The sequence below is a fragment of the Geobacter metallireducens GS-15 genome (assembly GCF_000012925.1).
Classification (GTDB): Bacteria; Desulfobacterota; Desulfuromonadia; order Geobacterales; family Geobacteraceae; genus Geobacter; species Geobacter metallireducens.
This window is the reverse complement of record NC_007517.1, coordinates 1-57,671: the sequence shown is the minus strand read 5'-3', so window position 1 is coordinate 57,671 and position 57,671 is coordinate 1. Positions and strand designations below refer to the sequence as shown.

Genomic DNA, 57,671 nt, shown 5'->3' with positions numbered 1-57,671 from the left:
AACCACCGTTTCCCCCAGAAGGTAGCCTTGCACCCGGTGCAGACCACCGCCTCTTCCTTACCTTCAGCCGGCAGGTAGACATCCGTGCTGCGGGCTGCCCTCTTGCCGTGCTCCTCAACGCCAAACCGCGCTGATCCACGTGGAGTTGTCATAGGCGTCACACCCCTTTCCCGGAAGGCCTCCTGCCTTCCGCCCAATCGCCTGCAGTATTCTTACACTTTCCAGTATACCACCCGCCGTCCGGGACGCCACAGACTACGGGGAACGGCTCTCCACCCGGTCTCTTCCCAGCCCCTTGGCCCGGTAGAGGGCCTGGTCCGCCGCATCCACCATCTCCCGGGCCGTCGCGGCGTCGTCGGGGAAGGTGGCGATGCCGACGCTTACCGTGAGGAGACCGCCCGGCTGGGTCTCCTGGAGGGAAAAGGGGTGCTCGGCCACGGCCCGCCTCAGCTTTTCCCCGGCGATGAGCGCCAGGTCGCGGCCGGTTTCAGGCATGATGACCACGAACTCCTCTCCACCGTAGCGGGCCGCGATGTCGGAGTTCCTGATGCTGGCAACGAAAAGCTTGCTGATCTCCTTCAGCACCTCGTCGCCGCGCAGGTGCCCGTGCCGGTCGTTGTACTGCTTGAAGAAATCGATGTCGATCATGGCGAGGGAACAGTGCCTGCCGTAGCGGCGGGCCCGGGCCAGCTCGTGGTCGAGGCTCAACCAGAACTGGCGCAGGTTGAAGAGGCCGGTAAGGGGATCGGTGAACGCCTCGCTGGCGGCTATCTCGTAATTGCGCTTGAGGAAATCGTAATTGAGCTTCTGGGCGATGAGGCTGCGGGCCTTGAGGAAGAGCTCCTCCGTTTCGGCCGGGAGGGCGAAAAAACCGTCGGCCCCCGCCTGGGCGCTTCCCACCTTGGCCGAGCGGTCAGGATAGGGGGCGGTGATAATGACCGGGATCTGCTTGCTCCGTTCGTGCGCCTTGAGTCGCAGGCAGACGTCGATCCCTCCCACTTCGGGGAGGGAGAGGCTCAGAATGCAGAGGTCCGGGGCCATGGAAATCCCCTTGTCCAGGGCGTCCTGACCGCCGCCGGCAGTGATGGTTTCATACCCTTCGTCCCGTAGCCGCGAAAGAAGAGGCCCCGCGAAGTCCTCCTCCAGACCGGCCACGAGGACCCGGGGCGTGCGGACCATGCGAACCGAGGGACCACCCTTGGGGAGGAGAACGGTGAAAGAACTCCCCTCCCCGGCCTGACTCTCGACGGATATCCTCCCCCCGTGAAGATCCACGAAGTGCTTCACCAGGGCGAGCCCGAGCCCGAGGCTTCCGGGGCTGGCAATCGCGCCGCTCCCCATCTCGAAGCTCTTGAAGATCTGCCCCAGCTCCTCCTCCCGGATACCCGGCCCCTGGTCGGAAACCGCCACTTCCAGAAACCGCTCCTCCCGGCCTCCGGTCACGTTCCGCAGGCGCACCGTGATCCGTGACCCCCGGGGTGAAAACTTGAGGGCATTTGTGGCCAACTCTTCAATAATGAAGGAGAACTTCCCTTCGTCGGCCAGGAGGGTTCCCCCATCAACGCAGCCGGCATCGATGGCCACACCCTGTTTCTCGGCCCTCTCCCGCAGTCGCTTCACCACCCGCTCAAGGGCATCCTCGACGGGAAACTCCTTGGGAAGAAAGACCGCCATCCCCAGATCGCTGCTGCAGAGTTCCAGGACCCGCTGCAGCATCCGCTGGAGCCGCATCCCCCGTATGACGATGGCGTCGAGGCCACTCCGCTGCTCGGGGTTCACCTCCCCCATGGCGCCGTCCCGGAGGCAGGAGGCGAAGTCGACGATGCGGTCCAGGGGTCGCTGGAACTCCCGGGACATGTGGGAGAGGAATTCGGATTTCACCTGGGTGGCCATGAAGAGGCGCTCGTTGGCCCGCTCCAGCTCCTCGGTCCGTTCCCGGAGAAGGCGGCGCAGGAGGTCCAGCTCCCGGGCGCTGACGATCTTCCGTGATCCTGCCATGACGCCCCCTGTCAGGCCACGGGCCAACGGGTCGTGTGGGGGTCGAAGGGGGTTTCTCCCCCCTTCGGTTCCCTCCCCCGGAGGATGGCCCGGGCCGGAGCGCCGTCCCCGCCGGCAATCTTAAGGGGAAGGCAAACCAGTTCGTACTCACCCGGTTCCACCTCGGCAAGGGTGATCCCCTCCAGGATCACAACCCCCGCGTCCAGGAGCATCCGGTGGACGGTGATGCCGCTTGCGATTCCCTCGATGGAGAGGTAGTCGATCCCCACAAGCCGGACTCCCGCCTCGATGAGAAACGCGGCTCCCTCCTCGGTGAGGTGGGCAAAATCGTCCTGGAAGCCGGGGCTCTCCCAGAGGAGGGAATTGTCGGTCCGCAGGAGGAGCCGCTCCTCTCCCCGCACCGGAAGACGGGAAAGCTCACGGCGGCCGATGGCCCGCTCGCCGCGGATGTCCAGCACCCGGGCCTTCCCCATGAGAAGGGAGAGGGGGAGGTGGTCCACGGTGGCGCCGCCATCGCGGCAGTGGCCCGGCACGTCCAGGTGGGTGCCGCTGTGGGTGGTCATGGTAATGCGGGTGACGTTGGCTGTGTCTCCCCGGGCGATGCGGGTGACCGGCTCGCAGGTGACCGGTGGGTCGCCGGGGTAGACGGGGAGGTCGGGAGAAAGGGGAACCGTGATGTCGTGGATTGTCATGGTTGGCCTCCGCTGCGTGGGGGAATCACCGAAAAGTATACCCGCGGCGGAGGAATTTGCGAGGACGGGCGTTACATTGCTGAAATCCCGGCAAGGAGACGTTCAAGGTCGTCGCGGCCGAAATGGTAGTGCTCCCGACAGAACTCACAGGTCACCTCGGTCTCCCCCTGTTCGGCCAGGAGCGAGGCGAGGTCGTCACGCCCAAGCGATATGAGAACCCGCTCGATCCGCTCCCGACTGCAGGAGCAGACAAAGGCCAGTGCCCGCTTCTCCAGGGTGTCGTAGGGGATCCCCTCGAAGAGGTACTCCAGGAGCCCCTCGGGGCTCTTCCCCTGCCGGAGGAGCTCCGTGACCGGCGGCATGGCGCCGATCCGCTCCATGAGCCGGTCCACCGCTTCGTCGTTGTGGGGGGGGAGCGACTGGATGAGGAACCCGCCAGCAGCGGCGACGGCGCCGTCGGGCTCCACGAAGACCCCAAGCCCCACCGCCGACGGCACCTGCTCCGAGTCGGTCAGGTAGTAGGCGAGGTCCTCGGCGATCTCGCTCGTGTAGAGGAGCACCGTCCCCGTGTAAGGCTCCTTGAGCCCCAGGTCCTTGGTGACGGTGAGGAGCCCGGCCTGGCCGATGGCGGCGGCCACATCCAGCTTGCCGTCCTCCCGCAGGGGGTTCGCCTCCGGGTTCCCCACGCAGCCACGGACGGCGCCGTTGGCGTCGGCCTCCACGAGGATATTCTTCAGGGGGCCGTTCCCCTCGAAGCGGAGTGCCACCCGCTGGCCGGTCTTCAGGAGCGCTCCCATGAGGGCCCCGCCGGTCACGGCCCGCCCCAGGGCCGCCGAGGCCGTGGGCCAAGTGCCGTGGCGCCGGCAGAGCTCACCCACGAGGCCGGTAGTGACGCAGGCGAGAGCCCGGATGCTGCCGTCCCTGGCGATGACGCGGACGAGATAGTCGGTGATGATCGAGTCGGTGCTGTTTCCCATAGTATCTATACCAATCCCATGACAAAGTTGAATTCGCTCGTCCCCGGCACCCCCTCGCCCCGGGCAAGGGCGTCGAGGATGGGGCGCCACCGCTCCCGGGGGGCCTGGGAGAGGTCCACCACGAAAGAGCCGCACCCCGCCTCCTGGAGCCGGCCCCGGAAGTGGGTGACGGAGAAGCGGACCGCCGGGGTGATGGTGGTGAGGTCTCCCCGCACCGCCACCTCATACTCTTCGCCCCGGTCAGAGACCAGGGGGGCGTCCCCCTTCACCCCCTTGATGGCGACGCGGGTGGTCATGGCCGGCACCCCGCCGTAGACCAGGACCCGCCGTCGCACCGGCACCGGCGCGCCGAGGAGTACCGCCATGTTCTCCACGTCGTCCTCGATGTAGAGGGTGGAAGTGGTCACCCCCAGCTCGTGCCACGCCATGATGGCCTGGGTGTTGAGGGAGAAGAGGCGGTAGTCGGTGGAGAGCTCCACGTCCCGTCCTGCAAGGAGGGGGAAGTGGGAGAGGTTCGAGAGCTCGAAGCGGCGGAACCCCTGCCCCGTGAGGAGGGCGACCGCCTCCTGGTAGAAGGGGAGGTCCGCGTCGAAGATGACGAAGGGGAGGTGCCAGATGATCCGCCCCTCATCCCCCCGGAGCTTGCGCGCCGCAAGGGGAACCTGGTGGATGTTGGCCCGGGAGACCGGAAGGATGATGGCGTCTACCCCCTGCTGGCGAAGGATTGCGGTATCGCGCAGGTGCTCGATCCGGACCGTCACCTCGCCCTTGACCTCACGACGCGGGTGCCCCGGCGGGACCAGGGAGGCCAGTGCCCGTTTCCGCGCTTCGGCCCGGCGCTGGGCAACGCCGGCCGCCACCTTCTCGCCCAGTCGGCGATAGAAGTCGCGACGGATATCCTTGAGCCGAGCCGGCGGGATGAGGACCGAGGGGAAGCCCGGAGCGTCAAGACCCAGAAGCTCGAAGGGGGTCTCGCCGGTGCGGGAGAACTGGGCCCGAAGGACCCCCGCCATGTCGCTGGTGGTGGAGGGCTCCAGAAGACCGACCGGAAACTCGGCGGCAAATTCGGCACCGGCGGCCTGAGCGCCGATGCGGAGGGTCTCCCCGGCAAGGGAAAGCTCAAGGGCACAAGGGATCTTCCCCGGCTTGACCGCGTCGAGGCGTTTCAGGCAGGCGTTCTCGCTCATGGTGAAGGCGGTCTCGGAGGAGACCTTGAAGACCGCGTCCCCCGCCTTGAAGGCGAAAGGGGACACCACCGTGACGATGCTCCGTTCCTTCGCCGACTTCACCCGCTCCTTCCCCACAAAGATATCCTTCACCGTGAAGGCCTTGCCGGCCATGTCGCTCTTGGGCTGCACCCGGACCCGGTCCCCCACGAAGAGGCGGTCTTTCGTCTCGAAGGTGAGCCGGTCCCCCCGCACGCTCTTCACTTCCCCGAGAAAGCGCCCCGTAGCCCCCCGGAGGGTGGGGATGGCGATGTCGGTGGGGGTGCGGGAGGCCATGAACCCCTTGGTGGGGACCCGGCCGAAGGAGAACTTGAGGATCTCCTTGGCCCGGGCCGCCGCCTCGGCCCGCTTGCGCTCCGGGGCGTCGAGGACGAGGCGGTAGGCCTCCACCACGCTTGCCACGTACTCGGCCGACTTCATCCGCCCCTCGATCTTCAGGGACGCCACACCAGCGGCGGACAGGTCGGGGATGAGGTCCACGGTGGAGAGGTCGTTGGTGGAGAAGAAGTACCCCTCGTTCTGTCGATAGCGGTAGTGGCGGCGGCAGGGCTGGGCGCAGCGCCCCCGGTTGCCGCTGTGCCCCCCGAGGAATGACGAGAAGTAGCACTGCCCCGAGATGGCGAAGCAGAGGGCGCCGTGGATGAAGCACTCGATCTCCACCCCCGACTCCCGGCTGATATGGCGGATGTCGTCGAGGTGGAGCTCCCGTGCCAGGACCACCCGCTCGAACCCCATATCCCTGAGCATCCGGGCGCCGGGGAGGTTGTGGATGGTCATCTGGGTGGAGGCATGGCGGGGAAGGCCCGGAAAGTGGTCCCGGATGAGACGGGCAACCCCCAGGTCCTGGAGGATGACGGCATCGGCCCCCATGGCCTCCAGGGCGGCGAGGGTCTCCACGAGCTGCGGCAGTTCCCCCTCCTTCACCAGGGTGTTGAGGGTGATGTAGACCTTGCGGCCGAGGCCGTGGGCGTAGGCCACCATCCGCTCCATCTGGGTGAGGGGAAAGTTTTTCGCCTTGGCTCGGGCTGAGAACTCCCGGAGCCCCGCGTAGACCGCGTCAGCCCCCTTCTCCATGGCGGCGAAGAAGGCCTCCAGGGAGCCGGCCGGGGCGAGAAGTTCCGGTTTTTTCTTTTGTTCGTAGGGTTTATGCATCCGTTCAGACTACCCGAAGGGGGGAGAGAAGGTCAAGGAGAATGGCCGGAACAGGAGCCGGTTTGCGCTTGTGCCGCCGTGTGCTAAGTGATATAAGGGGCCGGCTGTATACATTGGCTCGCATCCCGATGCTCGGCACCGGCTCGCGAGCCTTGGAGGATGCACGGATGGTGCAGGAACACACGGAATCGTTCTGGGGCGGAATCATCAAGTCCATGGGGCTTGTTTTCGGCGACATCGGCACGAGCCCCATCTATACCCTCACGGTCATCATGACCCTGACGAAACCGGACGCCGAGCATGTCCTCGGCATCCTCTCCCTCATCGTCTGGACCCTCATCATCCTCGTCTCCGTGGAGTATGCCTGGCTCGCCATGAGTCTCGGCCGCAAGGGAGAGGGGGGGACCATCGTTCTCAAGGAGATCCTGGTCCGGCTCCTGAAATCGGGGCGCCAGGTGGCCTTCGTCGGCTTTCTTGCCTTCATGGGGGTCTCGCTCCTGCTGGGGGACGGCATCATCACCCCGGCCATCAGTATCCTCTCCGCCGTGGAGGGGATGCGGCTGATCCCGGGATGGGAGAACCTTGCCCAGGGGGTCCTGATTTTCATTGCGGCGGTCATCGCCCTCATCCTGTTCATCTTCCAGTTCAAGGGAACCGACAAGGTGGCCGGCGCCTTCGGGCCGATCATGGTCATCTGGTTCGGCGCCCTGACTCTGTCGGGGATCGTGTCGATCGCCGGCACTCCGGAGGTCGTCAGCGCGGTGAGCCCCCATCACGCCGTGACCTTCCTGATGCACAACGGCCTGGCCGGGTTCTTCATCCTCTCGGAGGTGATCCTCTGCGCCACCGGGGGAGAGGCCCTCTACGCCGACATGGGGCACCTGGGGCGAAAGCCGATCATCCGGGCCTGGTACTTCGTCTTCAGCGCCCTGGTCATCAACTACCTGGGGCAGGGGGCCTTCATCCTGAGAAACCCCAACGAAACGAACATTCTCTTCTCCATGGTGAAGAGCCAGGCGCCCATTCTCTACATTCCCTTCCTCTGCCTCACCATCATGGCCACCATCATCGCATCCCAGGCCCTCATCAGCGGGGTCTTCTCCATCGTCTACCAGGGGATCACCACCCGGATCCTCCCCCTCATGAAGGTGGATTACACCTCCACGCACCTGAAATCCCAGATATACATCGGCTCCGTCAACTGGTCACTGCTAGTGGCGGTCATCTTCATCATGCTCATTTTCAAGAAATCGGAAAACCTGGCCGCGGCCTACGGCCTGGCGGTCACCGGCACCATGTTCATCACCGGCATCATGATGACCATGATCTTCTCCCACACCACCAAAAAGTGGAAGGTCCCCATCGCCCTCGCGGTGACCCTCATCGACCTGGTCTACCTGACGGCCAACTTCCACAAGCTCCCCCACGGCGGCTACTGGTCCCTGATCCTTGCCTCGATTCCCCTGGCGATCATGATCATCTGGACCCAGGGGCAAAAGGCACTCTACCGGGCGCTCAGGCCCCTGGACCTGGACACGTTCCTCCTCTCCTTCGGGCAAATCTACGCCAAGGGGCACAACATTCCCGGCACCGGACTTTTCTTCGTGCGGGAGACGGCGGTGGTCCCCCCCTATGTGATCCACTGCATCATCCGGAGCAACATCATCTACGAACGGAACGTCTTCGTCTCCCTGAACCGCTCCGACGAGCCCTTTGGCGTCAAGGCCAATCTCACGAAGGGGATCGGGCCGGGGCTCGACAGTTTCGAGATCCTCGCCGGCTACATGGAGCTGGTTGACATCGAGCGGCTCCTCAAGAAGAAGGGAATCGAGGAGAAGGTCATCTTCTACGGCATCGAGGACATCGCCACCAACAACCCTTTCTGGCGCGTTTTCTCAACCATCAAGCGGCAGACCGCCAACTTCGTCCAGTTCAACAAGCTGCCGGTCAGCAAGCTGCAGGGTGTTGTGACGCGGGTGGAGATGTAATCCGAGGAGGGGACGGGCCATGGACCAGCATAAGGGAGACGCCTCACTGGGTGGAATCGTCAAGGCGCTCGGCCTCGTCTTCGGCGACATCGGCACGAGCCCCATTTATACCCTTACCGTCATCTTCACCCTGACCCAGCCGACGAGGGAGAACGTCTTCGGCATCCTGTCGCTGGTCTTCTGGACTATGACGATCCTGGTGACCATGGAGTACGCCTGGCTCGCCATGAGCCTGGGACGCAAGGGGCAGGGGGGGGAGATCGTCCTGCGGGAGATCATCATGAAGCTGGTGAAGACGGGGCGTCTCGTGGCCTTTGCCGGCTTCCTCTCCTTCGTGGGGGTATCGCTCCTGCTGGGTGACGGGGTTATCACCCCCGCCATCAGTATCCTCTCCGCCGTGGAGGGGCTCCTCCTGATCCCCGGCCTCGAAGGGCTCTCCACCGGGACCCTTGTCGCCATCGCCGCCGCCATCGCCATCGGCCTCTTCTCAGTCCAGTTCAAGGGGACCGACCGGGTGGCCGGCGCCTTCGGCCCCATCATGGCGGTCTGGTTCAGCACCCTCGCCGTCACCGGCGTCGTTTCCGCCCTCTCCATGCCCGAGATTGTGGAGGCGATCAACCCGTGGCACGCCTTCACCTTCTTCCGGGAGAACGGTCTGGCCGGCTACTTCGTTCTCTCCGAGGTGATCCTCTGCTCCACGGGGGGCGAGGCCCTTTACGCCGACATGGGACACCTGGGGCGCCGCCCCATCGTCAAGTCGTGGTACTTTGTCTTCATGGCCCTCTACCTCAACTACCTGGGGCAGGGGGTCTTCGCCATTACCCACCCGGAGGCGAAAAACCTCCTCTTCGGCATGGTCCGGGATCAGATGCCGACCCTCTACATCCCGTTCCTCATTCTCACCATCATGGCCACCATCATCGCCTCCCAGTCCATCATCAGCGGGGTCTTCTCCATCGTCTACCAGGGGATCACCACACGGCTCCTGCCGCTCATGCGGGTCGACTACACCTCCCGGGAGATCAAATCCCAGATATACCTGGGGGCCGTCAACTGGTCCCTCATGGTGGCGGTCATCCTCGTGATGCTCCTTTTCCGCAAGTCCGAGAACCTGGCCGCCGCCTACGGCATGGCGGTCACCGGCTCCATGACCATCACCGGCATCATGATGATCATCGTCTTCGCCCACACCACCAAGAAGTGGCGGGCCCTGGTGGCCCTGGTGATCACCCTCATCGACGCCGCGTACCTCCTCTCCACTTTCTCCAAGATCCCCCACGGAGCCTACTGGTCCCTGATCCTGGCGTCGATCCCCTTTGTCACCATCATCATCTGGACCCGGGGACAGCGCTCCCTCTACCACGCCCTGAAACCCCTCGACCTAGAGACTTTCCTCATCTCCTACGAGCAGATTTATGCCAAGGGGCCCATCCGGGGGACCGGACTCTTCTTCACCCGCGATACCGACGTGGTCCCCCCCTACGTGGTCCACTGCATCATCCGGAGCAACATCATCTACGAGCGCAACGTCTTCATCTCCCTCGTCATCACCGACGAGCCCCTGGGGGTCGAGACCGAGCTGATCAAGGGGATCGGGCCGGGGCTTGACGCCTTCCGGATCGAGGCCGGATACATGGAGGTGGTGGACATTGAGGCGCTCCTCAAGGCGAACGGCATCCAGGAGAAGGTCATCTTCTACGGGGTCGAGGACATCTCCACCCGCAACCCCCTCTGGCGGGTCTTCTCGGTCTTCAAAAAGCTCACCCCAAATTTCGTCCAGTTCCACAAGCTGCCGGCCAGCCGCCTCCAGGGTGTCGTGACGCGGGTGGAGATGTAATACTTCCACGCCTTTCCCTTCCATTGACAAGCACGCCTCGCGCCTTAGAATTACCTTACAAACCGCGACAGAGGAGTCCTTCAATGAAAACAACTATCGCCATCGTGATGATGCTGGCGGCAGGCAGCCTTGCGGCTGTCGCAGCCCAAGAGGAGGAAAAACCTTACTTTGCCACCATCGGCAGCGACGGGATCCAGCATGTGGAAATCGTTGGGGGGAGCTACTTCTTCAAACCGGGCCATATCGTTGTCAAGGTGAACGTGCCGGTGGAGTTGAAGGTACGAAAAGAAGCGGGGATGGTTCCCCACAATATCGCCATGAACTCGCCGGAGGCCGGGATCGTTTTTGATGTCAGCCTGGGTGAGGAGCCGAAAATCGTGAAATTCACCCCGGTCAAGACCGGCAGGTACAGTATGTACTGCGACAAGAAACTTCTCTTCTTCAAGAGCCACCGGGAAAAGGGGATGGAAGGCGTGCTCGAAGTGGTCGAATGAAACCCGAGGGTCAGGTCTTGGCGAAGAGGAGCATACAACCGACGTTCGGACTGGGATGATTCACCATGGATATACTAGCACTGCTGGGGACGGCCACCGGCATCGCACTCTTTTCGGGGCTGAGGCTCTACACGACAATCCTTGCCATTGGCCTTGCCCTGCGATTCGGCTCCTTCCATCTTCCACAAGGCCTGGCAGGGCTTTCGGTCCTTGCCGACTGGCGGGTGCTTGCCATTGCGGCGGCATGTTTCGTTGTCGAATTCCTGGCGGACAAGATTCCCCTCGTCGATACGGTCTGGGACGGGATCCACACCTTTATCCGCCCAATCGGGGCCGCGGTGCTCGGCTACACCGTTATCGGCAACTATGATCCGTGGATTCAGGTGGCGATCGTCCTCGCCTGTGGCGGCATCGGCTTCACCGCCCATTCGGCAAAGGCGGGCACCCGTGTGATCCTCAACCAGAGCCCGGAGCCCATCAGCAACATCGGGGCAAGCCTGGTGGAGGACCTCTTCGCCGTGGGCGGCTCCCTGATCGCCCTGACACACCCCCTTCTGATGCTGGGAGGGGTCGTGGTATTTCTCCTTGTCTTTGCCTTCCTCGCCCGCAAAATCGTGCATCTACTGATCGGCAGGTTCCGACGCCCCAGGGGCGACATGAATGCCCCATCGTGAGGTGATGCCCATCACTGGCGTCCGCCGCAACAAGGGCTCTCAGATGAACAGGAAGATCGATTCCACCTGGAGCCTGATGTCTTCAATGGCGTTGTCCAGGTCACGGAGGATCGTCTCAATGGCGTCTGCATCGATGCCGGGAAAGTGCCCGGCCATGCGGCACCACGCCGCGTATTCGGTCTCGCCCCCCTCGCTCACCTCATACCCGCCGTAGTCGATGCTCCGCCAGCGGCAGAACTGGTCAGCGACGGCGATGATGGAAACGAGGCCGGCATCATCCTGGGGAGCGTGGGTCGGCTCATGATGGTAGAGCATGGCATCAGTCACGAATTTCGGAACATTCCACCGTCTGCCGATGACGTGACCCACTTCGTTGTGGGTGGTGCCGAGCAACAGGGACTCGACCCCGTGGAAGGAATGCCCCTCTGCCTTGGCCTTCTGGGCGATCTGGGCAAACATCGGTTCGAGATAGTAGTTGAGGAATACCTCGCCGATGTCGTGGAGCAACCCGGCAATATACGCATTATCCGGTTCGGCGTAGCCGACCTTTTTGGCGATCCTCTTGGAGACCAGGGCGACGCCAAGGGCGTGGGACCAGAGTGTTGCCCGATCGATGACCCCCTTTCCTTCCCTGAACAGGTCGACGATCGAGCAGGTGTAGATGACCTCTTTGATGTGATCCAGCCCCAGGTATAGGATCGCCTCTTTCAGGGAGACGATGTTTTTCATGGTGCTGTAATAGGGAGAATTGGCCAGCCGCAGGAGCCTGATCGTCAGCACCTGGTCCATGAGGAGAAGGTCGAGAATTTCCTGAATATCCACCTCGGGGTCGTGAAGTTTTTGTACAATGCTGACAATAACCGTCGGGACGGTTGGAAGTTCGGGAATCGTGGCCAGCAACTCTTCGGCCCTGGCAATCCGGTTGTCGACATTCATGGGCTACCCTCCTGTGCCTGGTCCCTAACCTTTTGGACTCACAGCTCTTATCGGCATCCCCCGCCTCTTTCTTGAGAGGAAAACCGACCCTGCCCGCAGAGCGTCGAATGGCGCCGTAGCCACGCTGCCGCTCCGTGATACAATTATCAGGTTTGCGGGGCATGAACAGGTACCTTATCTTCTGCGTAACGAAACGGAGGGTACACACATGGAAGGTTCAAAGCGATTCGGGGAGACCTACCGCACGTGGGCAACGGGAGAGAAGACCGAGGGGATATGCGAGGTGTGCGGCGCGGAGTTGGAAATTGATCCGGAAAGTGGCGAGCAGTCGTGCCCGTCCTGCGACAATCCGGAGCCTTAGGATGCGCGTCGGAGGAACGTCTGTGCCCCATTTCCTTGCCACCAGGGAGTAACAACCGTCGTGAACCTCTTTCTGCTCGTCTTTTTCCTGGTCTACGGCGGCACTCACGCCTATTTCTTCGTCAAGGCGCGGGGGGCCTTCGGCTTCGGCCCATCCATAGGCACCCTCCTCGCTTTTTTCCTGGCGCTCATGGCCATCGCGCCGGTCCTCGTCCGTATCACCGAGCGGCAGGGGTGGGAATTCACAGCCTGCTTCCTGGCCTGGACCGGCTATCTCTGGATGGGCCTCCTCTTTTTCTTCTTTTCCGCATCTCTTGCCATGGATCTCTTTCACCTCGTTCTCAAGGGGGGAGGAACGCTCCTGCAGCGCGACCCGTCCCTCCTGATCATCGGAAGAAGGGCCGCCTTCGGCATCGCCGCAGCCTACGCAGTATTGGCATGCCTGTCGAGCTACATGGAGGCACGACACATCAGGTCCCGGCGGATCGTTATCCCCACCACGAAACTTCCCGCCACGATCCCGAAGCTGACGATAGCGCAAATTTCCGATGTCCATCTGGGTCTGATTGTACGGAAGGAACGGCTTGAGAATATCCTGGCCAGAGTCAGGGAGGCCAGGCCCGACATCGTCGTCTCGACGGGGGATCTGGTGGACGGCCAGATCAACGACCTGTCGGCTCTGGAGAAACCCCTGGCGGAGCTCTCGCCCCGGTACGGAAAGTTCGCGGTAACCGGCAACCACGAGGTTTACGTCGGTCTCGACCAGGCCATCGGTTTCACTCGCAGGGGAGGATTTACGGTCCTGCGGGGGGAGGGGGTGACCGCCGGGGGAGTGGTAAACATCGCCGGGGTCGACGACCCCGCAACCCCTTCGCCGCCCCATGCCGAACGGAACGCCCTGGCGGGACTTCCCGCCGACCGTTTCACCATCCTTCTCAAGCATCGCCCCCGGATCGACGGGGAGACCGTTGGACGCTTCGACCTCCAGCTCTCGGGCCACGTCCACGGCGGCCAACTCTTCCCCTTCGGGCTCCTGGTCCGTCTCTCCTATCCCTACATGGACGGCTTTTATCGGCTGGCGAACGGGTCAGCCCTCTCCGTGAGCCGCGGCAGCGGCACCTGGGGTCCGCCGCTCCGTTTCCTGGCCCCCCCCGAGGTTACCATCATCGAGTTGATCCCCTTCGGCTGAAGAAGGGGCTAGCCGTTCATCAGGTGCTGCCGTACGCCTTGGCCAGGTCGTTGTCGATGGCGTAGATGCAGACCTCCTTGGCGCCGTTCTTGGTGTAGCGGAACTTGCTGCAGAGGTTGTTGACGAGGAAGGTGACGTCGTCGCGGATCCGCTTGTCGTAGGTCTTGAACTCCTCTTTCCCGAAATCCTTGATGGCGCGGCGGAAGTTGACGTTCTCCAGGAAGGGGTCCAGGGCCTTCTCCTTCAGGTTGAAGACATATTTGTCGAACAAAGTCCGGTAGAGACGGGTAGCGGTGATTCCCTTCCCCTCGAAGAGGATCTCCTGGGCCAGGGTGTGGGCGGCGTACTCCCGCTGGATCTCTTTCCTGAACGCGAGACGCTGCGCCCGGTCGCGGCCATTGGCCCCCAGAAGACGGCTCTCGATCCCCTCGAAGAATGACTCGCTGATGTGGAGCTTGTCCCTGGTCCAGGTACAGGTTTCGTCCACCTCGGGCTCGAAGTTGATGGCAAAGAGGTAGTTCTGAACGTCCCGGGAGATCTGCTCCTCGTTGTAGTAGTAGAGAGATTCCTTCACCTCCTGGAGAATGGTGAAATTGTAGAGTCCCCTGAGGGCGTCGAGGAAGCCGTTGGGGAGCTGCTTCCCCAGCTCCGGGTGGACCTTGGTGAAGAAGGCGATGAGGATGGTCATGGTGATCAGCTTGTCCTTGCGGGCAAAGGTGGAATAGAACTCGCCGAAGATCTTCAGGGCGTCGCGCCCCGAAAAGCCCCTGTGCCCCTCGTTCTCCCCCTCGGAGATGATCTGGCGCCGCCGCTTGGCAGTGAGGCGCTTGCGGTCCTCCTCCGAAAGCCAGGGGGGGATGAACCCGGTATAGATCTCCATCTTGAGAAGCTGGAGGTTGAAATCGCAGAAGGTGCTGTAGCGGTGGGGCTCGGGGATCCACTCGTGCATGGCGAAGGAGCGTTCGTCCATGCGCGACGCGATGATGATCCGGGCGAAGTTGTGGAGGACCCGGGGCAGGAAGCTGTGGTCGATGTGCTTGCCGAAGGTGTTACGGTAGATCTCCACCTCGGTGTTGAGGTCCAGCACGTAGGGTATCTTGATGTACTCGATCCGGTCCAGGAACGACTGATACCCCTCGATGTTGCTCTTGTCCTCGGGGTTCATGAGGGCCAGGAACAGGGAGTCGACGTTCTCCTCCAGGTCGTCCACCTTGTGTACCCCTTCACTCACGATGTTGTGGAGCTCGATGAGCCGGTCGGTGTTGTGCCCTTTGATGTCCATGAGGGAGTAAATGCCGTTGTTGGTCTTGGCATACTCGGAGAAGAGGTACTTCACCAGGTTGCTGTCCTTGAGAATGGCGTTGATCCGGCTCTGGAGCATCTCGTTGGTGAAGACGCTGTTGCGCATCGGCTTGTCGCCGGGGTTGAAGACGCTGACCCCCTCGCCGAGGCGCCGGTTGAAACGGTAGGGGCGGGCGTGGAGCATGCCGAGGACCGCCGCCGGGCTTTTCAGCCGGGCCAGGAGCGCCTGGTAGAGGGAGCTGCAGATGGTGCAGGGGGTGTCGCGGAAGAGCCACTCGTACTCCTTCTCGGTGAAGAGACGCCACTTCATCTCGTCGTTCTTGAACAGGTCGTCGAAGAACTGGCGCCTGAGCTGCTTCGGGATCACGAGGAGGGGATTGTCGTGGGAGGGGCAGGGGATCTCCACGTAGTCATCCCCCGGATGGAGGGCGTGCTCCGCCGCCAGGAGCTCATCCTGACTGAAGTCGTGCTCCTCCAGGAGCTTGGAAAGCTTGTCGAGAAAAACTGCTGTCTCGTGCCGGGTGAACCCCCCGAATGCCTGGCGGTCCAAACGCCAGACCGCCTCGTAGCGTATTCCCGCGTCGGTATTGACGTAGTTCTCGAACTTCAGGAGCAGGTTGTTGAGGAAGGTGCTCTTGCCGCTTCCTGGCGGCCCCTCGAAAACATAGATCTTGTTCTGGAGGGAACCCCGTTTCAGGGCCTCCACAAGCCCCACGAACCGGTTGGCGAAGAGGCGGTCGGCGAAGAAGGGATGGTCGGTCCCCTCCACGAAGAGGCGACGGCAGTCATAGGGGATGAAATGGATCGATTCGGGGTCGTCGGGATACTCGTCGGCGCCGATGTCGATGTGGCTCATGACCATGTCATGGAAGACCTGGAAAACGTTGCGGATGACCCGCGTGGGATTGGCCACGAGAATCTTCAGGAACTCCTCGAAGGGAATGGGGGCTAGGTGCTCCCATTCGTTCGCGCTCCGGTCCATGTGATGTAATGCCCTGCTTATGGTGTCCATGGGTCTGTTCCGCTCACACGAGAGTCTTGGAAAGTGTCCGGTTTTCCATGGTGTAGACGTGCCGACGCCAGTGGATCTTCGGCGCTTCCCCTTCGCCGCGGGGCGCGCCCGCTTCCCGGGGAGGAGCCGACGCCACTTCGCTGGTCTCCAGCTTCACCGGTCCCCCCCAGAGGAATTCTATCCCCAGCATGGTGTTGGCGATAAAGTCCGGGATCAGCGGTTTCCCCTCGAAGAGATGGTTGAGGTAGAGGGTCTTCCCCCCCCCTTTTGCCCGGTCCACCTCAATGCGGGGTGGATGGTAGAGGGATTCCAGGAGCATGCCCCGGTATTCCTCGGCCTTACGGCTCTTGACGTAGTACTGCCACGCCGTCCGCTCCGCATTCAGGCGCTTCCCCACCACGAAGAGGTTGTGGCGGTTGACGAAGTCCTGGTCCACGTAGGTGTTGATGAAGGTGAAGTCGCAGAGGTTTTCCCGCACCGCGAAGATAACGTCGCGCCCCGTGCCGGTGGCCCGGTCGAACTCCTTCCGGGCATGGCTGTCGGCAAGCCGCTGGTACTCCAGGGAGAGCCGCCCCTGATCGCCCCCCTCCTCGATCTGCTGGAAGAGCCGCATTCCGATGGCATAGGGATTGAGCCCCACCCGGTGGAGGCAGGTGACCCCCGAGTGGACCCGTGCGAAGTCCACCTCGTGCCCCTTGATCCGGTCGTCGGTGAGAAAGAGGGTCTCGTGCCAGTAGCTGGCCCACCCCTCGTTCATGATCTTGGTCCGGATCTGGGGCTGGAAGTAGACCGATGTGGAGCGGATCACCTCCAGCACCGACTTCATCCACAGGTTTTCGTCCTGGTTCAGGAACTCCGAATGCTCCATGAGGAACTGGAGAAGATCGAGCCGCTCCTCCTTCTTCTCCCGGGTTCCCTTGAGATAGAACGCCTCGAACTCCGGATTCTTCGCCACCACGTCGGCAAAGAAGCTCTCCTCGCACAGCTCACCCACTTCCCGCCTGCAGCGGTTGTAGCGCTCGATCTCCTTCACGTACTCGGCGGTCTTCACCCCCTTGACCTCCTGGAGGAAGACGTCGAAGTAGTAGTCAAGCCGCTTGGAAAAGGGGGGGCGGTCCTGCCGGAAGAGGTGGGAGAGCCCGTCAAAGTACCCCACCAGATTGTCAATGGCGCGGGCGAACTCGATGACGTAGTCGACCCACCGGCCGTGCTCGGAGCGCAACCGCGCGATGAGCCGCTTGTCGGCCAGGGCCTTCCCGGTCAGGTCGTATTCCCAGGTATGGCGGAAGTAGAGGTTGTTCTGGAAGAAGTCGATGTGGGCCAGGACGTGGTAGAAGATCATCACGTTCAGCCAGTCGGGATTGTTGTCGTTGTAAAAGGAGATGGGAGGGCGGGTGTTGATGACCGTCTCGTAGGGGTTGCTGGGGTAGAGTTCGTACTTTCCCTTTTCCCTGAGCAGTTCCACGTCATGGACCCAGTAGTCGTAGAGGGTCGGGATCATCACCTTCGGGTGAAGCTCCAGCATGTCCCGGTTGGTGACGATGTACTCCAGGGTCTCGTCGGAGAAGCGCAAGCCGGCGTCGCGAGCGCGCTCCTTGCACCCTTCCATGATGCTCTTGGTATGTTGATCGATGAGTTCCATATTCAGGTCTATGGAGGGGCGCCGCTTGCTGCGCCCTTGCATCCGGTGACGGGCGCGGCAAGCAGCGCCCCTACCCTATGACACCTAAGAAATCAAACGTTTTATCCCATCGATAATCCGCGTCTCGTCGGCATCCTCTCCCATCACATCCATGCGCAAAAACTCCGGCTTTTCATCCAGGAGCCCCGACCCCTTCAGGTACCGCTCCACCTCGGTGGCCCCGCGGGAGCCGTAGGCGTTATGCTCGGCGATGGTGATCCCCACCCGGTTGGTGTAGGTGAGCATCCGCCGCAGTTCGGGAATGGTCTCCTCGCCGTTGGTGTCCCAGTCGTCGCCGTCGGTGCCGTGGAAGACGTAGATGTTGTAATCCTTGGCAAGGCTCTCCTGCTCCACGATGTCGTTCACCATCTTGTAGGCCGCCGCCACCCTCGTTCCCCCGGCAACCCGGAGGTTGTAGTAGGTGTAGAAGTCGGGGACCTCCCGGGCGTCGTTGTCATGGAGGACGAAGCGGGTCTCCACCTGCCTGGCGAACTGGTAGAGGAGCCAGCTGTAGATGAGCACGTGCTGGGAGCAGATCACCTCCGACGCCTTCCCCTCCATGGATCCGGAATAGTCGCGGACGAAGAAGACGAGGGCCTGGGACTCGTACTCCAGTTCCCGGGAGAGGATCCGGAAGATTCGGTCCCGGGGGTCGATGAGGAGGCGGGTCGTGTCGATGTTGGTCACATCATCGATGTTCCCCAGGGCGATGTTGGTCTCGATGACCCGCTTGAGGGTCTGCTTCTTTTCGAGGATCTGGCCGAAGCCCCGGTTGCGGTCGGTGAGGTCGTAGGTGTAGTGGGAGAGGGAGCTCTTCTTCCCCTTTTCCTTCAGGTTCGGCAGATTGAACCGCTCCGTCAGAATCCGCCCCAGGTCGTAGGCCGATGACTCCAGTTCATGCCCCTCGCCGCCACCGTGCCCCGCGGTGCCGCTTCCCGCCCCCTGCTCGGGGCGGACCGGCTGCTCGCCAAGGATATCCCCTTCCGCCTCGTCGCCGGTCCCCCCCATGGGTTCCTCCTCTTCGGGAGGAGTGGGGGCCCGGTCGTGCATGAACTTCTCTTCCACCGTGGTGGGAACCACCACGAACTTCTCCTGTTTCCCCTTACCCGGCTTGATGAGCTTGCCGATCCGGATCTTGCGCGGAAAGCCGTCCTCTTCCCGGAGCCGGTCCCGCTCCAGAAGTTCATCCAGGGAGCGAATCCGGGTGGTGTAGGACCCTTCAGGCCCGGGGGCAAGGGAGGAGATGTCCCATATTTTAAAGATTTTGGAGTCTTCGTTTTTCATGTTGGTTTCAGACCGTATAGAAACGTGGATTGTTCGCAAGGTCAAGGCGATCGAATGATTGCGCGGAGGCGTAGCAGCGCTACGCCGCACAAGCAATTATGAAGATCAACGCAGAGATTGCGGAAAAGCCGCGTTTCTATCTAGATCTCGTCTTCCTGCGTGCAGAAGTACTCTATGGTCTTCTGGGCGCAGGTCCGGCAGTAGCCCAGCTTCTTCAGCATGGTGTCAACCATCCGGTCGTAGAGCTTCTGGTTCTCCTCGTTGGTCCGGTTGGCCAGGGCGCCGATGAGGCTCCCGGCACCGGCGATGTCGCTCTTGAGCCGCACATCGGTCACCGCCTTCACCAACTCCAGGTTGTCCATGAAGTCGTAGGTGGAATCCACCGATATCTTCTGGCCGTAGATCTTGCGAATGGAGGTGCGGAAGCTCTCCCGCTGCTCGTCGGTCTTGAGGCCAAGCCGGTCCTCCACGTTCTTCACGTAGCGCTCATCGATCTTCAGGGCCTTCAGCTCGCCGGTCTGGGGATCCTTGTACTTCCACATCCGGTCGGGGCCGAGACTCTCCGCGTCGATGCCGATGATCATGTTCACGTAGTTCATGACGTCCTTCTTGACGGCGTAAGGCTCGTCCATGTAGGCGTTGAACATCTCAGTCATGATCCGCTCGCGGTAGAGCCCCTTGGCTATCTTCAGGTCCTCCAGATACTTGGCCCGGTCGTTCTGGTCGGGGACATAATCGAGAACGATCCGCTCCAGGGACTTGAACACGTCGTAGGCCACCATGCAGCGCCCCTCGTTGGTTTCCGAGCTCTCCACGAGGAGTTGCACGGCCCGCCCCAGGTTCCGCTGGCCGAGCCCCTTCTGGCCAAAGCGCTTGGTGACGTCCTGCTCCTGGCTGAGGATGTCCACCACCTCGGCCAGGGTCTTGAGGCTCTTCTCCCCGGCGATCTCGCCGGCGGCCAACTTCATGGCCTCGATGGGGGTGAGCTTCTCGGAGCGGGGAAGCCGCGTGAGCACCACCCCCACGCAGGCGGCGTAGTTCAGGTTCGGGTCCTGGTGGAGCTCCTCCCGGTTCAGGGTGGTCTTGGTCTCGCCGCCGATGGCGTAGGTGGTGAGCTGCTCCTGCATCCGGTAGTTGGTGTTGTGGGAGACGTAGCAGATGCGGCAGCGGTCGATAATGGGAGCCTCTTCCTTCTCGGAGAGGTACCGGTTGAACTCGGCGTTGTTGCTGGTGGCGATGATGAGGGTGTCGATGGGCCAGCGGTAGCCGTCGATCTCGATGACCCGGTTCTGGATGACCCCCAGGTAGACCTGCACCAGATCCTTCTTGTTCTTGTAGATCTCGTCGGAGAAGTGGATGCCGCCGCCGGCCACCCGAGCCAGGGCGCCGCGGCGGAGATCGAAGCGGTAGGGGTTGTTGATGTCGGTGATGTGGAGAAGCCGCTGGATCGACTCCTCACCCAGAAGGTCCACGGCGCTGGAGGTGATCTTGTCCTTGGCCGCGTATTTGCCGGTGACGGTTCCGAGGGTCTCGGTTAGGGGGACCGGAATCACCTCGATGAACTTCAGCATCTCTTCGATGTTGCCGCCGGTGAAGGTGCGAATGTCGTTGAGGATGTAGCTGGAGCAGGCCCCCAGGGGACGGTAGTTGTCGGCCAGGCGCTGCAGCTCCTTGTCGGTGAAGCCGAACTCCCGGGCCAGGAACTCCGTGGCCTCGTCCCGTGACTCGAAGAGGTTCATGGCGAGCACCATGGGATCCTCGTAGGTCTGGGACTCGATAATGTCGATCTTCCCGTAGCTCCCCAGCTGCGCCATCCCCGTGTAACGGAAGGAATGTCGCCGGTTCTCGGGCTTCGACAGGAACTCCCGGTAGCGGCCGCAGACATACTCCACGAAGAAGGTCTTGCCGTTGCCCGGCTCTCCCACCAGGACGAAAGCCATCTCCTTGGAGGAGCCCCCCTCGGCCGCGTCCTTCACGAAGGAGACGAAGCTGTTTATCTCGTCGTACATGCCGACGGGGTGCTTGCGGCCGGTGCGGAAGATCCGGAAATCGTAGGTGGTGCGGCCGTTGACCACAACCTTGTCGACCCCCTGCTCCAGGATCATCCGAGTCACCCCCTGGAAGGCATTCTCGAAGCGGAGTTTCCCCTCCTTGACCGCAGCGATGTGATCGCGAAGCGTCACGGTGCCGGTACCGTTCATCGTTTTCTCCCCCCTCGGAACGCGGGCAGGCGAAGAGCGTCTTCACCAGCCCGAAAAGTGCGGGTCGCGGGGCAACCCTTGGCGCCAATTAAGTATACACATTTTTTCGGGCAGCCAAGGCCGGCACAGCATTTTTTTCTCGATGATATATGCTGCCATTCCAGAGCGTTATGTTTTAACCACTCTATAGAAACGGGATGGCAAAAGGCCGGAAACAGAAAAAGGGGAAAGACCGAAGTCCTTCCCCTTTTCATGTTCAACCGGAATGAGCCGGAATGATTTACATCATGCCGCCCATGCCACCCATTCCGCCCATGCCGCCGGGCATTGCCGGCATGGCAGCCTCTTCCTTCGGCTTGTCGGCAATCATGGCCTCGGTGGTCAGCATGAGGCCGGCCACGGAAGCGGCATTCTGCAGGGCCGAACGGGAAACCTTGGTCGGGTCGATGATGCCGGCCGCGATCATGTCCACGTACTCGTCATCGGCAGCGTTGAAGCCAAAGGCGTCTTTGCCGTTCTTCACCTTATCGACGACGATGGAGCCGTCAACGCCGGCGTTCTGGGCGATCTGGCGAATCGGCTCCTCAAGGGCGCGCTTGATGAGGGTAACGCCAAACTGCTGCTCTGCCGGGAGGCTGATACCTTCAAGGGCGCCGAGGGAACGGATATAGGCAACGCCGCCGCCGGGGACGATCCCTTCGTCAACGGCTGCGCGGGTGGCGTGGAGGGCGTCCTCGACCCGTGCCTTCTTCTCTTTCATCTCGGTTTCGGTGGCGGCACCGACCTTGATGACGGCAACGCCGCCCACGAGCTTGGCCAGGCGCTCCTGGAGCTTCTCGCGGTCATAGTCGCTGCTGGTTTCTTCGATCTGGGCACGAATCTGCTTCACGCGGCCCTGGATATCGGCTTCAGAACCGTCGCCGTCAATAATGGTGGTGTTGTCCTTGTCGATGGTGACCCGCTTGGCAGTGCCGAGCATGTCGAAGGTGGCGTTCTCGAGCTTGAAGCCGAGCTCTTCGGAAATCACCTTGCCGCCGGTGAGAACGGCGATGTCTTCCAGCATGGCCTTGCGGCGGTCGCCGAAGCCCGGAGCCTTCACGGCGCAGATGTTGAGGACGCCGCGCAGCTTGTTGACAACCAGGGTGGCCAGAGCCTCGCCCTCGATGTCCTCGGCGATGATCAGCAGCGGACGGCCGCTCTTGGCGGTCTGCTCAAGGATCGGGAGCAGGTCCTTCATGTTGGAGATCTTCTTGTCGTGGATCAGGATGTTGGCGTTCTCGAGGGAAGCTTCCATGCGCTCCGGATCGGTTACGAAGTAGGGGGAGAGGTAGCCGCGGTCGAACTGCATCCCCTCGACGGTCTCAAGGCTGGTTTCCATGGCCTTGGCCTCCTCGACGGTGATGACCCCTTCCTTGCCGACCTTCTCCATGGCCTCGGCGATGATGCCGCCGATGGTCTTGTCGTTGTTGGCGGAGATGGTGCCGACCTGGGCGATCTCCTTGTGGTCCTTGATCGGCTTGGATATCTTCTGGAGCTCGGCCACGATGGTCTCAACGGCGCTGTCGATGCCGCGCTTGATCTCCATGGGGTTGTGGCCGGCGGCCACCAGCTTGGAGCCCTGGCGGTAGATGGCCTGGGCGAGAACCGTGGCGGTGGTGGTGCCGTCGCCGGCAACGTCGGAGGTCTTGGAGGCGACTTCCTTCACCAGCTGGGCGCCCATGTTCTCGAACTTGTCCTCCAGCTCAATTTCCTTGGCAACGGTGACGCCGTCCTTGGTGATGAGCGGGGAGCCGAACGACTTCTCGATGATGACGTTGCGTCCCTTGGGGCCGAGGGTCACCTTGACCGCGTCAGCAAGAGTATTGACACCTTTCAGGATGGCGTTGCGCCCTTCCTGATCGAACTTGATAATCTTTGCCATGTTACTCGTTCCTCCCTATTTAATCTTCGTCTTCGTATGTTGTTATCTATGCTGTTTCATGGCACGGCCAAAGGCTCCGGATGGACCTTCGGCGAAGCCGGCCACTCTATTCGATGACGCCGAGGATGTCGTCTTCCCTCATAATCAGGAAGTCTTCGCCCTCGACCTTGATGTCGGTGCCGGCGTACTTGCCGAAGAGCACCTTGTCGCCCACCTTCAGGTCGATGGGGATCACCTTGCCGTCTTCGGTCTTCTTGCCATTGCCGACGGCCACGATCTCGCCGCGCTGGGGCTTCTCCTTGGCGGTGTCGGGGATGAAGATCCCTCCGGCGGTAACTTGCTCCTCCTCGATTCTCTTCACGAGGATGCGGTCCTGCAACGGTCTGAGTTTCATCTGCAGCTTCTCCTTTCTTTCATGAGTATGCTCACGTGATTTCATCGAAAAAAATTAGCACTCGATACAGCTGAGTGCTAACGCGAAGTAACTATAGTCACCCCCCGGGCAAAAATCAAGGTCATTTGCAAAAAAAATTTCAGGGGGAAGAAGACACGGGGGGACGTAGCGGCGCCATGGCGGCAAGTACCTTCTGGGAGAGGTCCCGGGCAAGATCCCGGGCAAGGCGGCCCCGCTCCCGGTCGATGGTGGAGCGGTCATGGTCGAAGAAGCTCTCCATGGGAACGAAGATCTCCACCGACGGGATGCTCCTCCCGGGCTCATGGACGTAAACGCGGGCCTTGACCCGGATATTGGTGGAACAGCACCCCGAGTCCTCCACATAACTCCAGATGTCGCCGGAGATGTAGTACTGGCGGGCGAGCCAGCCGGGATCCACCGCACTCACCTCGTCCTTGAGGATGGCGAAGGAGCGGATCCCGGTCTCGCGCCGGCGGCCGTTGAGCTGGTCCACAAAATCGTTGAAGACCGTGGCGGAGAACTCCTCGGGTACCAGGGCGCCGCCAAAGGGGACCACATAGGCGGTTTCCACATCGGAGGCGGGGCGGAAGGAGGGGGAGACGCTGATCTGGGTTTTTGGCCCGCAGCCGGCCAGCACCATGAAGACGATGGCGAGAAGCGCCGTAAAGACAAGCGCGCGCGTCAATCTGCAGCAAAAGCTCACCATTTCCGCTTCGCCATCTCTTCCTGGTAGAATTTCTGGTAGAGGACCTCGTACTCCCGGCTCCCCGGCACCTTGGCCTGGGCGTAGGAGGCAAGCTTCTTCCGGACGGCGGCATCCACCTCGCCGGTCACCGCGAAGAAGGAGGAGATCGCCTCCTTGATGCACTGCAGCGAGCGCCGCTCATCAGGGAAATCGGCCAGGTCGTCCTTCCAGAGCCGGTCCTGGATCCGATGGGCCAGATGGGATATGCGGTCTTCGGAAATGCTCATGGTTTCGTGCTCCGTGCCGGCGGGCCAGGGTCAGATGACGATCCCCTTCTCCTTGGCCAGCCGCTCCTTGATCATCTTCAGCATCTTGTGCCGGTCGATGCCGACGCCCCCCCCCATGGAGCGCAGGGTCTGCTCCAGGAGGCGCTCGGCCTCCCGCTCCAGATCCTCTTCCCCCTTGGCATCGGAGGCAACGGCTTTTTTAATCCGGTCGAGGACGACCCCCCGCTCGGCCTTGAGGTTTATGAGCCCCGCGGTGATGAGCCGTTCCAGCACCTGCTCCGCGAGCCGGGCGATCTGCGCTTCCTTGAGCTTCATGGGTCCTCCCGATGCTCCGTCACGTCGTGGCCCGGTCATTGCGGCCGGGGAATCCATTCTACCCATTGCCGGCGAAAAAGCAAGGCACCGTTGACCCCCGTGTCCCCCTCTGGTATCGTTGCTCCGATGAGACGACTGCAATCTTGGAAAAGGAGGGGCGCGTGCTGATCGTCATGATCCACAAGGCTGGTCCGAAACAGATCGAGGCAGTTGTGAAGGCGGTGGAAACCATGGGGCTTACGGCGGCGCCGATTCCGGGGAGCGAGCGGACCGCCATCGGGGTCCTCGGCAACAAAGGGTACGTGGATGACACCACCATCAGGGACCTCCCCGGCGTCCAGGAAGTGATCCACGTCTCCAAGCCCTACAAGCTCGTCTCCCGCGACTTCCATCCCCGCAACACCATCGTGAAGGTCTGTGGCATCTCCATCGGCGAGGGGAAACGGCCGGTGGTGGTGGCCGGCCCCTGCGCGGTGGAAGGGGAGGAGCAGATCCTGAAGACCGCCCGGGCCGTCAAGAAGGCTGGGGCGGATCTTCTCCGTGGAGGGGCGTTCAAGCCCCGCACCGGCCCCCATACCTTCCAGGGAATGCGGGAAGAGGGCCTGAAGCTCCTGGCCAAGGCCCGGGAGGCAACAGGACTTCCCATCGTCACCGAAGTCATGAGTCCCGACACGGTGGGGCTCGTGGCGGAATACGCCGACCTCCTCCAGGTGGGTGCCCGCAACATGCAGAATTTCGAACTCCTCAAGGAGCTTGGCCGCATCCAGAAGCCGGTCCTGCTCAAGCGGGGCATGAGCGCAACCATCGAAGAATTCCTGGCCGCCGCCGAATACATCCTGGCCGAGGGAAACCCCCACGTGATCCTCTGCGAGCGGGGGATCAGGACCTTTGAGACCGCCACCCGCAACACCCTGGACCTGGCGGTGGTTCCCCTCATCCGGGAGATGTCCCACCTGCCGGTCATGGTGGACCCTTCCCACGCCACGGGAAAGCGGAGCCTCGTGGCCCCCATGGCCAAGGCGGCACTGGTGGCCGGAGCCCACGGCGTCCTGATTGAAGTCCATCCGGAGCCGGACAAGGCCCTCTCCGACGGTCCCCAATCCCTGACCTTCCACGGCTTTGATCTGCTCATGGAGGAAATCAGGCGCCTGAACGCATTCCTCGGGGTCGACGACGGTGGAGAAAAAGCCCCTTGATTTATCCGGGAGAGGAGGCTAAACTAGCTACAAATATTAGAATTCTCTCTGCCATGCGCGTCAGGCTGATATGCCCCAGCGGAACATTTACGTAAGACGGGGGTTCTTTCTACCGTGGTGTGCTGCCCCATCATGTGGGATTTGCCTGAAGCGGTACAGAGCCTGCCACCTGTAAGGAACTCGCTGTGAGGCCCTTACAAGCCAACGGCATGGTGGAGGGATTATCAATAGAGGGGGAGCGCATCAAGCGTTCCCCCTCTTTTTGTGCCGAAACTTTTTCAGTAGACCGAGTGTTGGTTGTGCTCCCTCAGGATTGCCGTAAAGAGGGGATTATGGTCCGACCGTGAAACGGAGAGGGCCATCTCAACCTCGGTTATCCTCCCCCTGATGTCCCGTATTTTCCGGGAAGTCGTCTCACCAACCAATCCCCCCGTCCCGTCGCGCAGGTATGCCGAGATCCCCTCCCGCACCCCGTCGCCGTCGGCCAGGAAGGTGTAGATCGATGCCCCGAGGAGTTCACCTTTGGGCAGCCCGAAGAGGTCCTCAGCGCGACGATTGGTGATGATGAGTTTGCCGTCGGCCAGGAAGGTGACAATGGCCGACTGGGCCATCTCCAGGACATTGCGGTAGCGGTCCTCGGACTCTAGCCGTTGGCGGGTCTTGAGGTCCAACTCCTCCATCATGCCGTTGAAGGCGGCCACGAGTTCGCCGATCTCGTCCCGGGAGCGCTGGGGAATCCGGTCGCCGAAACTGCCGGTGGCAGCGACATGGGTGATGGAGGCGGAAACCTGCCGGAGCGGGTCAATGATGGCGCGCCGGACAAGGAATCCCATCACGAAAATGATGAGACAGAAGGTGAGCCCCCGGGTGGCCAGATCGAGTCTGAAGTCGGTCCCGGCCTCGCGATAGAGGTCGGCCAGGGGGATCGAGACCGACACGGCGCCGATCACCTCGCCGACCTGGTAGTTGTAGGAGAAGTGCCCCTTGGGGAAGCGGGCCCGGACAAAGGGTGGCGCATCCTCGTAGCGGCCGTGGCATTCGAGGCAGCTCTTCTCCGCCACCATCGAGAGCATGTAGCGAAAGCTCTGCTCCTTGTCGGTCCGGACGATGCGGTAGGTTTCCGTGCTCTTCTTTGCCGCGAAGAGCTTGAGCATCTCTTCCTCGTACGGATCGGGGCGATTGTCGGGGTTGCGGTACCGGAGCGAAACCTGCCGCACATAGTAGTCGCTCCCCCTGGTCAGCCGCTTGGCCACGTTGGTGGCCACCACCTGGGGAACCAGGTTGTAGTTCTCGTTGGGCTCCCCCTTTACCACGCTGGAGATGTAGTCACGGGTCTCGATGATCTGCCGGGCAATGCTCCGGGCGTTGTCCACGGCGATTCGGTCGATGAGCGCCCTTTCCCGATGGTAGACGAAGAAGGCCGCCGCCAGGAAGACGAACACCAGAAGGAGCGACAGGATGATGTTGAACTTCGTGCTGATCTTCAGGTTGGCAAACCAGGACATGCGTGCCTCCGGCCATTAACATTGCTTCAAGTATACCCGTCCGGCCGCCCTCGACAAGGAGGGTCACCAGACATAGTTCTTCGCGATCTCCCGCTTGTCGTGGCCATGGAGGATGTGGAGGACCCGCAGCCCCTTGAGCTTCACCGGCGACAGGGAGCCGAGGGGGATGTAGACGATCTTCTTCCCCATGCGGGCCGCCAGCTGGCGGAACATGCTCCGGGGGGGACGGGGCGCCGCGTAGACCACGTGCTTCTCGGGGGAGTAGTCCAGGGCCGCCAGGAGGAGCACCTCGGCTTTCGAGCGGGCAAAGGCGTAGTCCGGGTCGTGCCAGACGTCCATCATGCGCCGGGGAGGGTAGGAGAGGAGGAAGCCGCCGTACTCACAGCGGCAGATGCCGGGGCCCACGATGTTGTCGGCCGGGGAGGTGGCGTAAAAGGCCATGTCCGATTCCTGATCGTGCTCCCCGAGCCAGGTCATCCGGTAGGGGAACCTGCGGTTGTCCCGGTCCTCGTCAAAGATCACCACCACCCCGCCGACGCCCCCCGTGGCCCGCTGGTTCTCCCGCACGTAGATCCGGCCGTCGGCCAGATTGCGCAGGGTCTCCCGCATGTCGATCCCGTCCAGAAGCGACGCCGTGAACGGCTCGGTGCGGGAGAGCTCCTCGGAGAGTTGCATGGCCCCCTTTTTCTTCAGGAACCGGCCATAATCCTCGATCACCACGTCCTCCGGCGGGTAGGAGCAGATGGCGGGATTGTCGAACCCCTCCAGCCATTCGCCGGGGCGCTTCTCCTTCTTCCGCTTCAGGAACCCCAGGTGCGACAGCCCCTTCTGCCGCTGCTGCCGGGGACGGAAGCGGATCCGGCGGGCGCCCCCCCAGATTTCCTCGGGAGAGATGGCGAGGGTAGGGAGGTCGGCGTCGGTCCGCTGCCAGGGGTAGTGGGTGGCCAGGCGCCAGAAGGCGTAGGCGAAGTTGTCGTCGATGCAGCCGCGGGCCGCGGCTAGGAGCTGGAAGAGATCGGGGAGGAGCATGCCGCCGGTCAAGGCGTAGTTGCGGGTAAAGCGGAAGAAGGCCCGCTTCTGCCAGAGGTGGAGCGGCTCGCCGGTCTCCTGCCGGTAGTGGCGGGCCGCCTCTTTGAAAAGATGGTATATGATCCGCTGCCGGTCCGGAAACTCCCCCTCCCGCCCCGTGTGGCGGGCGCTCCGCTCCACGGCGTGGCGCAGGAGCTCCTCCTCGGGGATTTCCCGCTTCCCCCCCTCGATCAGTTCCAATACGCTATACCGTTTGCGCAGCGTGGCACTGCCGTCTACAGGCTCCGGTGGCAAAGTGTCCCGGCGCAGCTCGTACACTGCCGAGAGGAAAGGAAACTCCCCGAGGATCTCTCGGCAGGAATCGGGGTGGAGATTGAAGAGGGCCACGTTCTCGCGCCGGACCCGTTCCAGGGGCGCGGCCTGGGGGCGGCCGAATTCCTCCTTCACCCGCTCCAGATGGAACATCCCGCAGATGAAAAGGATGAGGCCGTGCTCTCGGGAAAGCTCCTGGAGCCGGAAGGCCATCCCCTGCTCCCGCCGCCGGTCCTCGGGACCGTGGGAGAGCGTCGCGCACCCCTTCCGGTACTCCTCGTAGTAGGGGGTGAGGCCAAGCCGGTGGATGGCGTAGGGGTCGGGAAGCGCTTCGTGGTGGAGGGGATAGGAATCGGTATCCACGTCCACCAGTGCCACGGGGATCCCCAGTTCCCGGCCGAGCCGTGCCCCCTCCACCAGGGGGTCCGCCGGCTCCACGAGGAGGTAGACCGTTTCCTCGTGCCCTTTCTTCACCTTGGTGCCGTAGCGGAGCACCGACACCTCCGGCAGCCGTGCCACGGCGCGCCGGAAGGGTGCTTCCAGGGTCGGCGGCAGCTCCAGGGCGATGCAGTCGGGCTTCACCCGGTGCACCGCCTCGCGCACGAGCCAGGCGAACTCCATCCGGTAGTGGAGGACGGGGAGGGCGTGAACCGGGCCGAACTGTTCCAGGTGGAGGCGGTGGGGCATGGCTTACGCCAGATACCGCAGCGCCTCGTCCCCCAGCACCCGCTCCACGGCAAGGGGGAGGAGCTCGGCGGCGTCCCGTTCGGTGGCGGCCATCATCTTGAGGGCGTAGCGGGCGATGTTGATGCCGTCGCGGACCGAGTAGAGCTCGTCGGCGGCATGGGCCCGCTGGAGGAAATCCACCACGTACTTGAGGATCCGGGTCGGGGCGAAGGGGAGGTTCTCCTTGAGGATCATGAGTTCCTCGTCGGCCTCGGGGAAGTCGATGAAGATCTGGGGCTGGAGCCGGGAGTGGATGTACTCGGGGACCTCGAAGGTGGAGGCGTCCTCGTTCATGGTGACCACGATCCGGAAGTCCCGGTGGGCCGGGACCCTGAGGCCCGTGATGATGGACTCCACGTAACGCCGGTCGTCCAGGAGCGGCGCCAGGGAGGCCCAGGCCTTCTCGCTCATCCGGTTCCCCTCGTCGAGGATGAGGACCCCTCCCTTCACCATGGCGGAAACGAGGGACGAGGCGGCGTACTGGATCTTCCCGTCGGGGCCGATGACCGGGGTGATGATGAGATCCTCGGGGCGGGTGTCCATGGTGGCCTGGAAGAGGTAGACGGGGCGCCCCAGGCGCCGCGCCGCGGCGTAGGCGAGGGTGGTCTTCCCCACCCCCGGCTTGCCGATGAGGCGAGGACTGAAGGGTATGTCCCGGTCGTCGATGACCATCCAGGCGGCCAGGAGCTGCTGGAGAAGTTCATCCTGGCCGACCCACTTCAGGGGAAGCTGGACCGGTCCGGCCAGCGTGAGGGCAATTCCGTCGATGGTTGTCTGTTCCATATCCGTTCACCTGTCGATAACGTACATCATGGCGAGTTTCGCCCGGTTGTCCAGGCATTGGGGGCAGAGGGTGCCGGCATCGCTCCAGAGCTCCGTCGCCAGCCACTCCCCCGCCTCCTCGTAGGGGGTGCGCTCCTCTCCGGGGGTGAATTCATTTCCGCAGATGGCGCAGGCTTTCGTTTCCTTTTCCATCCGGCTCACATCCCCGCCTTCCGCACCAGGTCCGCCAGGCAGTCGATGAAGAGGGGAGAGGTGTTCAGGGAGGGGGAGCGGCGGAATTTGGCGTACCCCAGCCGGTGGGCCAGCATGGCGTACTCGATGTCGATCTCGTGGAGGGTCTCGATGTGGTCCGACACGAAGGAGAGGGGAACCATGAGGAGGTTCTTCACCTGGTGGGCCGCCAGGTACTCCAGTATCTCCTCGGTGGAGGGCTCCAGCCACTTGACCGGCCCGGCCCGGGACTGGAAGGCCAGGTGGTAGGTGACCCCCTCGAACCGCTCCATAACGAGCCGCACCGTCTCCTCGATATGGGAGAGGTAGGGGTCACCTTCGTCGATAAAGGACTGGGGAAGGGAATGGGCCGAAAAGAGGATCTGCACCTCGGCCAGGGGGTGGAAGTCGTCGAGCCCTTCCTTTATTTTCTCGGCCAGGGCCTCGATGTAGCGGGGATGGTCAAAGAAGCGATCCACGTAGGTGACGTCAAAGGTGGCGCCCGATTGGGCCAGGACCCGCTTCAGCTCGTTCACGCTGGAGCCGGTGGTGGCCCGGGAGTAGTGGGGATAGAGGGAGAGGGCGATGATCCGCGTGATTCCCTCCCGCCGGATGGCCGCCAGGGCCTCCACCGTGGTGGGCTTCCAGTAGCGCATGGCCGTGAAGCAGCAGTACCCGTCCCCCAGAACCTCCTCCAGGGCCTTCGCCTGGGCCTCGGTCAGCTCCCGGATGGGGGACTTGCCGCCGATCTCCTCATACTTCCGCTCCACCGGCGTGGCCCGCTTCTTGGCGATGAGCCGGGCGATAAAGGGCTGCAGGAAGGCGGGGCCAATCCGGATGATGTCCCGGTCGGAAAAGAGGTTGACGAGGAAGGGCTCCACGGCGTCCAGGGAGTCGGGCCCCCCCATCTGAAGGAGGAGGACAGCGGTTTTTTCTGACATGGTCGCCTCGCGAACGGTCGAAGGTTGGGCCTTTCGGCACCCCTTCCAGATACCCCATTACCCCGGACCGGTCAAGGAGGAAGAAGAGGGAATTCGTCGCCCCGGACCGGAAACCCGGCACAGATAATGTATAGTTTGTTGATATGACGCGAAACTCCAGCGCTGGAAAGAGAGGGACTCCATGGCTATCAGGCTGGCCCTTGCCCGCAAGTTTCTCGTGGCCGTCGGCATCACGGTCTTCGTAACGATCGGCATTCTTTTCTTCTTCATGTACGAGCAGGCCCAAAAGGCCATCTACGACCACGTGGACCGCCAAAGCACGGCGCTGCTCCAGCAGGTGGTCATCACCCGGGCCTGGATCTCGGAGCATGAGGGGATCTACATCCGCCAGGCCCCCGGGGTGGAGCCGAACCCCTACCTGCCCGGTTCCGGCATCACCGACAAGGAGGGACGGGACTACGTCTTCCACAACCCGGCCCTGGCCATCCGTAAGCTCTCCGAATACGCCCAACGCAAAGGGCTCTACCGCTTCCACCTCTCAAGCCTCAAGCCCTTGAACCCCGCAAACAAGCCGACCCCCTTCGAGTCCGAGGCACTGCGGCAGTTCGAGCGGCGCGGCTTCACCGCCAGCCGCGACGGCATCGCCGGCATCGTGCGGGACGGCGACCATGCCGCCTACCAGCGGATCATCCCCCTGGTGGTGGAGAAGTCATGCCTCACCTGTCACCTGCAGCAGGGATACAAGGTGGGCGAGGTGCGGGGGGGGCTGAGCGTCGCCCTGCCGCTCCAGGATGCGGAGCGGCAGATCGTCAAGGCCCGCATCCTCTTTGCCCTGGCCGGCGCCGGCATCATGGCCATGGTGATGGGAACCCTCTACTACCTCCTGCGCCGGATGGTCCTGGCGCCGGTGGCCCACCTCCACGGCATTGCCGGCAGCCTCAGCGCCGGCAACTACACGGCCCGGGCCACCCTCACCACGGGGGACGAACTGGAGAACCTCGGCACCGCCTTCAACACCATGACCGACCAGATCATCAGCGGCTACCAGTCGGCCCTCAAGACCCTGGCGGCGGCGGTGGAGGCCCGGGACTCCTACACCCGGGGCCACATCGACCGGGTGGCCCGCTACGCCCTCGGCATCGCCCGGGAGATGGGGCTCCCGCCGGAAACCGTCTCCCGGGTGGAGATGGCAGCCATTCTCCACGACATCGGCAAGATCGGCATTCCCGACGCCATTCTCCGCAAGGAGAGCTCCCTCACCCCGGAGGAATTAGAGATCATGCAGGCCCACTCCCTCAAGGGGATGGAGATCATCTCCACCTCCGATTTCTTTTCCTCGGTCATGAACGCCATCCTCTATCACCACGAATTCTACGACGGCACCGGCTACCCCAGCGGCCTCAAGGGGGAGGAGATTCCCCTGGTGGCGCGGATCATCACCGTGGCCGACTCCTTCGACGCCATGACCACCGACCGACCCTACCGCCGGGGGATGCCCCGGGAAACGGCCCTGGCGGAGATTGAGCGGTGGAAGGGGAGCCAGTTCGATCCCCAGGTGGTGGATGCGTTTTTGCGAGGGATGAAGCGGGGGGGCCTTGTCGCGAAGAGAGGAACCGAGAAGGCGTGAAGACAGGATGCGGGCCTGGAATGCTTATCATGGACAGGCTCTCAGTAGTGGGGGGGCGGCTCCTCATCCTCCGGCTTTCGCACCAGGGACGGGGCCGCGGCCAGAGCCTGCTCCCGGAGCCCCTTCAGCTCCGCCTCCAGCCGATCGATGGTCTGCTGCTGGCGGTAGACCACGTCGTTCAGCTCGTGGACGGTGCGGGACAGGTGGGTAACGTGGATCTCCAGGTCGGTGATGCGATTATTCATGGGGGCCTCTTTCCTAACGGTGAAAAGAAAAAGGGAGCCACCTTCGCTCCCTTTTCCGGTTCATCTCTTCGCTGCTCCTACTTCTGTGACAGCCGGTGCACGCATTCGACCATGTGGATGGCGTTCTCGGGCGGCACCGTGGGGAGGATGCCGTGCCCCAGGTTGAAGATGTGGCCCGGGCGACCGGCGTTCTCGTCGAGAACCCGCTTCACCTCCACCTCGATCACCTCCTTGGGAGCGTAGAGGACCGTGGGGTCCAGGTTCCCCTGGACGGCCATGTTCGGGCCAAGCACGTCCCGGGCTTTCCCCAGGTTCACGTGCCAGTCGAGCCCCATGACGTCGCCGCCGGCCTTCTGCACCGTCTCCAGCATGGTGCCGGCCCCCTTGACGAAGTGGATGACGGGAGTGTTCTGGCGGTTCAGGCCATTGATGAGCTTCCGGGTGTAGGGAAGGACAAATTTCTCGTAATCGGTGGGGGAGAGGACCCCGCCCCAGGTGTCGAAGATCTGGATCGCTTGGGCTCCGGCCCGGATCTGGGCGTTCAGGTACTCCATGTCCATCATGGTCACCTTATCCATGAGGGCGGCGTAGACCTCGGGGGCGGCGTACATCATCCGCTTGATGGTGGCCCAGTCCTTGGACCCCTTCCCCTCCACCATGTAGCAGGCCAGGGTGAACGGGGCGCCGCCGAAGCCGATGAGGGGCACCCGGCCGGCCAACTCCTTGCGGAGAATCTTGATGGTGTCGAGGACGTAGGGGACATCCTCCTCGGGGTTGGGGATCCGGAGCCGCTCCACGTCGGCCATGGTCCGGACCGGGGTCTCGAAGACCGGGCCGGGGACAAAATCGAGCTTGAGCCCCATGGGCTCCACCGGCGTCAGGATGTCGGAAAAGAGGATCGCCGCGTCGACCCCCAGGATATCCACCGGCTGGAGAGTCACCTCGGCGGCCAGCTCCGGGGTCTTGCAAAGCTCCAGGAAGGTGCACTTGGAGCGCACCGCCATGTATTCGGGGAGGTAGCGCCCGGCCTGCCGCATGAGCCACACGGGGGTACGGTCAACGGGCTTGCCCCAGCAGGCGTCGAGAAAACGATTATTCATTGGAAATCCTCCTTGGAGATTTAAAGCGTTTCAACACCAGGAACGTGATATTTACGTCAGATTGGTGCACCCGCAGGAACCCCGGCGGAGGCGTAGCCCAGCTACGCCGCACAACGGGGTGACGAGGACGGCGCCAAGATGGCGTAAAGAGCACGTTCCTCCCTACGCCTTCTTTTGAAGGCGTATCGGCACATAATTACAGAACGGCTCTTCCGCCATGTAATCCCCATGCACCGCATCGGCCCTGGCCCGGCACCCGCCGCAGACATTGAGAAACTCGCACTCGCCGCACTTCCCCTTGTAGGCCTTGAAGTTCCTGAGATCCTTGAAGATCTCCGAATTCTCCCAGATCTCCCGGAAGGGGGTCTCCTTCACGTTGCCGGCGGTGCGGTGGAAGTAGGAGCAGGGTTTCACGTTGCCGAAGCAGTCGATGAGGCAGATGGTCTGGGCCGCAATGCACCCCTTGCCGCCGCCGGTGGAGAAGGTCAGCGACCGGCGCTCGAACTTGACCCCTTCTTCTTTCGCCCGCATGGGGACCATCCGGTAGTAGTGGGGGGCACAGGTGGGACGCATGAGGATCTCGTCCTCCAGCTTCTCCTGCTGGTAGTGCCACTCCAGAATCTCCTCGTAGTCCTCCTTGGTGATGAGCTCGTTCATGATCTCCTCGCCGCGCCCCGTGGGAACGATCATGAACATGTACCAGGCGGTGGCGCCGAGGCTCTTGGCCAGCTTGAAGGTGTTGGCGATGTCGTGCTGGTTGCGCTTGGTGAAGGAGGAGTTGATGAGGAATTTCTGGCCGTTGCGCCGGAAGATCTCCGCGGCCCGCACTACCCCTTCGAAGGCGCCGGGGCACTGGCGGAAGTCGTCGTGGACCGCGGCGGTGCTGCCGTCCAGGGAAAGCGACACCATCTTGATGTCGGCCTTGCGCATCTTCTGGCAGATCTCGTCGGTGACCAGGGCGCCGTTGGTGGCCATGCACATGCGCAGCCCCAGGGAGGTGCCGTACTCGGCCAGCTCGAAGATGTCCTTGCGCATGAGGGGCTCGCCGCCGGAGAGGACGATCACCGGTTTGGAGAAGTCAGCGATCTCCTTCAGGAGCTTCTTTCCCTCCTCGGTGGTGAAATCCCCCTCGGAAGAGGTCAGGTCAGAGGAACAGCGGCAGTGGACGCACTTGAGGTTGCACTTCTGGGTGGTTTCCCAGGCAACCCATTTGGGTATGAATTCTTCAGCCATGGGTTCTCCGTTCGTATGTCAATCTTATAAATCCTACTATGAATAACGCCGGCAGCACAAGAAGTTTAGCTCCGCGCAGATAGAGGCTACTCCGCCATCTTCCGGTTGAAGATGGCCACCGTGGCGGCAAAGGCGACCAGGGCGGTCACGGCGAGGATGCCGATGAGCCCTCCGTCGAAGGCACCCGCCAGGAGCGCCCGGCGCGACCCCTCGAAGAGGGCCGTGGTGGGGATGAGCATGACGGCGGAACGCATGGCCTCGGGATAGGAGGAGACGGGGAAGAAGACCCCGGAGAGGAAGATGAGGGGCATGATGACCACCGCCTGGACCTTGCCGATGGTCTCGGGCTTGTCCAGGAGGGTTCCGCAGACGGTGCCGGCGCAGGAAAAGACCATGGAGCCGAGGACGATGAAGGCGAGGTATCCGGCCAGGTGGGCCGGGTCGAACCGGACCCCGGTCAGGAGGAAGATCACGGTGGCCACCGCCACCCCCTTGAGGGCCCCCTGGCTGAAGCCGGAGATGATCTTGCCGATGACGATGTCGTAGACCGTGATGGGGGTGACCCGGTAGGCCTCGATGGTGCGCTGCACCTTGCGGTGGAACCACATGCTCCAGGCGCTCTCGTCGAAGGCGGCCGACACGGCGGTCATGGTGATGAGCCCCGGCGCCATGAAGACGGTGTAGGGAACCCCCTCCACGTCGGCGATGTACCCCCGGAGGCCGAAGCCGAAGGCCAGGTAGAAGGTGAGGGGGGACGCCACCACCGCCACGAGCTCAGAGAAGAGGCTGCGGCGGAGCACCAGCATGTCCCGCTTCCAGATGGAGAAGGCACCCTTGAACACTATTCCCGCACCTCTTTCCCCGTCAGCTCGATGAACACATCCTCCAGGGTCGGCTCCCGGAGACAGATCGTGCGGATGTCGTCGGTGCCGATGGCGTCCATGAGGGGCTTGAGGCTTTCCTCGCCGGCCAGGGAGAGGCGAAAGAGGTCGCCGGTCCGCTGGAGGGAGCGGACAAAGGGGAAACCCGCCAGGATCGTTTCGTAGTGGTCGGCGTTGGCCCGGAACCGGAGCTCGTAGCAGTGGGCGTGGGCCATCCGCTCCTTGAGCCGGGCCGCGCTCCCGTCCACGAGCACCCGGCCGTGGTCCATGATGACGATCCGGTCGCAGAGGGCGTCGGCCTCGTCCATGTAGTGGGTGGTGAGAAAGATGGTCATGGAATCCTTAAGGGAGTCCACATAGTCCCAGACTGCCCGGCGGGACTGGGGGTCAAGACCGGTGGTGGGCTCGTCGAGAAAGAGGACCCGGGGGCGGTGGACCAGTGCCCGGGCCACCACGAGGCGCCGCTGCATGCCGCCGGAAAAGGTGTCGGGAAAGTCGTTGCGCCGCCCCGTAAGCCCCACCAGCTCCAGAAGCTCGTCCACCCGCCCGTTCGTCTCGGCGGCTCCCATGCCGTGGAGCCGGGCCTGCATCACCAGGTTCTCCCGGGCGGTGAGGTAGCGGTCCAGGTTGTTCTCCTGGGGGACCACGCCGATGAGGCGCCGCACCTCCTTCCCCTGCTGGCGCACGTCGAACCCCTCCACCAGGGCCGTGCCGGCGTCGGGGCGCAGCAGCGTAGTGAGGATCCGGATGATGGTGGTTTTCCCGGCGCCGTTGGGGCCGAGAAGCGCGAAGATGGTCCCCCGCTCCACCTCCAGGGAGAAGGAATCCACGGCCGTGAGGGAGCCGAAGCGCTTGGTGAGGCCGCGAAGCGAAAGGGCCGATGCCATGGTGTCTACCGTCTCCCTTCGCGGGGCGGGATGACACAGGTGTTGTCCATGGGGAAGAGGAGGGAGAAGACGCTTCCCGAGCCGTTTTCCCCGGGCCCCACCCAGACCATGCCGCCGTGGGCGTCCATGATCCCCTTGACGATGGAGAGGCCGAGCCCTGACCCCTTGGACATGAAGCCGGTCTTGCCGGAGGAGTGGTAGGCGAGGTCGCCGACGCCGTAGAATTTCTCGAAGATCCGCACCCGCTCCTCGGGGGGGATGCCGATTCCCGTGTCGGCGATGTCGAGGCGATAGAAGGCAGGGTGCCCCTCGATGTTGGAGGGGAACTCCCGGTAGAAGCAGCGGAGCGAATCGGCCTGGGGGAGGAGGTCGTCCAGGGAGGTGAGCTCGCCGCTGATGGTGATCCGTCCCCCGTCGGCGGTGAACTTGATGGCGTTCTCCAGGAGGTTCCGGGTCACGAGCCGGCAGAACCCCTCGTCGGCCGGAATGCTGCAGGTGTCCTCGGCAATGGAGAGCTCGATGTCCCGCTCCGACAGGGGAAGGAGCAGGGTATGGCGCACCTCCCGGCAGAGATTGAGGAGGTTCACCATCCGCTTGGTGACGGCGAATCCCTTGGTCTCGATGCGGGAGATGGAGAGGAGATCGTCCACGATCCCCCGCAGCTGGGTCACCCCCTCGTAGACCGACTCCATCATCTCCTTCTGCTCCGGGGTCATCTCCAGGCCGCTGTAGTGGAAGAGAAACTGGAGCCCACCGATGATGGAGGTAAGCGGGGTCTTCAGTTCATGGGAGGCCATGCCGATGACGGTGTTCTTGGCGGCGTTCAGGCGCCCCAGCTCCATGTTGGCCCGCTTCATCTCCTCCAGATTCTCCCTGAGGGCCTGGCGGCTCCGGAGAAGCTCCAGGGTGGCCAGCTCCTTCTCTTCCTCCATCTTTTTCCGCTTGGTGACGTCCTTGATGACGTAGACGAAGCCGTGTTCGTTTTCGGTAGGGTGCATGGGAAAGCAGGAGGCCTTGTACCATCCCGTGAGTTTGGGAAAGCGGACATCGCCGTTATCGGCCTTCAGATCGGTGCACTGATCGAAAATGCTCTCCCCGGCGTCGGGGCTGCCGTAGAAAAGCTCGGTGATGTTCCTCCCCAGGATGTCGCTGTAGGTGGCGTTGAAGGCCTCGATGACCCGGTTGTTGCAGCGGATGACCGTGCTGTAGAGGTCGGTGAGAAGGACCAGGTCCGACACGGCGTCGAAAGCCGCCTCCCACTCCATTTTCCCCTGGCGGATGGCCCGCTCGGCCCGGCGCCGGATGCGCCGCTCGGCAGCCTCCCGCAGCTCCCGCTCGATGGCAGGAATGAGCCGCGACAGGTTCCCCTTCATGAAGTAGTCGTTGGCGCCGGCCCGCATGGCATCCACGAGCATATCCTCGGCGATCTTGCCGGAGACGATGATGAAGGGGAGGTCGAGACCGCTCTCCTTGAGGGTTTCCAGGGCCTGGGGCGCGGAGAACCGGGGCATCCGGTAGTCGGAAATGACCATGTCCCATTGCCGGGAGACCAGGGCCTTTTTCATGGCGGAGCGGGTCTGCACCCGCTCGCACTCCACCGTGTATCCCCCCCGTTCCAGCTCCCGCAGAAGCAGAAAGGCATCCTCCTCGGAGTCCTCCGCCAGCAGTATCCTCAGGTGCAAATCGTCCATCGCTTATCCTTCGTCGCCCTCCGCAAGGCGGTGAGATTCTCCCAGGGTAAAGTAAAAGGTGGCGCCGGCGCCGATTGTCCCTTCGGCCCAGGCCCGCCCGCCGTGCCGTTCCACCACCCGGCGCACCGTGGCCAGCCCGATGCCGGTTCCCTCGAACTCGTCCATGGCGTGAAGCCGCTGGAAGGGGGTGAAAAGCTTGCCCACGTAGGTCATGTCGAAGCCGACCCCGTTATCCCGCACGAAGTAGACCCGTCCCTCCTCCCCCTCGACTGCCCCGAACTCGATTGCGGTGCGGTGATTCTTCCCCGTGTATTTCCAGGCGTTACCCAGGAGGTTTTCCAGCACGACCCGCAGGAGGACGGGATCTCCCTGAGCGCTGACCCCCCCGGCAATGGTGAAGGTAACCTCACGCTCCGGGTCTGTCTGCTTCAGTTCCAAGGCTATAGTCCGAGCCAGGTTACTGAAATCGACGGGGCGCCGTTGCAGTTCGCTGCGGCTCACGGAGGCCAGCTGGAGGAGATCGTCGATGAGCTGCCCCATCCGGTTGGCAGCGGCGCAGATCCGGGTAAGGTATCCCTTTCCCTCCTGATTGAGCTGGTCGCCGCAGTCTTCCAGAAGCACCCGACTGAACCCGTCGATGTGGCGTAGCGGCGCCCGCAGGTCGTGGGAAACGGAATAGCTGAAGGACTCCATCTCCCGGTTGGCCTGCTCCAGTTCCGCGGTCCGTTGCCGCACCCGCTGCTCCAACTCGGCGTTGAGTCGCAGGATCTCCTCCTTCGCTCTGATCCGCTCCGTTACGTCATTGCACAGAATCACCTTCGCACGCCTTCCGGCGAAATCGATCATGTGAGAGGTGATCTCCACGGAGATGATCGTGCCGTCCTTTTTCCGGTGGCGCCAAACGCCGACCCGGTCAGGCCCGCTGTCGACCCGCTTCACGATAGCCATGAGCGACGGCACATCCTCGGGGGGACGGATGTCCTTGATGGTCATGGCAAGAAACTCTTCGCGGCTGTATCCGTAATGCTGGATAGCCGATCCGTTCACCTCCAGGAAGGCGAGGGTCTCCAGATCGAAAACGCACATGGGATGCGGATTGCTCGAAAAGAGGAGCCGGTAGTTTTCCTCGCTCTCCCGCAGTTCTTGCTGGGCCCGCTCGGACTCGTCCAGCTGCTGGCGGAGCTCCTCCTCCACCATGCAGAGCTCTTCGTTGCGCTCCCGCAGAAGTTCCTCCCGGCGCATCACCTCATCGACGAAGCGCCGGACCACCACATGGAGGAGGAGGGCGGTGACCGCCACAAAGAGCCATCCCTTTGCCGTCTCCAGGCTGGTGATGAGGTCGGGATCCCGAACGGCAACCCCGAGGAGCCGGTCGGACAGGAGGATCCAGAGCCCTGCACAGAGGGCATAGTACGCCGCGATCCTGAAAGGCATGGTGTGGTACGGCAGTTTCATGGGCGAAGTTCCCTCGCTCAGTGGTCAGTCGGTCCCCAGCGGAAAAAGCATCCGGAAGGTGCTCCCCCTGTCAGGCTCGCTCTCGGCCCAGATGAAGCCGTGGTGGGCATCCATGACCTTGCGGCAGAAGGCGAGCCCGAGCCCGGTGCCGCTCGACTTCCCCATCTTGCGGTTGCGGGCCTGGACGAAGCGGTCGAAAATGGTGACGAGGGAATCGGCCGGAATCCCGGCCCCCGTGTCGCTCACCGAAACGAGCAGGTATCGTCCCTCCCGGGGGAGTCTCTCGGTCGGGTAGGCGCCGGGGGTAATCCCCTGTGCGGCCGCCGCGGCGTTCTCCGGCAGCTCCGCCCGTACCTCGATGCCGCCCTCAGTGGTGAACTTCAGGGCGTTGGAGAGGAGGTTGCCCAGGAGTCGCCCGAATTGCTTCCGGTCCACCAGGAAGGTGACTGGAGCGCCGGGTAGAGAGAGGGTAAGTTCGAGCCCGCTGTGGCGGGCCACCGGCTCGAACCTGCCAACGGTCCGCTGCAGGAGCGGCCCGAGCTCTTCTTCCACAAGGGTCGTCACCATCCGCCCCGCCTCGAAGCGGTGCACATCCAGCAGGGTGTCGATCATGTCCACCATCTCGGCGCAGCTCTCCACGGCGGCGTCCAGGTACATGCTCTGTTCCGGATTCACTGGACCGAGCCGCCCCTCCTTCACCAGGTCGATGGAGCCGATGATGGCGGTAATGGGGGTCTTCAGGTCGTGGGAGAGCATGCTGACGAAATCCTCCCGCTCCTGTTCCAGGGCCTTGAGGGCCGAGATGTCGCGGATGATCTCCACGCTCCCGATCATCTCGCCGGCGGCGTTCGCCAGGGGGGCGGCACTGGAGAGGACCGGCACAATCCGGCCCGGCAGGCGGAGGTCGTAGGCCACGTCGAGGCACGGCTCTCCCGTGGCGAGCACCACGCGGCAGGGGAGCCGGTCGGCCGGGATGGCGGCGGAGAGGAGTTCCTCCACGGGGCGGGCATGGACCGCGGCCGCATCAACCCCGAAAAGTTCCGCGGCAGTGCGGTTGATGCTCATGACCAGTCCCTGGCGGTCCACGGCCACGAGGGCTTCGGCCATCCCCTGGAGAATCGCCTCCATCTTCCGGCGCTCTTCCTCCACCTCCCGCTGGAGCCGCTCGTTTTCGAGCCGGGTCCGGTTGTACTCGATGGCCCGCTCCACCCGCTTCTTCATATCATCGGAGGAGAAGGGCTTGGAGATATAGTCCACCGCCCCCTTCTTCATGGCCTCAACGGCGATGTCCTCGCTGCCGTGGGCAGTCATCATCACCACCACCAGCTCGGGCCACTCCTGCCGGATCCGCTCCAGCACCTCAATGCCATCCAGGCGGGGCATGCGGATGTCCAGGAGAATCAGGTCATAGTGTTCCCGGGCCAGCATCTCCAGGGCTTCCAGGCCATCCCGGGCCCGGGTGGTGCGGTAGCCGGCGTCCTCCAGTTGCAGCTTGAGAATGAGGGCGATGTCCGCTTCGTCATCGACGATGAGGATTTTGAGGTTATTCATGATTGTTCCTCATAGACGGGAACCGTGAAGGTGAAAACGTTCCCCCCCCCGGTCCCTTCGTTGTAGAAGATCCTGCCGTGGTGATGTTCGACGATTTCCTTGCAAATGGCAAGCCCAAGGCCCGTCCCGCCGTGCTGACGGCGGTCCGAATTGTCGAGCAGCTGAAATTTCTTGAAGAGTTTCCCCCGATCCGACCACAGGATCTCCCGTCCCCGGTCACCCACGGATATGGCCACGTAGTTTGAAGTCCGCTCCGCCGTCACCACCACCCGTTCCCCCCGGGGTGAAAACTTGATCGCGTTGGAGAGGAGGTTGGTGAGAACCTGCACGAGACGGTCCCGGTCCCCATAGATGGGGGGGAGGTCCTGGCCACAGCGGTTCTCGACGCTGACGTCATGCTCCAGAGCGTACCCTGCCAGCTCCTCGATGGAGTGGGTGACCAGGGTCCGCACATCCTGGGGCTCCGGCACGAACTCCAGCCGCCCCGATTCGATCCGGGCAATGTCGAGGATATCGTTCACGAGCCGGATCAGCCGGTCGGTGTTACGGAGACAGACGGAGAGAAGCTCCCCCTCCATCCCGCCGAACCCTTCCCCCCGGTCGTGGATGAACTGGAGCGAACCCTTGATGGAGGTGAGGGGGGTCTTGAGCTCATGGGACACCGTGGAGATGAACTCGGTCTTCACCCGATCCACATCCTCTTCCCCGGTCACATCGCGCACCGACATGACGACGCCGGCCAAGGCTCCCCCCTGGTCGCAGAAAGGTGAAAGGCTGATCGTGAGTTTCTTCCCCTTCATGGACATCTCCACGTCCCGGCGGGGGGTCAAGTCATCGGTTTCTTTCATGGTGCGGACGTAATCGGCGAGGGCACAGAACTCTCCGCCGGCACAGAGTTCCTCCAGGGTATGCCCCATTACCCGGGGGGGAACCATCTCGAAGATCCGCTGGGCCGCGGGGTTAAAGAGGATGACTTTCCCCTCCCGGTCGGTGACGGCAATTCCTTCAGCCATGCCGGTGAGAATCGCCTCAAGACGCCCCATCTCCATCTGCAGGGCTGTTGTCCGTTCGCTCACGTTCTCTTCGAGGTGTTCATTCATCTCCTGGAGCTTGCGGTTCAGCTCCGCCTGTTCGTGGGCCGTGGCCCGGATGGTCCGGTCCCGCTCCTCCAGGCTTCGGGCCATGCGGTTGAAGGCTTCTCCCAACTCTCCCACTTCGTCGGCGGTGGTTACCTCCACCCGTTGCCGCAAGTCCCCGCTCTCGATCTTTCGCACCCCGCCGGCAAGGGCGTTCAGGGGCATGGTCAACCTGCGGGCCACGTGGAAGGCCGTCAGAAACGTGAGGACGATGCCGATGGCGGCGGATACGAGGATATTCTTGAGGCTGTCGCCGAGGATCCCCTTTAAATCGTCCCGGGAGAGGGCCACGTAGAGGGAACCCACGTAGTCTCCGCGGCTGTTGGTGAGGGGTGAGATAGCGGTCTTGTAGGCCTTTCCCCCGATGGTGACGTCGCCTCCGAACGACTGCCCCCGCTCCAGCTTGTCGAGGATATCGGGAGCGATGGCTGCAGGGTAGGGGAAGGCAGGATTGACGCCGGCCGGGGCAAGCCTATTGCCACGGATGACGGCCACAACCACCTGCTTGCCGAAAATCTCCTGAGTCCCGGCCGCCTGCTTCACGTCCCGGTCGATGACTTCCCCGGCCACGATGGCGCCCAGGGCCTCCCCCCCCTCGGCCAGTACCGGGACGACGACGGTTATCATCATGACGCTCCCGTCTCCGTAGGGAGGACGGGAGCAGAAGTCGCGGACCCCGGCGCTGCAGAGGAAACGGTCGCTCACCAGCTCGGTTGCGGAAACGGGCCGTTTTTCCCGCAGCGCCCGTTCCACGATGGGAGCCAGTTCGCGGACATTCTCCGGCACCGACTCGCCATCGCCGGCGATGACCTTCAGCTGCGGGTCCACAAAGAGGAACGGCTCAGCGAAGGGGAGGCTGGTCTTCCAGCGCCGCGCCGTCTCCTGGAGCCAGACCCTGTCCCTCCTCTCGACCCGCTCCTGCACCGTCTGCGCGGAGGCGGGGAGGAGGAGGGCGTACTTCAGGTGCTCTGCCCGGGAGAAGTACTGGTCTTTGGCGTAGCGGAGGTTCTCGGCAAGTTCCTTGGCCAGGTTGTCTTCAAGGGAGGTGTTGATGCTGGTGACGGTTGTCTGGATAAGGATGGCGTAGGAGATGAAGAGAATGAGGAGGGTAGCCAGAAAAAGCTTGTTCCTGATCGTGAGGCGCAGGTTCATGGCATACCCTCCGACGGGTGTGGGGACTCGGGTTCCTACCCCCGCTCGGCCTTCGGGTCGCGGGTCATGAGTTCAAGGACCGCCTGCCGTGCCGGCTTGTCCTCGTAGAGCACCTGGTAGACCTTCTCGGTGATGGGCATGTCGACCCCCATCTGGCTGGCAAGACGCCAGGCCGACTCGGCGGTCTTCACCCCCTCGGCCACCATCCGCATCTCACCGAGGATCTCCGCAAGGCGCATCCCCTGGCCCAGCTTCATCCCCACGGTCCGGTTGCGGGAGAGGTCGCCGGTGCAGGTGAGGACCAGGTCCCCCATGCCGGCAAGCCCGGCGAAGGTGGCCGGATCCGCCCCCATGGCGCGGCCGAGGCGGTTCATCTCGGCGAGCCCCCGGGTGATGAGGGCGGCCCGGGTGTTGTGGCCGAGCCCCAGGCCGTCGGAGATCCCCGCGGCCAGGGCGATGACGTTCTTGAGGGCCCCGCCGATCTCGACCCCCACCACGTCGCTGTTGGTGTAGACCCGGAAATAGGGAGCGGTGAAGAGGCGCTGGACCTGGGCCGCAGCCTCGAGGTCGGCGGAGGCCGCCACCACCGCCGTCGGCATCTCCTGGGCCACTTCCCGGGCAAAGCTTGGGCCCGAGAGGACGCAGAAGCGTCCGGCGACTGCGGGGGGGAGGACGGCGCCGCATACCTGGTCCATGGTCATGAGGGTATCGAGCTCAATCCCCTTGGAAGCGTTCACCAGCGTCACCCCGGGCTTCAGGAGGGGAGCGAGCTGCGTCAGGACGCTCCGCATGACCTGGGAGGGGGAGACGAGAACCAGCACATCTTTCCCCGCTGCCGCCTCCTCAAGAGAGTTGGTGAAGGCGAGGCCGGCAGCGAGTTCCGTGCCAGGGAGAAAGAGGGTGTTGACCCGCGTGGCCCGCATCTCCGCCACCAGCTCCGGCTCATAGGCCCAGAGGGTGACATCCAGCCCCTTCTTTGCCAGAAGATTTGCCAGGGTTGTTCCCCAACTCCCCGCGCCGATGACTCCGATCTTTTCGCCCATGGACAGTCCCTCGCTCATGTTTGTTAACTGTTGAGTGCCACGACATCGTGGACAGAAAAATGTGCCAGCACATCGTAGACAAAGTTCTCTGACAATCGAATAGTCGCCACGGCATTCTGTGAACACCACATCAAACTCGGAGGTGTTCATGGAAGATAAAAACAAGCAGCTTCGGGTGTTGGCCGTTCAACGGTTCAGAAACGGCGAAACCCCGGAATCAATTTGCACATCACTCGGCAAGTCTCGTTCCTGGCTATACAAATGGGTTGCTCGCCAGAATGGAGATGACCCTGTATGGAGTGACGAGCGATCCCGATGCCCACAATCCATGCCGAACCGTACAACGGCAGAGATTGAAGAAATCGTCAAAATGGTTCGCCTCAATCTCTACAACAAGGGCTTGTTCTGTGGTGCACAGGCCATCCTGTGGGAGTTGGAGGACCTGGGTGTCAAGCCGTTGCCTTCTACCAGAACCATCAATCGGATTCTTGCAAGGAATGAACTGACACATCGGCGCACCGGCAAATACGAAGCCAAAGGGACGCTTTACCCAGTTCTGCCGTCAGCGTTGCCGAACCAGACGCACCAAGCTGATCTCGTTGGTCCATGCTATCTGACAGGGCCAATTCGCTTCTACAGCCTGAATGTTGTCGATACAGCAACCGTCAGGTGCGGGTTGCACTCATCTCGGTCCAAAGCTGGTCAGATGGTCATTGACGGTTTGTGGGAAGTCTGGAAACGACTAGGCATCCCAGAACGACTCCAGGTTGACAATGCCATGTCATTCTTCGGCAGCCCGACACATCCCCGCGGCATGGGACCACTGATTCGTCTTTGCCTGCATAACGATGTCGAACCATGGTTCATACCCATGGCTGAACCATGGAGAAACGGCATGATCGAAAAGTTCAACGACCGGTACCAACAACGGTTCCTCGGCAAAGTCATCATGACTTCAGAAGAGGAATTGAAAGTCGGCTCACTGACCTTTGAGCAGCGACACAACAGCAAGTATCGCTACAGCAAGCTAAAGGGGAGTACGCCGCTGAAAGCACTGGCCACCTCGCATGTGCAACTGAGGTTCCCGACTGAGGATGAACCTCCCAGGCATCGCCTGAAGAAGCCAGAAGTCGGAAAATATCATGCTGTCCGCCTTATCCGCAGTGACCTGAAGCTGAACATCTTCGGCGAATGCTTCTCGGTTCCACCGGAGACAGCGCTTGAATACGTGGTGGCGACTATCGATGTCAAAGAACAGAAACTGAAACTCTTCCTGGATAAAAATCAGGTCGAGGAATTCGATTACAAACTGCGGTGATTCAGATGAGTGTCCACGATGTCATGGCACAAAAAGTTGTCCACGATGTCGTGGCACTCAACAGTTAACCAACTAATAACACTGAGCAACTGAGCAACTGAGCAACTGAGAAAACACCCTTTTTCGAAACATCCTGCCTGTTCCCTACTAATGCAATCAATTAAAATTTCAGGGTTTGTTTCTCAGATTTTACTCCGTTGCTCTGTTGCTCAGTGTTTCAAATAGCTTTTGCGCTTAATCCCACTCCCCATCCTCGTCGTCCCAGGGGGTGGGGGGGAACTGGTACCCTTCGGCCCGGGCCTCCCGGACCATGCCGATCAGTTCCAGGAGCCAGCGCCGCAGGAAGGGGTGCCGGTGAAGGGGGATGATCCCCCGGGAGAGGCTCACCGCGCAGGCCACGGTCTGGGCCACCGGGTGCTCCTCCCGGCCGGCGCGGACCATGAGGTCGGCCGTGAGGAAGAGCCGCCGGACGATCCGCTCCAAGCGGGGGGCCACTTCCTGGCTGCACCATTGCTCCAGGAACCGGTCCACGGCCGCCTCGTCCTCCCGGGCAAAGGGTTCGTCGCCGAACCGCTCCAGCTCGTCGGCCAGAAGCCGGGTCCGGCTGTCGAAGAAGAACCAGCCGTCAAAGAACCAGTCGTCCAGGAGCCCGGCGCTCCCGGCCACCACATCAGGGCGGTCTGCCCCGGCCAGTTCCATCCCCCCGAAGGAGGGGACGTAGGGGCGCGGGGTCACGTCGAGCCCCGACAGGATCCGCTGCCGCACGTAGAACTCGGGGGGGAGGTAGAAGCCGCTCGCGTGGCTCCGCTCCAAGGCATCCCCGATCAGATCGGCCGCGTAGCCCGGGTCCACCGCCACCAGGGTCTCTTCCACGGCGTTTTCCCGCACGATATCCCCGTATTCGTCCGGCGTCAGGCCGCTCCATCCCCAGGCATCCCGCATCCCGTCGGTCTCGTGGAGCTCCATGAAGAGAACGTCGAGACGATTGGACGCTGTCCAGCGTGCCACCAGGAGGCAGCTGAGTCCTGCTGCATCGGGGGGACTCGCCCACGTGGCATGGAACGGCAGTTGCGGTTCCGCCCCGCCGTCGCCGGCGTCGACCCCCAGGAACCCCAGCCTCCGCAGGCTCCGCTCGGCCAGGGAACGGTGCTCTTCGTGCGCTTCGGCCAGATAACGCCGAAGCAGACGCGCAGCCCCGGGGAACCTGACCCTCCCCAGGGTCTCAATGATCTCCCGGTGGGTATCCGGCTCGTCAAACGCCAGGAGGACCCCGAAGAGGTCCACCACCCGGGGGTCGTCCACGAAGCAAAGCTCCCGGACGATGGCCTTCTGGGCCTCCAGGCCGTAAGCGGCGAACTCCTCCATGAAAACGATGAGCCCTTCCTCCCCCCGGTCAAGGAGCCGGGGAACCGCAAGCCGAAGGGAGCCTCCGCTCCCGTCCACGGCCTGGGCGAAGGGGGGGGCTGACACGTCCACCCCATAGCCGGCCAGTGCCTGGATGAGGGCCGACCGGGCCGGTCCTTCCAAGTCCTTCCGGGTGAGGGCCACCTGGATCAGCTGCTCCAGCCACCCGTCATCCTCGAAGAAGCTCAGGAGCGTGGTGTAGCGGGAGATGACCGCTTCGTTCTTCTCCCGCCAGAGGCGCCGGAAGAGGGGAGAAAGGGCCCGGCGTCCCGCCGCCCTTAGCGTGGTGCCGATCCTGGTCAGTTCGTCGGTGGTGACGGTCTCTCTTGTCAGTTCCTCCAGGAGGTTCAGGATCGTGTGGCGCTCCCGGAGGCTCGTGTCGATGCTGCGATTACTTTTCATAGGCGGGAACCGGGGACCAGGGACCCGCGGCCGGAAAATACGCATCATCCGGTCTCGGGCCGCTGTCCGTCGCGGCTACTCCTCGACAACCTCCGCCTCGGGAAGGTCATCGCCGCTGTCGGGCCCCTCATCTCCCTCATCCTTTTCGGCCAGCTTGGCTACGGCCACGATCCGCTCGTTCTGTTCGGCGGTCATGAGCCTGACCCCCTGGGTGTTGCGGCCGATGACCGAGAAGGGGGCCACCGGTATCCGGAGGATCTTCCCCTGGTCGGTGATGAGCATGAGGTCGTTCTCGTCGGTCACCTGCATGATGTCCACGACGCAGCCGTTGCGCTCGGTGGTCTTGATGGTGATGATCCCCTTGCCCCCCCGGGACTGGACCCGATACTCGTCCAGCTCGGTCCGCTTGCCGAAGCCGTTCTCGGTGACAGTGAAGATGGTTGAACCGGTGGCGCTCGGGTTGATGACTTCCATGCCGATCACCACGTCGTCGTCCTCCAGGGTCATTCCCCGCACCCCGCGCGACACGCGCCCCATGGGACGGGCGTCCTCCTCGTGGAAGCGGATCGACTTGCCGTTCCTGGATGCCAGGAGTACGTCCTGCCGCCCGTCGGTGAGGGCCACGGCAATGAGCTTGTCCTCCTCGTCCAGGTTCACGGCGATGATCCCGCCGCTCCGGATGTTGGCGTACTCCCGCAGGGGGCTTTTCTTCACGACCCCGAGGCGGGTCGCCATGAGAATGTTTCGCTCGTCGTCGAACCCCTTCACCGAGAGGATGGCGGTGATCTGCTCGTTCTCTTGGAGGTTCAGGAGGTTGACGATGGCCTTGCCACGGGTGGCGCGCCCCCCCTCGGGAATCTCGTATACCTTGATCTGGTAGACCTTGCCGGCGTCGGTGAAGAAGAGCATGAAGTCCTTGCTGGAGGCGACGAAGAGGTGCTCGACGAAATCCTCCTCCTTGGTCTTCATGCCGGTCTTCCCCTTCCCCCCCCGGCGCTGGGAACGGTACTGGGAGACGGCGGTCCGCTTGATGTAGCCGGTGTGGGAGACGGTGACCACCACGTCCTCCTCGACGATGGTGTCCTCCAGGGAGATCTCGGCGCTCCGGTCCACGATCTCGGTGCGGCGCTCGTCGCCGAACTTTTCCTTCAGTTCCCGCAGCTCTCCCACGATGATCTTGAGGATCTCCGCCTCGGAGGCGAGGATCTCCTTGAGACGGGCGATGTACTTGAGGATGTCCTCGTACTCCTGGAGGATCTTGTCCCGCTCCAGACCCGTGAGGCGGTGGAGCCGCAGGTTGAGGATCTCCTGGGCCTGGACCTCGGTGAGGCGCACCGGTTTCTGGTACTGGCTGTGGATGGCCGGCAGGGGGAGCCCCATCTTCTGGAGCCACTCCTCGTCGGAAAAGAGGCCTGACATGAGCCCTTCCCGGGCCTCGGCCGGGGTCTTTGACCCCCGGATCAGCTCGATGACCGCGTCGAGCCAGTCGAGAGCAATCTTGTAGCCTTCCAATATGTGGGCCCGGGCCTCGGCCTTCTTGAGATCGAAGATGGTGCGCCGGGTGACGATCTCGCGGCGATGGTCGATGAAGTGGCCGATGGCGTCCTGAAGCGTCAGGACCTTCGGCCGTCCCGCCACGATGGCGAGCATGTTGATGCCGAAGGAGGTCTGCATCTGGGTCTGCTTGTAGAGGTGGTTGAGGATCACCTGGGGATTCTCGTCCCTCTTGAGATCGATGACGATCCGCATCCCGTCCCGGTCGGACTCGTCGCGGATGTCGCTGATCCCCTCCAGCTTCTTCTCCCGCACCAGCTCGGCGATCTTGGTGATGAGGTTCGCCTTGTTCACCTGGTAGGGAATCTCGGTGACGACAATGGACTGGCGCTCGGTCTTCTTGTGGGTTTCGATGCTGGCCCGGGCTCGCATCTGGACGATGCCGCGGCCGGTCCGGTACCCCTGGAGGATCCCCTCCCGGCCGTAGATGAACCCGCCGGTGGGGAAATCGGGACCGGGGACCAGGGCCAGGAGCTCCTCGAAGCTTATGTGCGGGTTCCCGATGGTGGCAATGATCCCGTCGATGACCTCCGAGAGGTTATGGGGGGGGATGTTGGTGGCCATGCCGACGGCGATCCCCGAAGAGCCGTTCACCAGGAGGTTCGGGAACTTGGAGGGGAGCACCAGCGGCTCCGTGAGGGAGCCGTCGTAGTTGAACCCCAGGTCAACAGTCTCCTTCTCCAGATCGTTCAGGAGCTCGTGGGCCAGCTGCTCCATCCGGATTTCGGTGTACCGCATGGCCGCAGGCGAGTCGCCGTCCACGGAGCCGAAGTTCCCCTGGCCATCCACCAAGGGGTAGCGGAGGGAGAAGTCCTGGGCCATCCGGACGATGGTGTCGTAGGCCGCCGTGTCGCCGTGGGGGTGGTACTTACCGATCACGTCACCGACCACCCGGGCCGACTTCTTGTAGGGCTTGTTGTAATCGTTCCCCATGTCGTACATGGCGTAGAGGCAACGCCGGTGCACCGGCTTCAGGCCGTCCCGCACGTCGGGGAGGGCCCGGCCGATGATGACGCTCATGGCGTAGTCCATGTACGAGCGTTTCATCTCGTCTTCGATATTGACGGCAGTCTTGTTCAGGGTCTGTTCAAGCATTCTGTTTCCTCGGATAATTACTAATATCGGTCATCAGATGTCGAGGTTCGACACGTTCAGGGCGTTCTTCTCGATGAAGTCCCGGCGGGGCTCCACCTGGTCTCCCATGAGGATGGTAAAGATGGTGTCGGCCTCGATGGCGTCCTCGATCTTCACCTGGAGGAGCGTCCGGTTGGTGGGCTCCATGGTCGTCTCCCAGAGCTGGTCCGGGTTCATCTCGCCGAGACCTTTATAGCGCTGGATGGAGAGCCCCTTCTTGGCGGAGTCCATGAAGAAGGAGAGGAGGTCGAGCCCGATGGCGGTGGCGAAGAGCTCCTTCCCCTCGCTGGAGACCACGGCCCGGCCGTCGCCGAACATCTCCCTGACCTTCCGGAAGCTTTCGGCCAGGAGCCCGTACTCGTAGGATCCGATGATGTCGAGAGTGTGCTGGTCCAGGGCAATCCGGAGGTTGCCGAGCCGCACGATGGCCCGCCCGTCGTCCAGGGGGCTGGAATCACCCCCCTCGTAGACCCGGGAGATGTTCGCCAGGTACGGCACCAGCTGCTCCATGTCCTCGATGCCGGCCTTGACCCCGAGCCGCAGAAAGACCCGGATGAGCTCCTCATTGATCCCCTTGCGCACCACCTTGTCCAGAATGGTCCGGTACTCCACCAGCTGCTTGAGAATCGGGATGATCTGCTTGCCGGTGTAGGTCTTCTCGCCATTCTCCAGGAAGAGGACCATATCCTCGGTCCCCTCCTCCAGGAGGTAAGCCTGCATGGCCGCCTCGTTGCGGAGATAGAGCTCCTTGCGGCCCCGCTTCACCTTGTAGAGCGGCGGCTGGGCGATGTAGAGGTGCCCCCGCTCCACCACCTCCGGCATCTGCCGGAAGAAGAAGGTGAGAAGCAGCGTCAGGATGTGGGAGCCGTCCACGTCGGCGTCGGTCATGACGATGATCCGGTGGTAGCGGAGCTTCGCCACGTCGAAGTCTTCCTTGCCGATGCTGGTACCCAGGGCCGTGATCAGGGTGCCTATCTCCTGGGAGGAGAGCATCTTGTCGAACCGGGCTTTCTCCACGTTGAGGATCTTCCCCTTGAGCGGCAGGATCGCCTGGAACTTCCGGTCCCGTCCCTGTTTGGCGGAGCCGCCGGCGGAGTCACCCTCGACGAGATAGAGCTCACAGAGGGCCGGGTCCCGCTCCTGGCAGTCGGCCAGCTTGCCGGGGAGGCTGGAGATGTCCAGGGCACTTTTACGCCGGGTCAGCTCCCGGGCCTTTCGGGCCGCTTCCCTGGCCCGGGCCGCTTCGATGGATTTGCCGATGATGTCCTTGGCGATCTTCGGGTTCTCCTCCAGGAAGACCGCCAGCTGCTCGTTCATGAGGGATTCCACGAACCCCTTCACCTCGGAGTTCCCAAGCTTGGTCTTGGTCTGCCCCTCGAACTGGGGCTGGGGAATCTTGACTGAGATTACCGCCGTGAGCCCCTCCCGCAGATCCTCGCCGGAGATGGAGACCTTCTCCTTCTTCGTCAGCTCGTTGGCCGCGGCGTAGGAGTTCATGGAGCGGGTGAGTGCCGCCCGGAACCCCACCAGGTGGGTACCACCCTCGTGGGTGTTGATGTTGTTGGCAAAGGTGAAAACCTTCTCGTCGTAGGAGTCGTTGTACTGGATGGCGATCTCCATGTCGATCCCCGCCCTCTCACCCCGGAAGTAGACCGGTTTCGGATGGAGCACGGTTCGGTTCCGGTTCAGGTACTCCACGAAGGAGACGATTCCCCCCTCGTAGTGAAAGTCGTGGTGTTTACCCTCTTCCCGCTCGTCGGAGATGGTGATCCGCACCCCGGCGTTCAGGAAGGCCAGCTCCCGCAGCCGCTGGGAAAGAATATCGAAGGAAAATTCCGTGGTCTCGAAGATGGTGTCGTCGGGGAGGAAAGTGATTCTGGTTCCCCGTTTCTTGGTCTCCCCCACAATTTCCAGGGGAGTCAGCGGTGCTCCGTAGGCATAGGACTGCTGAAACACCTTCCCGTCACGGCGAATTCCCAGTTCAAGCTTTTTCGACAGGGCGTTAACGACCGATACGCCGACCCCGTGGAGACCGCCGGACACCTTGTATGACGTATTATCGAACTTACCGCCGGCATGGAGAACCGTAAGGGCCACCTCCGCCGCCGGTTTCCCTTCAGTGGGATGCATCTCGGTGGGAATACCCCGGCCGTTGTCCACCACCGTAATGGAGCCGTCCAGGTGGATGGTGACGTTCACCTCGTTGCAGTAGCCGGCCAGGGCCTCGTCGATGGAGTTATCGACAATCTCGTAGACCAGATGGTGGAGCCCCTGGCTCGCGGTTGAGCCGATGTACATGGCGGGGCGCTTGCGAACAGCTTCGAGCCCCTCAAGGACCTTGATCTTGTCCGCTCCGTAATCGTTGTTCAGTTCGTCAGCCATACTTCTCCCTCTATAAAGGCGTCACCGTTCCACGTGAAACGTGGAAGGACGCGTGGGTTGCAATCCCCGCCAGGCGGAGGGTTGAAACATCGGTGGTGGTGATGAAAACCTGCATCCGCTTTTCCCGGAGGAAGGTCATGAGATTCGCGTTGCGCTGCGGATCCAGCTCCGACGAGATGTCGTCCAGGAGCAGCACCGGCGGGGCGTCGTTGAGCCGCTCCAGGTACTCGATCTCCGCCATCTTAAGGGCCAGGACGAAGCTGCGCTGTTGCCCCTGGGAGCCGTGAGTGCGGATCACCCGGCCGTTCAGGACGAAGTCCACGTCGTCCCGGTGGGGGCCCACCACGGTGGTTCCCCGGCGGAGTTCCTCCGCCTCATGGGCCCCGAAGAGAGCCAGAAGCGCGTCCGTTCCCTCCCGACTCACCAAGTCGGGGGTAGTGAGGTGGGGACGATAGGCAAGCCCCGCCTCTTCCTCGCCCCCGGCAATCTCCCGGTAGAACCGTTGCACCAGCGGCTCTATCTCGGCCAGGTATCCCATCCGCTTTACCATGAGCCGGGTACCCGCTTCGGCCAGCTGTCCGGTCCAGATATCGAGCCCTTCCCGGCTTCCCCGCTTCAGCAGGGCGTTGCGCTGCTTGAGGAGCCGGTGGTACTCGTGGTGGAGGAGCAGGTACCCCAGATCTCCGCTGAAGATGGCCCGGTCCAGGTAGCGGCGCCGGAGGTCCGGGCCGCTGCGGGCCATGGCGATCTCCTCGGGGGAGAAGACCACGGCGTTCACGTTGCCGAAGAAATCGGCGAGCCGGGTCACCGGCTTCTGGTCGACCCTCGCTTTGCGGCCTTCCTTCCCCAGGTAGAGGGCGATCTCCCTGCCGACCCCGTCCCGCTCGGCCCATCCCCGCAGGAGCGCATGGGGGGTGTTCCAGCTGACAAGATCAGGGGTCTTGGCGAGGCGAAACGACTTCATGGTCCCCAGGAGATAGATGGCCTCCAGGACCGAGGTCTTCCCCTGGCCGTTGGCGCCGTGGAGGACATTGAAGCGCCGGTCGAAGCGGATCTCCGCCGCGGCGATGTTCCGGAAGGAACTGATCTGGATCTTCGTCACAAACATGGTGTTTCTATAGCCGAAAGAACGGCAAAAGGCCTCTCCCGGGGAGGGGCCTTCGCCTTCCGTGCCTGCCGGTTACTGTTTCCTACAGCCGCATCGGCATGATCACCGCGGTGAAACCGTCGACCGCGGCCGGTTTCACGATGGCCGGCGACAGCTCGTCCCGGAGGACCAGCGCCACTTCGCTCTCGTTGAGGACCGCCAGGACGTCCAGGAGGTACTTGGCATTGAACCGGATGGAAAGGGGAGGGCCGCTGTAGGCCGCGTCCAGTTCCTCCGACGCTTCCCCCAGTTCAGGGTTGCTGGAGGAGATGATCATCTGCTCGCCGTTGATCTCCATCCGGATCCCCTTGAACTTCTCGCTGGAGAGGATCGACATCCGCCGCAGGGAGTGGAGGAACGGATCCCGGGCCACGGTCACGATCTTGTCGTTGGCCACGGGGACTACGCGGGTGTAGTCGGGGAACTCACCGTCCACGAGCCGCATCACCACCACGGTGTTCCCCTTCTTGATGACGGCGCTGTTGTCCATGAAGCCGAGGGCCAGTTCTTCGGTGGTCGCCTCCTCGCAGATCTTCTTGAGCTCGAAGATACCCTTCTTGGGGAAGATGACCCCCTTGGCCATCTCGGGCCCCACGGCCCCGTGGAATTCCTTCTCGGCGATGGAGAGGCGGTGGCCGTCGGTGGCCACCATCCGGAGAATCGGTTTATCATCTTCAACGGTGGCCTTCACGAAGGTGCCGTTCAGGTTGTACTTGGTCTCGTCGAAGCAGATGGCGTAGGCGGTCTTCTCGATCATGTCGGCCAGGAGCGCCCCCTCGATCCGGATCAGGCTCTCTTCGTTCACCTTGGGGAAATAGGGAAACTCCTCGGGGGAAAGGCCGACGATGCTGAAATGGGCCTTGCCACAGCGGATTTCCACCCAGTCGTTCTCCTTGGTGGCGAAAGAGATGGCTTCCTCGGGGAGTTCCTTGACGATCTCGTAGAGCTTCTTGGCCGAAACGGTGATTCGTCCCTCCCGGGTCACAGTCGTCTCGTAGGAACTCTTCATTCCCACTTCCAGGTCCGTGGCCGTCAGCTCGATCCGATCGGCATGGGCCTCGATAAGGACGTTGGAGAGGATCGGCATGGTGTTCCTCTTTTCGACGATTCCCTGGATCTTCTGGAGAGCCCGGGAGAAGGTTTCCTTGTCGATCTTGAATTCCATCGCTCCTCCTTGTCAACAGATGCAGATTAGTATGTTTATGCTTTTTTAAAGCTTAGTAGAAGCAATAGGGGCTGTGGATCCGGGGATAACCCGGTAACTCACGATAGTAACACAATTTTTATCAGTACTTCCCTGTTGACGGCTGCCGGGTTATCCCGGAGCGGACGGTCAAGGATAGGAAGGTTGTCCACAAAGGGTCCCTCCATTCACAGGGTTGTCCCCTTTAGTTCAACAGCCCCTTGCGCAGGGTCTCAATGGTGCTTTTCAGCTCGAAATCCTGGGAGAGGAGCTTGTCCACCTTCTTCACCGAGTGGATGATGGTCGAGTGGTCCTTCCCTCCGAATTTCTCCCCGATATCCGGGTACGAGGCCTTGGTCAGGTCGCGGCAGAGGTAAATGGCGATCTGGCGTGGCACCACCAGCGCTTTGAGGCGCTTGTCCGACTTAAGCTCCGCCACCTTGATGTTGAAGTGGTCGGCCACATACTTCTGGATCATCTCCACGGTGACCTCTTTGGTCTTGTCGACGATGATGTCTTTCAGAACCTCCCGGGCCATGTCAAGGGTGATGTTCTTTCCCGTGAGGCTCGCCACGGCGCCGAGGCGGATCAGCATCCCTTCCAGCTCCCGCACGTTGGTGCTGGCGCTGGAGGCAAGAAAGAGCGCCACGTCGTCCGGAAGGCGGATGCCGTCGGAATCGGCCTTCTTGCTGAGGATGGCCACCTTGGTCTCGGTGTCCGGGGGCTGGATGTCGGCGATGAGTCCCCACTCGAAGCGGGAGCGGAGCCGTTCCTCCAGGCCGGGGATGTCCTTGGGAAACTTGTCCGAGGTGACCACGATCTGCTTGTGTGACTCGTAGAGGGCGTTGAAAGTGTGGAAAAACTCTTCCTGGGTCCGTTCCTTGCCGGCGATGAACTGGATGTCGTCGATGAGGAGGAGGTCCATCTTGCGGAACTTGTTCCTGAACTGCTCCATCTTCTGGTAACGGAGGCAATTGATGAGCTCGTTCATGAATTTCTCGGAGGTGTAGAAACAGACCCGGGCCTTGCGGTTCTTGGTCAGAACCTGGTTGCCGATGGCCGTCAGGAGATGGGTTTTCCCCAGACCCACGCCGCCGTAGATGAAAAGTGGATTGTACTTGCCGGCCGGGTTGTTGGCCACCGACAGGGCCGCTGCATGGGCGAACTGGTTGCTCCCGCCGCAGACAAAGGTGTCGAAGGTATACTTGGCGTTCAGATTGGTGGAAAATTCGGCAGGCGCGCATTTTTCCGACTCAACGGGCCCGAGCTCATCCTCTGTATGGCTTTTGCGTGGGCTTTTCGCGGTCTTTTCCTGTTGCCGGGCCGCCACCTGGAGTTCAACCTGGAAGTGGGAGTCGGTGAGGGAGCGGACCGATTCGAGGATCATGGGAAGATAGCTCTCTCTGACCCGGTCCCTGATGAACTGGTTGGGGGCCTCCAGGAGGAGAGTATTCTTATGGGCTCCGGCGAACCTGATCGGCTCTATCCAGGTGGTGAAGGTCTGGTGCGTGAGCACTTTGGCCAGATTGGATTGTGCCTGGAGCCAAACATCTTCCATAGAGGGTAGTCTCGGGGACCAGTTATACACATGGTTGTCAACAGGTGTGAATAACTGGATTTTTGTTGATAAATTGAGGTATTGGAAGTGGAAAAGCTACTATTCTGGACAGGCTGGATGTAGCCTCAGGATAGAGGAGACTAGCAGAGGAGAGGGGCGTTTGCAAGGCCAAATGTACCGTAGGGAGGTAAATTTGTACTTGACAGACAATGGTTGCTGTGATTAAAGATACTCTCTTTGCAATATCAGCTAAAGAGACA

General features: G+C 62.5%; 43 protein-coding genes, 1 other RNA gene and 1 pseudogene (1 of these 45 running past the window's edge). 10 read left to right on the top strand and 35 right to left on the bottom strand.

The annotated features are described in order from the left end of the window. From GMET_RS00220 to GMET_RS00200, 5 genes are all read right to left on the bottom strand, one after another. Positions 1-152, bottom strand: partial view of a BCAM0308 family protein gene (locus tag GMET_RS00220; RefSeq protein WP_004513811.1) — the 5' end (the start) only. Its footprint begins 367 nt before the window's first position; the window shows 152 of its 519 coding nt (coding positions 1-152); the start codon lies at positions 150-152; its stop codon lies beyond the left edge, outside the window. A gap of 103 nt (positions 153-255) precedes the next feature. Next, the gene (locus GMET_RS00215; protein WP_004513810.1) at positions 256-1,998 is read right to left on the bottom strand and encodes a diguanylate cyclase; all 1,743 of its coding nucleotides are present in this window, start codon (positions 1,996-1,998) and stop codon (positions 256-258) included. 11 nt (positions 1,999-2,009) lie between these two features. Then, positions 2,010-2,690, bottom strand: coding sequence for a cyclase family protein (locus GMET_RS00210; protein WP_004513809.1), 681 nt, complete (start codon positions 2,688-2,690; stop codon positions 2,010-2,012). 71 nt (positions 2,691-2,761) lie between these two features. Next, positions 2,762-3,667: an Hsp33 family molecular chaperone HslO gene (hslO, locus tag GMET_RS00205; protein ID WP_004513808.1), complete on the bottom strand. Its 906-nt coding sequence runs from the start codon at positions 3,665-3,667 to the stop codon at positions 2,762-2,764. A gap of 5 nt (positions 3,668-3,672) precedes the next feature. Beyond that, entirely contained in the window at positions 3,673-6,045 is a 2,373-nt protein-coding gene (locus tag GMET_RS00200) for a peptidase U32 family protein (RefSeq protein ID WP_004513807.1), read from the bottom strand. 167 nt (positions 6,046-6,212) lie between these two features. On the opposite strand from GMET_RS00200, the gene GMET_RS00195 reads away from it, so the two are divergent. The 4 genes from GMET_RS00195 to GMET_RS00180 all read left to right on the top strand — a co-directional run bounded on the left by GMET_RS00195 (position 6,213) and on the right by GMET_RS00180 (position 11,038). Next, positions 6,213-8,033, top strand: a complete 1,821-nt coding sequence (locus tag GMET_RS00195; protein WP_004513806.1) for a KUP/HAK/KT family potassium transporter — start codon at positions 6,213-6,215, stop codon at positions 8,031-8,033. Positions 8,034-8,052: 19 nt separating this feature from the next. Further along, positions 8,053-9,870 (top strand): KUP/HAK/KT family potassium transporter, encoded by a 1,818-nt coding sequence (locus GMET_RS00190; RefSeq protein ID WP_004513805.1) that lies wholly within the window; start codon positions 8,053-8,055, stop codon positions 9,868-9,870. A gap of 83 nt (positions 9,871-9,953) precedes the next feature. Next, positions 9,954-10,364, top strand: a complete 411-nt coding sequence (locus GMET_RS00185; protein WP_004513804.1) for a hypothetical protein — start codon at positions 9,954-9,956, stop codon at positions 10,362-10,364. 65 nt (positions 10,365-10,429) lie between these two features. After that, complete coding sequence (locus GMET_RS00180; protein WP_004513803.1) at positions 10,430-11,038, top strand: DUF4126 domain-containing protein; 609 nt, start codon at positions 10,430-10,432, stop codon at positions 11,036-11,038. A gap of 39 nt (positions 11,039-11,077) precedes the next feature. On the opposite strand, the gene GMET_RS00175 is transcribed toward GMET_RS00180, so the two are convergent. Continuing rightward, complete coding sequence (locus GMET_RS00175; protein ID WP_004513802.1) at positions 11,078-11,974, bottom strand: HDOD domain-containing protein; 897 nt, start codon at positions 11,972-11,974, stop codon at positions 11,078-11,080. 208 nt (positions 11,975-12,182) lie between these two features. Here GMET_RS00175 and GMET_RS18680 point away from each other — a divergent pair, with 208 nt between their 5' ends. Continuing rightward, complete coding sequence (locus GMET_RS18680; RefSeq protein ID WP_004513801.1) at positions 12,183-12,335, top strand: hypothetical protein; 153 nt, start codon at positions 12,183-12,185, stop codon at positions 12,333-12,335. 60 nt (positions 12,336-12,395) lie between these two features. Further along, positions 12,396-13,523 (top strand): metallophosphoesterase, encoded by a 1,128-nt coding sequence (locus tag GMET_RS00170; RefSeq protein WP_004513800.1) that lies wholly within the window; start codon positions 12,396-12,398, stop codon positions 13,521-13,523. A 19-nt stretch (positions 13,524-13,542) separates the two neighbouring features. On the opposite strand, the gene GMET_RS00165 is transcribed toward GMET_RS00170, so the two are convergent. From GMET_RS00165 to GMET_RS18920, 8 genes and pseudogenes are all read right to left on the bottom strand, one after another. Beyond that, positions 13,543-15,837: a serine protein kinase PrkA gene (locus GMET_RS00165; protein ID WP_004513799.1), complete on the bottom strand. Its 2,295-nt coding sequence runs from the start codon at positions 15,835-15,837 to the stop codon at positions 13,543-13,545. 13 nt (positions 15,838-15,850) lie between these two features. Beyond that, the gene (locus GMET_RS00160) at positions 15,851-17,479 is read right to left on the bottom strand and encodes a SpoVR family protein (protein WP_011365619.1); all 1,629 of its coding nucleotides are present in this window, start codon (positions 17,477-17,479) and stop codon (positions 15,851-15,853) included. 84 nt (positions 17,480-17,563) lie between these two features. Next, positions 17,564-18,892 (bottom strand): DUF444 family protein, encoded by a 1,329-nt coding sequence (locus GMET_RS00155; protein ID WP_081431808.1) that lies wholly within the window; start codon positions 18,890-18,892, stop codon positions 17,564-17,566. 50 nt (positions 18,893-18,942) lie between these two features. After that, a complete protein-coding gene (locus tag GMET_RS00150) occupies positions 18,943-21,003 on the bottom strand; it encodes a serine protein kinase PrkA (protein WP_004513796.1) in 2,061 nt (686 codons plus the stop codon). 280 nt (positions 21,004-21,283) lie between these two features. After that, entirely contained in the window at positions 21,284-22,924 is a 1,641-nt protein-coding gene (groL, locus tag GMET_RS00145; protein WP_004513795.1) for a chaperonin GroEL, read from the bottom strand. 106 nt (positions 22,925-23,030) lie between these two features. After that, on the bottom strand, positions 23,031-23,318 hold the full coding sequence (gene groES / locus GMET_RS00140; RefSeq protein ID WP_004513794.1) for a co-chaperone GroES: 288 nt from the start codon (positions 23,316-23,318) through the stop codon (positions 23,031-23,033). A gap of 139 nt (positions 23,319-23,457) precedes the next feature. Further along, a complete protein-coding gene (locus tag GMET_RS00135; RefSeq protein WP_238378956.1) occupies positions 23,458-24,024 on the bottom strand; it encodes a hypothetical protein in 567 nt (188 codons plus the stop codon). Positions 24,025-24,038: 14 nt separating this feature from the next. Then, positions 24,039-24,626: pseudogene (locus GMET_RS18920) on the bottom strand (DUF507 family protein). Between the two features lie 161 nt (positions 24,627-24,787). On the opposite strand from GMET_RS18920, the gene aroF reads away from it, so the two are divergent. Both aroF and ssrS read left to right on the top strand, forming a co-directional pair. Further along, positions 24,788-25,822 (top strand): 3-deoxy-7-phosphoheptulonate synthase, encoded by a 1,035-nt coding sequence (gene aroF, locus GMET_RS00120; RefSeq protein WP_004513790.1) that lies wholly within the window; start codon positions 24,788-24,790, stop codon positions 25,820-25,822. 42 nt (positions 25,823-25,864) lie between these two features. Beyond that, positions 25,865-26,045, top strand: a non-coding RNA gene (ssrS, locus tag GMET_RS18200) — 6S RNA. A 55-nt stretch (positions 26,046-26,100) separates the two neighbouring features. Here ssrS and GMET_RS00115 read toward each other — a convergent pair. From GMET_RS00115 to hemH, 5 genes are all read right to left on the bottom strand, one after another. Continuing rightward, positions 26,101-27,327 (bottom strand): Tll0287-like domain-containing protein, encoded by a 1,227-nt coding sequence (locus tag GMET_RS00115; protein WP_004513789.1) that lies wholly within the window; start codon positions 27,325-27,327, stop codon positions 26,101-26,103. A gap of 63 nt (positions 27,328-27,390) precedes the next feature. After that, positions 27,391-29,355 (bottom strand): hypothetical protein, encoded by a 1,965-nt coding sequence (locus tag GMET_RS00110; RefSeq protein WP_004513788.1) that lies wholly within the window; start codon positions 29,353-29,355, stop codon positions 27,391-27,393. A gap of 3 nt (positions 29,356-29,358) precedes the next feature. Beyond that, positions 29,359-30,177 (bottom strand): AAA family ATPase, encoded by an 819-nt coding sequence (locus tag GMET_RS00105; RefSeq protein ID WP_004513787.1) that lies wholly within the window; start codon positions 30,175-30,177, stop codon positions 29,359-29,361. A gap of 6 nt (positions 30,178-30,183) precedes the next feature. Continuing rightward, positions 30,184-30,369, bottom strand: coding sequence for a hypothetical protein (locus GMET_RS00100; RefSeq protein ID WP_011365618.1), 186 nt, complete (start codon positions 30,367-30,369; stop codon positions 30,184-30,186). 5 nt (positions 30,370-30,374) lie between these two features. After that, entirely contained in the window at positions 30,375-31,328 is a 954-nt protein-coding gene (hemH, locus tag GMET_RS00095; RefSeq protein ID WP_004513785.1) for a ferrochelatase, read from the bottom strand. 181 nt (positions 31,329-31,509) lie between these two features. On the opposite strand from hemH, the gene GMET_RS18115 reads away from it, so the two are divergent. After that, positions 31,510-32,955: an HD domain-containing phosphohydrolase gene (locus GMET_RS18115; RefSeq protein ID WP_011365617.1), complete on the top strand. Its 1,446-nt coding sequence runs from the start codon at positions 31,510-31,512 to the stop codon at positions 32,953-32,955. 41 nt (positions 32,956-32,996) lie between these two features. Here GMET_RS18115 and GMET_RS00085 read toward each other — a convergent pair whose 3' ends face one another. The 10 genes from GMET_RS00085 to GMET_RS00040 form a co-directional block, all read right to left on the bottom strand. Continuing rightward, a complete protein-coding gene (locus GMET_RS00085) occupies positions 32,997-33,200 on the bottom strand; it encodes a SlyX family protein (RefSeq protein WP_004513782.1) in 204 nt (67 codons plus the stop codon). A gap of 77 nt (positions 33,201-33,277) precedes the next feature. Beyond that, positions 33,278-34,300 (bottom strand): uroporphyrinogen decarboxylase, encoded by a 1,023-nt coding sequence (gene hemE, locus GMET_RS00080; protein ID WP_004513781.1) that lies wholly within the window; start codon positions 34,298-34,300, stop codon positions 33,278-33,280. A 162-nt stretch (positions 34,301-34,462) separates the two neighbouring features. Continuing rightward, entirely contained in the window at positions 34,463-35,533 is a 1,071-nt protein-coding gene (locus GMET_RS00075; RefSeq protein WP_004513780.1) for a radical SAM/SPASM domain-containing protein, read from the bottom strand. Between the two features lie 86 nt (positions 35,534-35,619). Continuing rightward, a complete protein-coding gene (locus tag GMET_RS00070) occupies positions 35,620-36,375 on the bottom strand; it encodes an ABC transporter permease (RefSeq protein WP_004513779.1) in 756 nt (251 codons plus the stop codon). Further along, entirely contained in the window at positions 36,375-37,301 is a 927-nt protein-coding gene (locus GMET_RS00065) for a daunorubicin resistance protein DrrA family ABC transporter ATP-binding protein (RefSeq protein WP_004513778.1), read from the bottom strand. Before GMET_RS00065 ends, GMET_RS00070 begins: the two co-directional genes overlap by 1 nt. Positions 37,302-37,306: 5 nt before the next feature. Then, on the bottom strand, positions 37,307-38,992 hold the full coding sequence (locus tag GMET_RS00060; protein WP_004513777.1) for a sensor histidine kinase: 1,686 nt from the start codon (positions 38,990-38,992) through the stop codon (positions 37,307-37,309). A gap of 3 nt (positions 38,993-38,995) precedes the next feature. Beyond that, positions 38,996-40,447, bottom strand: coding sequence for a sensor histidine kinase (locus GMET_RS00055; protein ID WP_004513776.1), 1,452 nt, complete (start codon positions 40,445-40,447; stop codon positions 38,996-38,998). Between the two features lie 24 nt (positions 40,448-40,471). Then, positions 40,472-41,998 (bottom strand): ATP-binding response regulator, encoded by a 1,527-nt coding sequence (locus GMET_RS00050; RefSeq protein WP_004513775.1) that lies wholly within the window; start codon positions 41,996-41,998, stop codon positions 40,472-40,474. Continuing rightward, positions 41,995-44,286, bottom strand: a complete 2,292-nt coding sequence (locus GMET_RS00045; protein WP_004513774.1) for an ATP-binding protein — start codon at positions 44,284-44,286, stop codon at positions 41,995-41,997. The genes GMET_RS00050 and GMET_RS00045 overlap by 4 nt, the downstream gene beginning before the upstream one ends. A gap of 35 nt (positions 44,287-44,321) precedes the next feature. Beyond that, positions 44,322-45,329: an NAD(P)H-dependent glycerol-3-phosphate dehydrogenase gene (locus GMET_RS00040; RefSeq protein WP_004513773.1), complete on the bottom strand. Its 1,008-nt coding sequence runs from the start codon at positions 45,327-45,329 to the stop codon at positions 44,322-44,324. A 148-nt stretch (positions 45,330-45,477) separates the two neighbouring features. Between GMET_RS00040 and GMET_RS00035 the strand changes: the two genes are divergently transcribed. Further along, positions 45,478-46,647 (top strand): IS481-like element ISGme9 family transposase, encoded by a 1,170-nt coding sequence (locus tag GMET_RS00035; RefSeq protein WP_011365616.1) that lies wholly within the window; start codon positions 45,478-45,480, stop codon positions 46,645-46,647. 234 nt (positions 46,648-46,881) lie between these two features. Here GMET_RS00035 and GMET_RS00030 read toward each other — a convergent pair whose 3' ends face one another. The 6 genes from GMET_RS00030 to dnaA form a co-directional block, all read right to left on the bottom strand. Next, the gene (locus GMET_RS00030; protein ID WP_011365615.1) at positions 46,882-48,453 is read right to left on the bottom strand and encodes a HEAT repeat domain-containing protein; all 1,572 of its coding nucleotides are present in this window, start codon (positions 48,451-48,453) and stop codon (positions 46,882-46,884) included. A 75-nt stretch (positions 48,454-48,528) separates the two neighbouring features. Continuing rightward, positions 48,529-51,102, bottom strand: coding sequence for a DNA gyrase subunit A (gene gyrA, locus GMET_RS00025; protein WP_004513724.1), 2,574 nt, complete (start codon positions 51,100-51,102; stop codon positions 48,529-48,531). A gap of 33 nt (positions 51,103-51,135) precedes the next feature. Continuing rightward, a complete protein-coding gene (gene gyrB, locus GMET_RS00020; RefSeq protein ID WP_004513723.1) occupies positions 51,136-53,523 on the bottom strand; it encodes a DNA topoisomerase (ATP-hydrolyzing) subunit B in 2,388 nt (795 codons plus the stop codon). Between the two features lie 10 nt (positions 53,524-53,533). Next, positions 53,534-54,631, bottom strand: a complete 1,098-nt coding sequence (gene recF / locus GMET_RS00015; protein WP_004513722.1) for a DNA replication/repair protein RecF — start codon at positions 54,629-54,631, stop codon at positions 53,534-53,536. Between the two features lie 82 nt (positions 54,632-54,713). Next, the gene (gene dnaN / locus GMET_RS00010) at positions 54,714-55,835 is read right to left on the bottom strand and encodes a DNA polymerase III subunit beta (RefSeq protein WP_004513721.1); all 1,122 of its coding nucleotides are present in this window, start codon (positions 55,833-55,835) and stop codon (positions 54,714-54,716) included. Between the two features lie 223 nt (positions 55,836-56,058). Continuing rightward, positions 56,059-57,411 carry a chromosomal replication initiator protein DnaA gene (gene dnaA, locus GMET_RS00005; protein WP_004513720.1) on the bottom strand — a complete coding sequence of 451 codons (1,353 nt, stop codon included), beginning with the start codon at positions 57,409-57,411 and terminating at the stop codon, positions 56,059-56,061. Between the last annotated feature and the right edge of the window lie 260 nt (positions 57,412-57,671).

Coding starts and splice junctions, on each gene's coding strand:
- GMET_RS00215 (WP_004513810.1), bottom strand. CDS start 1,998: ATGGCAGGATCACGGAAGATCGTCAGCGCCCGGGAGCTGGACCTCCTG.
- GMET_RS00210 (WP_004513809.1), bottom strand. CDS start 2,690: ATGACAATCCACGACATCACGGTTCCCCTTTCTCCCGACCTCCCCGTC.
- hslO (WP_004513808.1), bottom strand. CDS start 3,667: ATGGGAAACAGCACCGACTCGATCATCACCGACTATCTCGTCCGCGTC.
- GMET_RS00200 (WP_004513807.1), bottom strand. CDS start 6,045: ATGCATAAACCCTACGAACAAAAGAAAAAACCGGAACTTCTCGCCCCG.
- GMET_RS00195 (WP_004513806.1), top strand. CDS start 6,213: ATGGTGCAGGAACACACGGAATCGTTCTGGGGCGGAATCATCAAGTCC.
- GMET_RS00190 (WP_004513805.1), top strand. CDS start 8,053: ATGGACCAGCATAAGGGAGACGCCTCACTGGGTGGAATCGTCAAGGCG.
- GMET_RS00185 (WP_004513804.1), top strand. CDS start 9,954: ATGAAAACAACTATCGCCATCGTGATGATGCTGGCGGCAGGCAGCCTT.
- GMET_RS00180 (WP_004513803.1), top strand. CDS start 10,430: ATGGATATACTAGCACTGCTGGGGACGGCCACCGGCATCGCACTCTTT.
- GMET_RS00175 (WP_004513802.1), bottom strand. CDS start 11,974: ATGAATGTCGACAACCGGATTGCCAGGGCCGAAGAGTTGCTGGCCACG.
- GMET_RS18680 (WP_004513801.1), top strand. CDS start 12,183: ATGGAAGGTTCAAAGCGATTCGGGGAGACCTACCGCACGTGGGCAACG.
- GMET_RS00165 (WP_004513799.1), bottom strand. CDS start 15,837: ATGGACACCATAAGCAGGGCATTACATCACATGGACCGGAGCGCGAAC.
- GMET_RS00160 (WP_011365619.1), bottom strand. CDS start 17,479: ATGGAACTCATCGATCAACATACCAAGAGCATCATGGAAGGGTGCAAG.
- GMET_RS00150 (WP_004513796.1), bottom strand. CDS start 21,003: ATGAACGGTACCGGCACCGTGACGCTTCGCGATCACATCGCTGCGGTC.
- groL (WP_004513795.1), bottom strand. CDS start 22,924: ATGGCAAAGATTATCAAGTTCGATCAGGAAGGGCGCAACGCCATCCTG.
- groES (WP_004513794.1), bottom strand. CDS start 23,318: ATGAAACTCAGACCGTTGCAGGACCGCATCCTCGTGAAGAGAATCGAG.
- GMET_RS00115 (WP_004513789.1), bottom strand. CDS start 27,327: ATGTCCTGGTTTGCCAACCTGAAGATCAGCACGAAGTTCAACATCATC.
- GMET_RS00110 (WP_004513788.1), bottom strand. CDS start 29,355: ATGCCCCACCGCCTCCACCTGGAACAGTTCGGCCCGGTTCACGCCCTC.
- GMET_RS00105 (WP_004513787.1), bottom strand. CDS start 30,177: ATGGAACAGACAACCATCGACGGAATTGCCCTCACGCTGGCCGGACCG.
- GMET_RS00100 (WP_011365618.1), bottom strand. CDS start 30,369: ATGGAAAAGGAAACGAAAGCCTGCGCCATCTGCGGAAATGAATTCACC.
- hemH (WP_004513785.1), bottom strand. CDS start 31,328: ATGTCAGAAAAAACCGCTGTCCTCCTCCTTCAGATGGGGGGGCCCGAC.
- GMET_RS18115 (WP_011365617.1), top strand. CDS start 31,510: ATGGCTATCAGGCTGGCCCTTGCCCGCAAGTTTCTCGTGGCCGTCGGC.
- GMET_RS00085 (WP_004513782.1), bottom strand. CDS start 33,200: ATGAATAATCGCATCACCGACCTGGAGATCCACGTTACCCACCTGTCC.
- hemE (WP_004513781.1), bottom strand. CDS start 34,300: ATGAATAATCGTTTTCTCGACGCCTGCTGGGGCAAGCCCGTTGACCGT.
- GMET_RS00075 (WP_004513780.1), bottom strand. CDS start 35,533: ATGGCTGAAGAATTCATACCCAAATGGGTTGCCTGGGAAACCACCCAG.
- GMET_RS00065 (WP_004513778.1), bottom strand. CDS start 37,301: ATGGCATCGGCCCTTTCGCTTCGCGGCCTCACCAAGCGCTTCGGCTCC.
- GMET_RS00060 (WP_004513777.1), bottom strand. CDS start 38,992: ATGGACGATTTGCACCTGAGGATACTGCTGGCGGAGGACTCCGAGGAG.
- GMET_RS00055 (WP_004513776.1), bottom strand. CDS start 40,447: ATGAAACTGCCGTACCACACCATGCCTTTCAGGATCGCGGCGTACTAT.
- GMET_RS00050 (WP_004513775.1), bottom strand. CDS start 41,998: ATGAATAACCTCAAAATCCTCATCGTCGATGACGAAGCGGACATCGCC.
- GMET_RS00045 (WP_004513774.1), bottom strand. CDS start 44,286: ATGAACCTGCGCCTCACGATCAGGAACAAGCTTTTTCTGGCTACCCTC.
- GMET_RS00040 (WP_004513773.1), bottom strand. CDS start 45,329: ATGGGCGAAAAGATCGGAGTCATCGGCGCGGGGAGTTGGGGAACAACC.
- GMET_RS00035 (WP_011365616.1), top strand. CDS start 45,478: ATGGAAGATAAAAACAAGCAGCTTCGGGTGTTGGCCGTTCAACGGTTC.
- GMET_RS00030 (WP_011365615.1), bottom strand. CDS start 48,453: ATGAAAAGTAATCGCAGCATCGACACGAGCCTCCGGGAGCGCCACACG.
- gyrA (WP_004513724.1), bottom strand. CDS start 51,102: ATGCTTGAACAGACCCTGAACAAGACTGCCGTCAATATCGAAGACGAG.
- gyrB (WP_004513723.1), bottom strand. CDS start 53,523: ATGGCTGACGAACTGAACAACGATTACGGAGCGGACAAGATCAAGGTC.
- recF (WP_004513722.1), bottom strand. CDS start 54,631: ATGTTTGTGACGAAGATCCAGATCAGTTCCTTCCGGAACATCGCCGCG.
- dnaN (WP_004513721.1), bottom strand. CDS start 55,835: ATGGAATTCAAGATCGACAAGGAAACCTTCTCCCGGGCTCTCCAGAAG.
- dnaA (WP_004513720.1), bottom strand. CDS start 57,411: ATGGAAGATGTTTGGCTCCAGGCACAATCCAATCTGGCCAAAGTGCTC.